The following is a 45,124-nucleotide window of genomic DNA, read 5'->3' on the forward strand; positions in this document are numbered from 1 at the left end:
CCGCCGCCTAGGGCGTGTTTCGAAAGTCCCGTCTGGCCGGGAACGCCTGGCACGCACTCCCCCGTAGCCCTTCGGGCACGGGAGGTGCCCCCACGCCGCGTTGTCGGTCGTCGGCGCAGCCCGCTGCGCTCTCCTCCCTCCGCCTTGCGATCGCACGCACCAGACGCCCCCGGCCCCGCCCTTCGGGCGGACGACGCTACTTTCGAAACACGCCCTAGAAGTTGCCGTAGTTGACCTGCCAGGTCGGCAGGCCCATGCGGCGCCAGAGGGCGACGACCCGGTCGCGGTCGTCGAGCGAGACCCGTACGGCGTACCGGTGACGGATGTGCGCGTCGAAGAGTTCGGCCTTGACGACGTCGTCGCCGCGGCCGTCGTCCCGGGCTCTCATCCACAGCTCGTCGTACGGCACTTCGTGGCGCGCGAGCCACTCCTCGGTGAGGGCGCGGTGGTCCTCGCCGCGCCCTGACAGCAGCACGATCGTGTCGTTCTCGGCGCTGCGGAAGGCGCGCAGCGCCCGGGCCACGGAGACGTTCAGCAGGTCGAGGTCACAGCGGGTGAAGTCGTACGGGCCACGGTCGCCGCGCAGCGCGAGCGTGCCGTCGATGTCGCAGAGCACGGCGGAGGGGAGCGCCGGGTCGGGGACGTACGGCGCCGCGGTGGGCCGCTCGCTCAGCCACTCGGCGGTCAGCCGCCAGCCGCCACGGGTGGCCTTGGTGTGCTTGTCCGCGAGGATGCGGATGATCTCCTCGCCGACGGACCGCTCGCGCGCGGCGTCGCGGCGTACGCACTCCTCGACCGGTACGTCGGTGAAGTCGTGCACCACGAAGCGGGCGTCGAGGCCGACGACGGCCGCCTTCAGCCGCTTGGGGATGTGCGGGGTCAGGTGGGTGTTGTCGACGACGACGTCGAATCCGCCCTCGACGGCCGAGCGGACCGCCGCGTCCTGGATGTCGAGGACGGTCCGCTCGTGCGCGTGCGAGCGGCCGCGCTCGGGGGACGGGACGTCCAGCATGGTGCGCAGGTCGTCGAGGTTGACCCGCCGCATCCGGCCCTCGGCCTCGGCCTGCAGCCGTCGGGCGGCCGTGGTCTTCCCCGAGGCGGGCAGCCCGGTCATGAGGTGTACGTCGGGCACGGGTCAGTTCTCCACATCGGTCGTGAACGGGTCTGATGCCTCGGGCCTGACGGCGCGCCAGACGAAGAGGTCGGTCGGCCGCCCGTCGAGGCGCAGGAACATGGCCGACCGGATGTCCGGGTCGACCGGCAGCGTCTTGACGGCCCGCGCGAAGGCGCCCCGGTCCGCGGCCAGGTGAGCGACGCACTTGTACGCCTCGTCGATGGCCGCTTCGCGGTCCGCGGCCTCGTCCTCCAGCCGGGCGATGACCCCCCGGACCCAGGCGTCGAACTCGTCCGGCACCTGCTCCAGGAGGGCGTCCAGCGGCCGGCCGCCCGCCGACTTGACGCCGCCGAGCTCGGCGACGGAGCATCCCAGGCCCTGCGCGAGGCGCTTGACGGACGTCCCCGCGAAGCGCTGGATGCCGTGGCTGCGCCAGATGTCCCGCTCGGTGACGCCGGTGAGCACCTTGTGGAGGCGTACGTACTCGCTCAGCTTGGCCTTCGCCCGCACGCCGGAGGCGTAGCGGAGCACGAACCCCTCCGCGTCCGTGCCGGTGGCCGCGTGCCCGCCGGGCAGGGTGTTCGACTCGGTCAGGGCGAGCAGTTCGTCGAGCGGCATGGCGGGCCAGGTCCGTACGACGGATCCGATCTCCGTCCAGTCGGCGGCGGCCTCGGCGAGCGGGATCTCGCCGCCGTCCGGTCCGAAGGCGGCGAGCAGCACCAGGTCCCGCCGGTCTCCGTAGTCGACGACGATACGATTCTGCGGGTAGAGGATCTCGGCCAGGTAGGTGACGCCGGGGGTCAGGGCACCGGTGTCCCGGCCGTCGAGCCGGCGCTGCGCCCAGGTGGCCTGCGCGCTGATGAAGGACCCCTTGGACGCGACCTGCCAGCGGCCCGCGTAGTGGAAGATCACCGCGAGGCTGCCGTCGACCTTGTCGTAGACCTCGAACGGCTCGTCGGGCAGTGCGGGCGCGTAGGGCTGACCGGCCTCGTGCTCACCGATGTTGAAGAACTTGGGCAGGGGAAGCGCGACGATCTCACCGGTCGCGTCGTCGGCGACGAGCCCTCGGCAGCGCGTGGTCACCTGGTTCCAGATCCGCTCGTACTGGCACGCCCGCGTGTACGTGTAGATGGACAGCGGCAGTTCGGGGTGTGCCTTGCGCGTGACGTGCCCGGCGTCGATGGCCGCGGCCAGATCCTGCGCGGGCAGCAGCTCCTGGAGAGTCAGGTGTGCCTGGCTCATGGGTTCCTCCTGGTCGGTGAGGGCCCATTCTCACCTGCGCAGACGCCGGCCCGACACTGCTTTTCCGCACCGCCGCGAGGAGGGGTGCCGGTCGGCCGGCGCCCCTCCTCGCGGGTGGTGCGAGCCGGGTCGGTCAGCCCGGGAACTTGACGTTGTCGTCGTCGGAGATCGGGTTGTTCATCACCCGCGTCGTGTGGCAGTACGAGACGGCGCCGTTGCTCACCTTGACCTTGCAGACCTCGAAGTAGGCGTAGTTGATCCATCCGCCGGGAGCGGCGTACGTCGTCCAGGAGGCGGTGTCCTGGCCCGTCGGGATGGTGCGCATCCGCCAGACGATCTTGCCGTTCTCGCCCCCCGTGATCAGCCGCGCCCCGATCGCGTAGCCGTCGGTCGCCTGGTCCCGCAGCGTGATCTTGACGGGGTCCAGCTTGTTCGGCCCGACCCGCCAGCCGATCTCGAAGCTTCCCGAGAACGAGAAGTCCGTCGCCTCGACCGAGTCTCCCGTGGTCGGGGTGGCGGCCGCGGCGGGCGTGGCGGCGAGCGGGACGAGCAGCGCGGCCATGGCCGTCGCGCAGGCAGCCAGAGTGTGCTTGAAACGCACGAATCCCCCAAAAGAATGACCAGAGTTGGTCGTAGGTGATCACTTTAACGGCAGGAGGAGGGTCAACCGATCGGATGACCCGGTGGTCCACCGGACGGTTCCCCGTGGAAACCCACTGGGCCGACCGCCGGCGGGCGCCGCCGGACGCACGATGGTGAGGAGAGCGGACCGACTGCCTCCGCCGACCGCAGGGGGCGACGTCCATGCTGCCGACAGCCGCGAGAAGGAGAACGTCCATGGATCCGAAGGACCGGCTGCTGCTCGCGGCCGCCCAGCGCGGGGACACCGCGGGGATCGGTGCCGCGCTCGGTGCGGGTGCCCACGTCGAGTGCCGTGACGCGGAGCGCCGAACTCCTTTGCTTCTGGCCGCTCGGGCGGACCGGGTGGACGCCGCCGCGCTGCTGGTCGAGGCGGGCGCCGATCCCGACGCCCGGGACAGCCGGGCGGACACGCCGTGGCTGGTCACGGGGGTGACGGGCAGCGTGCGGATGATGCGCGTGCTGCTCCGCGCGAACCCCGACCTGACGCTCACCAACCGCTTCGGCGGGACCTCGCTCATCCCCGCCGCGGAGTGCGGCCATGTCGCGTACGTACGGGCCGTACTGCGCGAGACCGACATGGACGTCGACCACGTCAACCGGCTCGGGTGGACTGCCCTCCTGGAGGCGGTCATCCTCGGCGACGGCGGCCGTCCCCACGAGGAGATCGTCGAGCTGCTGATCACCGCCGGGGCGAACCCGCTGCTCGCGGACCACGACGGAACGACTCCCCTGGAACACGCGCGGCGGCGCGGTTTCGCCGGCATCGCCGGCCTGCTCGACGCCGCGTCGGCACGCGCCGGACGGAAGGCCTCCCGATGAGGCGGGCCGGGCGCCCGAGCACGCGAGCGCGGCTCCACGCGCGCGTGGCCGCGTCGGCCGCCGCGGTCGCGGGCGTCCTCGTGGGATGCGCGCCGAGCGGCGGCGCCGACGCCCCCTCGGAAGGCACCTCCGCCCCCGCCTCGGCACCGGTCTCCGCCCCCACGGCCTCTTCCGGGGCCGGTCCCGCGCGGACCCCCGAAGGAACCCTCCTCGTCGCCGACTTCGGCTCCGACACCGTCACCTTCGTCGACCCCGGACGGGGCCCGCTCGGCTCCGTCGAGGTGGGGACCGCCCCGTACGGCCTGGCGGTCGGCGCCGACGGGCGCGCCTGGGTGGCCACCGCGGAGGGCGTCGCCGTCGTCGACACCCGCGCCCGCGAACGGCTCGCCCTCATCCCGTACGAGACCGACACCGGTCCCGTCACCACCGGCGAGTACCGGGGCGGCGGCATGGGGGTCGCCCTCTCCCCCGACGGCAGTCGGGTCTACGTCGGCGTCAACGTCCCCGGCGGGAACGGCACCCTGGAGGTCATCGACGCCGGGAGCCGCGAGGTGACCGCCGCGGTCCCCGTGGGCCGGCGCCCCTTCGACGTCGACGTGGCGCGGGACGGCTCCGAGGTGTACGCGACGAACCACGACTCCTTCGACGTGACGGTCGTCCGGGCGGACACGCTCGATCCTCGTCGTATCGAGGTGGCCCCGTACGGCACCGAGGGCGGTCTCGGCTCATGGCTCAAGCCGCACTACACGGCCGTACGGCCTTCGGACGGCAAGCTGCTGCTCCCCTTCGAAGGCGAACGGCTCGCGGTGGTCGACCCGCGGACCGGCCGCTCGGAGATCGCGCCGATGACCGCGAACACCCATCAGCACGGCGCCACGACCACCCCCGACGGAAGGCTGTTCGTCGTCGGGACGGGCCCGATCGACCCCGACGAGGACGGGGGCCCCTCACTGACGGTCCGGGCGCCCGACGGCTCCGAGCGGGTCTACCCGCTGGAGGGTCCGCACGAGGACGTCGCCGTGTCGCAGGACGGCCGTACCGCGTACGTCACGGGCGGCTTCACCCGTGACGGCTGGTGGGACGGCATCACGGTCGTCGACCTGCCGACCGGCGAGACACAGCGGCTCGCCGCGGGCGAACGACCGCTCGGCGTCGCGGTCCTGTAGACCCTGGGGACCGCGGGGCCCGGCCGGGCCCCGGCATCGCGGCATCCGTGCCCACCGCCGCCCGCTCGGCAGCGCGGCCCCGTGCCCCTCGGCATCGCGGGCCCATAGGCCCCTCGGTGCTGCCGGCCCGTAAGCGGGCCGTTCCGCTCCGATCGTGGTACACCACCCCCCGAAGACATCCCCGCCCGCTCATCGAGGAGTTCCCGCCGTGGCCCCGAACACTTCGCCCGTCGTCACCGTCTTCCGCGACGTCCGTCCCTGGGGCGGTCCGCAGGCCGACCTGATCGCCGTGGACGGCGTACTGGCCGAGGCGGACGCGGTCCCGGAGGGCGTCGACGTGGAGTACGTGGACGGGCGCGGCCGGCTGGCCCTGCCCACCCTCGTCGACGCGCACCTCCACCCGGACAAGACGACGTGGGGCGAGCCCTGGCACAGTCGGCGTCCGGCGCGCGGCATCGCCGCGTACGTCGAGGGCGACGTGGAGCTGTACCGCGCGCAGCGCACGCCCCTCGCCGAGCGGGCGCTGCGGCTGATGTCGCACGCCGCGGCACTGGGCACGCGGGCGATGCGGGCGCATGCCGACGTCGCCCCTGCGTACGGCCTCGAAGGCGTCGAGGCACTGGCCGCCGCGCGGGAGAAGCTGCGCGGTGTCGTGGACGTCGAGGCGGTCGCCTTCCCCCAGCACGGGGTGGGGCGTACGCCGGGCGTGGCCGAGCTCCTGGAGGAGGCGGCGGCCGGCGGACTCGTGTCGCACATCGGGGGCATCGACCCGGCCGGCTTCGATCTCGACGGCGCTGGACGCGACGGCGGTCAGCTCGACACCGTCTTCGGCATCGCGGAGCGCCACGGCCTGGGCCTCGACATCCACCTCCACGACACCGGCGAGCAGGGGCTCGCGCCCCTGCGGGACATCGCCGCCCGCACCAGGGCGCTGGGCCTGCGGGGCAGGGTCAACGTGGGGCACGCGTTCGCGGTGGCCGAACTTTCCGGCCGCGAGCTGGACGAGATCGCGGACGTCCTCGCGGACGCCGGGGTCTCGCTGACCACGGTCGCCCTGTCGGTGAAGACCGTGCTCCCCTTCCGGCGCCTCGCCGAGCGCGGGGTCCGGGTCGGTCTCGGTTCGGACGGCGTACGGGACAACTGGAGCCCGTTCGGCAACGCGGACATGCTGCACCGCGCCTGGCTGGCGGGCTGGGCGCTGGACGTCCGGCTGGACGAGGAGCTGGAGGCCTGCTTCCGGCTTGCCTCGGACAGCGGCGCGGATCTCCTCGGTCTTCCGCGCGCCGACCTCCAGGCCGGCTCCCCGGCCGACTTCATGCTGGTGGAGGGCGAGTGCGTGGCCCAGGTCGTGGTCGACCAGCCGCGCCGGGACCTGGTGGTGCGCGCGGGGCGCGTGGTGGCGAGGGACGGGCAGCTGCTCTGACGTGGCGGCCTCCGTCCGGACGCCGGGAACTGGATCTTGCGTGACGGCGTCCCTCCCCCGAAGGGGGTCATGTGGAGGGGACACGTAGAAGGCGCGGGCTGTTCACGGCGGTCGCCGTCGCCGTCGGCGGCGGACTGCTTCTGGCGCACCCGTGGGTGCCCGGGCTGCCCGGCCATGTGATGAGTCTGGTGGAGACCTTCCTGCCCTGGCTCGGTCTCGCCGTGCCCGTCGGTCTGATCGTCGCCGCCGTGCGCCGCTCGGTCGTCGCGGCGCTGGTGTGCGTGGTCGTCGGCGCCGTCTGGCTGGGGGTCTTCCGGGAGGCGCTGGGGTCGCCCGAGACCTCCCGGGCGTACGACCTGACGGTCGTCCAGCACAACGTGAGCGACGAGAACACCAGCCCGTCCCGCGTCGCGCGGATCCTTCTCGGTCCCGACCCCGATGTCGTCGCCCTCCAGGAGCTGACGCCTACGAGCCTGCCCGCGTTCCGTGTCGTTCTCGCACCCACGCATCCGCATCACGCGACGGTGGGGACGGTGGGGCTGTGGTCGAAGTACCCGCTGACGGACGTCGAGCGCGTCGACCTCAAGCCGGCGGAGGTGGCCCCCGGCTGGGAGCGGGGCATGCGGGCTGTCGTACGGAGCCCGCACGGGCCGGTGACGACGTACGTGGCGCATCTGCCGTCGGTCAGGATCCGGGCCACTCAGGGCTACGCGACCGCGTGGCGCGACGAGAGCGCCGTCCGGCTCGGCCGGGCGTTGGCGGCCGACAGGTCCGCCGCGGTGCTGGTCCTCGGTGATCTCAACGGCACGGTCGACGACCGGGGCCTGGATCCCGTCCTCTCCCAGGTGCGGGGCGACCGCTCCGCGTTCGCCTTCAGCTGGCCCGCGAGCCTGCCCCTCGCCCGGATCGACCACGTCCTGGCGCGCGGGGATGCCGAGGTCGGCGGCACGTGGACGCTGCCCGGCACGGGCAGCGACCACCTTCCCGTGGCCGCGCGCGTACGGCGTTGAGGGCGGGCCCCGGAGTCCCGGCCCGCCCCGCGTCATCCGGTCGGTCGCCCAGGGTTGCCCCGTCCGCCCGGCGCCGAGGCGGCTGGTCGGATGGCGTGGGCCCCGGACCGCGGCACCACGCCGCGCGGAGACGGCCGATGCCGGAGGGCGGGCCGTCAGGCAACCGGCCCAGCTCCACGAGCGCCCGGGGCAAAGGCCTGGTGAGCTGTACTGGGAGATCTCCGGTGCCCTCACATCCGAACTCCCGGAGCGTATGGAGGAGGATTCCGTGCCGGACTCAACGACGTCGTACGCCGACCTGCGCGCCCTGGTGATCAACTGCACCCTGAAACGTTCCCCAGAGCGCAGCCATACACAGGGGCTGATCGACATCAGCACCGGAATCATGGAGCGCCAGGGCGTGCAGGTCGAGGTGCTCAGGGCGGTGGACATCGACATCGCGACCGGTGTGTGGCCCGACATGACGGAGCACGGGTGGGAGACGGACGAGTGGCCCGTCATCTACTCGAAGGTAATGGCCGCGGACATCCTGACCCTGACGGGGCCTGTGTGGCTGGGAGACAACTCCTCAGTCATGAAGAAGGTGATCGAGCGTCTGTACGCCTGCTCGTCGATCCTCAACGAGCGCGGCCAGTACGCCTACTACGGTCGTGTGGGCGGCTGCCTGATCACCGGCAACGAGGACGGCGCCAAGCACTGCGCGATGAACGTCCTCTACAGCCTCCAGCACCTCGGATACGTCATTCCGCCGCAGGCGGACGCGGGCTGGGTCGGCGAGGCCGGCCCGGGCCCGTCGTACCTCGACCCCGGCTCCGGCGGGCCGGACAACGACTTCACGAACCGCAACGCGACCTTCATGACCTGGAACCAGCTCCACCTGGCGAGGATGCTGAAGGACACGGGCGGCATCCCCGCCCACGGAAACCAGCGCTCCGAGTGGGACGCCGGCTGCCGGTTCGACTTCGAGAACCCCGAGCACCGTTGAGTGCGGGCCGGAACGGTCGGAGATCCGGTGGAAGTCAGCTCCGGACCTAGCAGGTCCATCGCGACCTTGGAGACGTCGATGATCGTGCGTCCGGAGCGGTCCTGAGGTACGTCCCGCAGGGCGCGATAGAGGCAGGAGACGGTCGCAATGTCGAATTCGCCCACGGCACGCAGAACGAAGTCCTTGGAGCTGCCGGTGTGCTCCAGGGTGACGCGGGCTGTGCCCGTCGGGTCGATGAAGTACTTGCGATCGATGACAGGCGGTGTACTACGCCTCCCGCGGTCGAACAGCCTTGTAGACATGGCGCGCCTCCACGCGAGCCAGCGCCGGCGACGAGACGAGCCCCCCTTCAAGCCCTAGGGAGACGTGAGGGCGTCGAGCTGGGCAGCGAGGCCGGGATGGGTGGCGGTCAGGTGGGGACGCGTGGCGGCCAGCGGCTCGAGGAGGGTGGCGGGATTGTCATGGGCGAGTGCCGCGTGGAGTTCGTCGAGCGGGCCGCGGGCCGCGGCGGGCAGGTCCGTGAGGGCGGTGATCTGTCCGGCCAGGCGGCGCAGGTCGGCGGCGTTGTGGCGGGCCCGGGTTGCGGTGGTGCGTTCGGCAGCGCGGGCCTGCCGGGTGGCCTGGACACGTTGTTCGCCGGTGGTTCCGGCGGCGCCGGGCCGGCCGCGCAGGTAGCGGCGTTCGGCAGCCTGGCGGCTGGCGACACCGAGGGGGTCGGCGAGGTCCGCCCAGCTGGCTCCTGCGTCGCGGGCGGTCTCGATCAGGCCGGTCTCCCATGCGGCGAGCTGCTCGCGCACCTGCCGCAGCAGCATGAGGGAGGCCAGGGCCTGCTCCGGACCCGGCGCGTTGTCCGCCACGTCGGGGGCCTCGCGCCGGGCGGCGAGCAGGGCGTCGTCTATGGCGTGCAGGGCCGCTGCTGCGGCGAGGAACGACGCGGGGCTGTGGGCATCGCTACTGGTCCTGGGCGGCTGGCCGGCTGCGGACACGGGCACCTTCCTCGTTCCGTCGTCATAGAGACGACATCTTGTTTGTCATCCATTGGATGACATGCTACAACGGTTTCAGTGAAGCGCATTGGCAGCAACTGCCTGAACCTGCTGGAGGTGTTTTCACGATGTTGATGCGCACTGACCCGTTCCGTGAGCTGGACCGCCTGGCGCAGCAGCTGATGGGCCCGGGCACCTGGTCCCGCCCGTCCCCGATGCCGATGGACGCCTACCGCGAGGGTGACGAGTACGTGGTGGCTTTCGATCTTCCGGGCGTCACCGCGGACGCGATCGACATCGACGTCGAGCGGAACATGCTCACGGTCAAGGCCGAGCGTCGGCCGGTGGCGAAGGCCGACGACGTCCAGATGGAGCTGTCCGAGCGGCCGCTGGGTGCCTTCTCCCGCCAGATCGTGCTCGCCGACACCCTCGACACCGAGCGCATCCAGGCCGACTACGACGCGGGCGTGCTCACCTTGCGCATCCCGATCGCCGAGCGCGCCAAGCCGCGCAAGATCTCCATCGGTGTCGGGTCCGGCCGCAAGGAGATCTCCGGCTGACGCCGGCCGGACGGGTGCGGAGGGCGAGTATCCGACCTCCCCCTCATCCCGCTCTCCGCACCCCTGCGAGAAGTCCAATAGACAAGGGGCGGTGGCGACATGACTGTGCGACACGAAGCGTTCCTCGGCCACGTGAAGGAACGCGGCGAGTACGACACGCCGGAGGAAGCCGAGCGCGCGGCCCGCGTGGTGCTCGCCCTCCTCGGCGCGCACCTGGTCGGCAATGTCCGCGCCCAGCTGGCCGCCCGCCTGCCCGAGGCGTTCGCCCTGATCCTGCTCAACCCGCTGCAGAGCGCCGAGCCGCTGCCCCCGGAACGGTTCGTCCGCGCAACCGCGGCATGGATCGAAGGCGCCACCGAGCAGACCGCGGCCTGGGACGTCAGCGCCGTGCTGTCCACCGTCGCCGACGCCGCCGACGAGGACCTGCTGGGGCAGATCCTGCTCCAGCTCCCCGTCGGGTACGACCTGCTCTTCGGCCGACCCCAGCCCACTTGACCACCCCCGCGGGCCGGTGCCCCGAACACCGGCCACGAACAAGAAAGGCAACCACCTCCGTGATCTCCAACCGGCATGCATCGCCCCAGCAGCCGTACGGGACGGCATACGAGCAGATGTTGGAGAAGGTCCGCTACGAAGGCGCCTACCCCACCCGGGAGAGAGCCGACGAAGCCGTCCGCCTGGTTCTTGCCGGGCTGGGGCGCCAGCTGACCGGCGACGAACGCGTCGACCTGGCCGCCTGCCTGCCCTTGGAAGCCGCCCGCGTGCTGACCGCGCAGATCCCCGCTACCGAGCCGCTCACCGGCTGGTCCTTCGTCAAGGACCTCGCCGCCCGCACCGACGCCTCTCTGGCCACCACCCGCTGGGACACCGGCTCCGTCTTCTCCGCCGTCACCGCCTACGCGAGCCGCGACCTGATCACCCGCATCCTCCACCAGCTCCCCACCGGCTACGCCCTGCTGTTCGGCCGCGCCGAACTCGCCCCGGCCGCGTAGACGGCGACGTGCCGCCCCGAAGACGCGCCCGCCGCGTGATCCATCCTCCAAGGACCCCTGCCCCCTGGGTTCCGGCTTTGCCAGCAGATGAGTCGGAGTTGTCTTGATTCAGGCCAACTTCCGTACGGATCTAGCCTGGTGGCGGGAGGAGTGCGTGGTTAGCCTCAGGAGGCTCTGGGCACCACCCATCTTTCGGAGGGCACGTGAGGATCACCCTGGACGCCGGCGGGCCGGTCGAGACGGACGATCTGCGGGAGTGGCTGCGGCGGGATCCGCAGCTGCGGAGTCGCGTGGGGGCGCCGGTTTCCGCAGTTCCGGAGCCTGGGAGCATGAGCGGTGGAGTTACGGAGATCGTGCCGTTGCTGCTTGCGCCGGGCGGGCTGACTGCAGCCGTCGCCGCGGCGGTGGTCGCCTGGCTCCAGAGCCGCAAGGTCAACCAGATCGTGACCATCACCCGGCCTGACGGCACCCAGGTCACGGTCACGTCGGAGAGGATCGACGGTCGGGCCGCGCAGAGTGCCGGGGACTTGGCGCAGCAGGTCGCCGAAGCACTCGACCGGACGTCGCCTCAGCAAGGGCAGCAACCGCAACCCGCCAGGGCCGAGGGCACGGAGAGCGCCTGACGATGCCGGGCGAGCGGGGAGACCTGGCGGCGGCGAACTGCCATGCCGTCGTCGTCGGGACCGGCCGGTACGGCGCCGAGGGGGCTGCGGGGCTCGCGGACCTGCCCAGCGCGGCGCGCTCCGCACACGACATCGCGGACGTGCTGCGCCAGCGGTGCGGCATGGAGGGCCGGGTCACCGAGGTCATCGACCCCGAGGGGCCGACGGAGGTGCTGGCCGCCGTACAGGCCGCGATCGATGCCTCCGAAGCCGGCGTGGTGCTCTTCTTCTTCGTCGGGCACGGACTGCTCGGCCCGGGCAGGCAGTTGTACCTCGCCACCTCGGGCACCGCGTCACCGGGCGACACCGTCCACGCCGTGCCCTACGACCAGATCAGCAAACGACTCGGGGACGCGACGGCCAGCCCGGTCGTCGTCCTTGACTGCTGCTTTTCGGGGCTCGCGGACGCCGCGCCCCAGGACTCGTACCGCGAACTGCTCACCTCCGCCCGCCCCGAGGGCAGCTTCCTGCTCACCTCCGCCACGCACTACGCGGCGTCGTTCGCCCCCGAGGGAGCGCGGCACACGCTCTTCAGCGGTGAGCTGCTGCGGCTGCTGACCGAGGGCGATGCCGGCGGACCGGCCTGGTTCACGCTTCTCGACCTGTACCGCAGCCTCGACCAGCGGTTCCAGGGCGGTCCCGCGCGCCCCCATTCGGACGGCGTGGGGCGGGCCGCCGACCTGCGCGTGGCCCGCAATCCGGGACGGGTGGTGGGCGCGGAGACGGAAGCGGTCGAACCGCAGAGCGAGGGGCCATGCCCGTATCCCGGCATGCGGCCGTTCCTCCCCGAGCAGCACCATCTGTTCTTCGGGCGAGAGGAACTGACCCGGTCGCTGGTGGAACGGGTGAGGAGCAAGGAGTCCGCAGGGCCTGTCGTCCTCGTCGGGCCTTCTGGGGCCGGCAAGTCCTCGCTGCTCAGAGCGGGGCTCGTGGCGGCCCTGGCGACCGAGCGGGTGCTTCTCGTCCCCGGCGCGGGGCCGCGCCCGTTCCACACGCTCGCCGAGATGTGGGCGGCGGCCGTCGGCAGGCCGTTCGCCGAGGTGGAACGCGAGCTGGGCGCGGGGCGCTTCGGGACGGACGACGGGCCCGACGTCGTGGTCGTCGACCAGCTGGAGGAAATCTTCACCCAGTGCCAGGACGTGGAGGAGCGCGAGCTCTTCATCCGGGCGATCTCCGGCCCGCCGGACGGCAACGCCCCCCGGATCGTCCTCGGGCTGCGCGCCGACTTCTACGGACAGTGCCTGAACGACGCGCGCCTCGCCCGCATCGTACGGAAGGGGCAGTTCACCGTCGCCGCCATGTCCGACGACGAGCTGCGCGCCGCCGTCGAACGGCCCGCCGAGCACGCCGGCCTGAGCCTGGAGGAAGGGCTCGCTGACCACGTCCTGCGCGAACTGCGCCAGGAGCGCGCTGTCGAGGGCGACGCCGTGGCGCTGCCGTTCCTGGCGCACGCCCTGCGGCAGACCTGGGCACGCCGCCACGGCGACCTGCTGACCTACGCCGGATACCAGGCATCCGGCGGGATACGCACCTCTGTGGCGCGCACGGCCGACGAGCTGTACGACTCACTGGATTCGGCCGGGCAACGCACGCTGCGTGAACTGATGCTGCGCATGGTGCTGCTGGTGGACGACGGCGGCCGTGCGGTACGTCGCCGGGTGCCGTCGCAGGACCTCGCCGGCGTCACCGGCCTGGTCGACCGGTTGGCGGCAGACCGGCTGGTCATCGTCGACGAGGGCGAGGCGCAGCTCTGCCACGACTCGCTGCTGTACGCCTGGCCGCGGCTGCGGGACTGGATCCTCGAGGACCGGTCCGGGCTGCTGGAGCGCCGGAGGCTGGGTGCGGCGGCTGAGGGCTGGCACGAAGCGGGCCGTCCCGACAGCGGCCTGTACGGCGGCGACCAGCTCGCGTCGGCGCGGGCCCGGCTCGGGCGGGGCGGTGGCACGCTGCCGGTCCGGCCGGTGGAGCAGGACTTCCTCCAGGCGTCCGACCGGGCGCAGCGCCGCAGCCGGGCCGTCCGCCGGGCGGCGGTCGCGGTGGTCGTGGTGCTGGCCGTGCTGGCGAGCGTGCTGGCGGTGGTGGCGCGGGGTGCGCAGCGGGACGCCGAGAACCGGGCGACTGTGCTCATGGCCGATCAGTTGGCCTCACAGGCCGACACCATGCGTCGGCGGGACCCGCAGACGGCGCTCCGGCTGAGCCTGGCCGCGTACCGGCTGGCGGACACGCCCGCGAGCCGTTCGAGCCTCTACTCGTCCTATCTGACCCTGACACCGGTCGAGTTGTCCGCGGACGAGCGGGAGCCCGTGCTCTTCGTCGCTTTCAGCAGTGACGGGAAGCTGCTGGCGACCAGCCAGCGGGGTGGACGGGTGGCGCTGTGGGACGTCTCCAGGGCGAGCACCCCCCGCAAGGCGACGTCCCTGGAGCTCACGAGCAGCGCGGCCATCGCATTCCATCCTCGACAGCGGTTGCTGGCCGCGCAGACCGCGACGGAACTCGTCCTGTGGGACGTGGCCGACCCGGCGAAGCCGAGACGCCTGGCCCGCCGCGCGATCGCCGGTGGCGCGACCTTCACGGCGGCGTTCAGCCCGGACGGCCGCACGCTCGCCACCGGGAGCGCGGCGGGGAGGTTGCGGCTGTGGGACGTCTCCGAGCCGTCGGAGCCACGGCTGCGCGCGGAACACAAGACCGCGCGGGGGGACCTCGTCGCGTTGTCGTTCAACCGTGAGGGGCTGCTGGCGACAGGCAACGATGCCAGGGCGGAGAACGAGAAGGCGACGGTCCAGCTGTGGGATGTCGGAGATCCGTCCCGACCGCGCCTTCTGGACACGGCCAACCCGAAGACCGTCATGGCAATCTCCTTCCACCCCCGGCGCGACCTTCTACTGGCGGCGGGCGCAGAGGCGGAGACGGCCTGGTGGACGGTGGAAGCAGGCAGCCGCCTCGTGGCCGTGCCCCCGGGAGAGGAGTTGACCAGGTGGCCCTTCGGATACAAGGACATCAAGTCGATGAGCTTCCACCCGGACGGTGTCATGGTGGCCGCCGCCGACTCCGACAGCCTCGAAGGCGTCCGCATCCGTGTGGTGCCGGCCAAGGGGAACCTCTACGACGAGAACACCGGCGCCGGAGCCCTGCCGGGGGCCGAACCCGTCCAGAGTGTGGCGTACAGCCCGGACGGCCGTCACCTGGCCGTGGGCGATGTCGGGGGAAGAATCCGTATCTGGCCGGCCACGAAACCGGCCGAGGCGGTCGACGGAGAAGTGCACGACTACGAAACCGACACGGATCCCGTCAGCCCCGACGGCCGGTTCCTGCTCACCCAGGTCACGAACCCTGACAGATCCGTTGTTTGGGACCTGGCTACGGCGAGCACCGCGAAGGGCGCCGAACCGCGCAGACGATTCACGCTTCCCCACCCATGGTCCTCCAGGGCGTTCCTGCCCGGCAGGGACCGACCGATCGTGCTGGCGCACCGCTTCGGCGACGCAGGCAAGAACGTCTACCGCTTCTGGACGTTCGACGACGACCACGGGCAGCCCGAGGAAGCGGGCGAGATCACCTACACCACGGCACAAGGCATGACGACTGCCGTGTCGTCCGACGGCAATCTACTCGTGCTCAGTTCGTCCGACCATGCCACGGCGCAGGTGTGGGATGTCCGGGACCTGCGGCGGCCGGTGAAACTGTCGGACATTCCCGTTCTCGCGGACGTGCGCAACCGTGACACCTGGTTCATGGGCGACAGGGCTCTGGTCACGGCGGACAACAGAACCGGGGATCCCGACGAGTACGACCTGACGGTGTGGGACCTCAGTGACCCGCGCCGCCCCCGCGAGTCGGAAGGGCGGATCACGCTCGGCCGCGGCTCCACCGACGTCGCGTACCTGCCGGAGAGCGAATTGGTCGTTGTCCAGGAGGCGACGGAAACGGCGAAACTCTGGGACGTCAGCGACCCGACCCACCCCCGGGAAGGGGGCCGGCTCCCTGCCGCGCCCTACAGGCATTGGTCGGCCGGGCAGGACCGGCTGGTCACCGCCCTGAAGGACGGGAAACTGCAGTTCTGGGACGTGAGCGATGCGAAGGACCCGAAGGAGACCAAGGCTATGCGCTTCGACCTGGAGATAGAGGAGTTGCAGTTCAGCCCAGCGGGCGACCAGGCAGTGACGATCAGTGCCGGCGATCAGCCCTACCGGATATGGGACATAGGGCCGGACGGCGAATGGCGTACCCCGGAGGCGGTCACCCTCGACGCCGGGACCCAGGTCACGATGCCCGCCTCGCTCCACGGAACCATGCTGGTACAGGGAGGCGGGCCGAGGGACGGCGGAACCATGGAGCCCAAGTACACCTTCCTCCTCGACCGCGACACCGACGCGATCCACGAGCGCCTCTGCGCCAGGTACCCGCTCAGTGTCGAGGAGGACCAGTGGAGCGCACTGTTCCCTCACCTCCCACACCAGCGCTCCTGCGCCTGACGGCGCTCCTTGGGGCCTCTGCTCCGCCACGGGTGAGCGCTGCTCTCGTGCCTCGTCATCGGCCGGACCGCGCACGGTCCGAACGCGCCTGGCGACGGACCCTCCCCCACGTCCCGTGGCTCCACCCGAACGTCCGTCCACCACCCCGGTCGCCGACTCGGCGGCCCGACCGGTCGACCCGCGCATCGCGTTCTCCCGCAACCGTTGGCCCAACTCCCCTAAGGGATAACGCCCATGGCCGTGAAGACCATCTGACCGATCCACCACTCCTGGGACCACCGTGCCGATCGTGATCCGTCCCATCGGCCAGCCGACCGCCGTGCGGGTTCGCCGAGTGGCTATCCACGCAGGTGTGCAGCGGCTGCCGGCGGGCACCCAAAGAGAAGAACGAGAAGGGCAAGGCCGCCTGGGTGAAGGCCAGGCATGCCGAAGAGCAGGCCGAGTCCGAAGCCTGGTCGCAGCCCCTACCTCCAGACTGGCCAGCCCTCCGCAAGGGCGCGGACGGCCGGCATCGGTCCCATCCTCGACACACCCCGGGCGCTGGGGCTTGACGCCAGCCGCGCGGCGCAGTGCCATGTATATGGATGGAGGGGGCGGAATGGGCGACGAGGACAGCGACACCGAGGGCCAGGGCAACGGTCCGTCACGGCGGACGAGTCTCACAGATTTCCCAGGCACTGTCTGGACCGTGCTGCTCGCGCTGCTCGTGCTGGGGCTGTTCCTGTACGGCCTCACACGGGGCGAAGGTGGCGGAGGGCACCCCGACGGGTACACCGGTTGGCATTAGGCGGAAGAGGGCGGGCCGGGTCCGGCCGGCCCTCCACGAGGTGACCGGCCTCTGCGTCGCTCTCGCGTTCGCGACCGACGCCCTGGATCTATCGAACCGCCTCCGCCGAAGTTTGACCGAGAACCGCAGAAGGCCGCCCCGCGCCGACCAGGCAGGTCCCAGGGTCCCGGATCTCCACCGTGTGCTTCGGCTCGGAAGGAGCGGGGTTCTCGTTCGTCGAGGCGATGAGTGACGCGACGGCGGTTATCAGAAGGTCAACGCGGTCACCCGCACCGCTCGACACGGTCCTTGGCCCACCACAGGAAGGCGGCCGAGTGCTGCTGGTTGGCGAAGCCGTCGCCGACGAGGGAACGAAGGAGATCATTGCTCCAGAGAATGAGGCGCCCCCTGGTCCAGCTCACCGACTCCGGTGCCGGAAGCTCCAAGCCGTAGACCAGGCGCGCGATCTCGCGCTTGCCACCCGCATCTGTCATGTACTTGAGGATCGTGAGAAACCGCTCGGGGTACATCACGCACAGGACCTTCGTGAGGAGCGCTTCCTTGAAGCCGGTCATGGCGAAGGGCTTCGAACCGTCGAGCAGTTGCTGGAGCCGATCCTCCAAGGGCACCTCGTCAGGCCCGTACAGGAGGTACCCGATCGTCGAGCGGGTCGCCTCGGCTGCCGCCACCTCGCCCATCTCGTTCCACGCGGAGTTGAACGTGGCCTGGTTCCCGGGCCGCGCGCCGATCTCGGAGTTGGCGAAGTCCTTGAGTACCTGTGGGTCGCACGTCCGCAGTCCGTCAGGGGCGAATACCTCTTGATACTTGGCCCAGTAGACGGCCACGCGCGAGTCGAAGTCCGGCTTGACGGCGAGATACTGCGACTTCAGCCGGGCCACGCGCTCCAACCGCTCGGGATCGACGTCCTCGGGTTTCGGGAATCGTGCCCTGAGAACCTCGAAGGAGCGGGCCGTCTGTCTCTGCGTGGACGAGGACTCCCCATGCTCCCACTCGAAACCGCATCGGTGTCTGACCCTCCGGCGTCCGCCGTCGAGTCTCGCGCACACCTCGATGTCCTCGTCGTCACTGCACAGTGGACACATGGCCAAGGACATGGCTCCCCCGGTTCTCCGCACGCCGGTGGCCACCCCACTGAACCGGCCCGCTCCCCCATCGGATTGAAAGGCACGGTTCCGCGGCCACACCGAAGGCGAGCGTACCCAGCGCACCCGGCACGATGCCTCCAACCCCCGTGAGCGGAATGGCGGGAGCTGGAATTCGCTGCTGACGGCCCTGCTGGGACTGGTTCTGCGCCGCCGGATGCGCCCATGCCCGGCACCAGCCAGCCCGGAATCAGCGCGGTGGATTCGGGCCGAACCGGGGGGCGTCGAGCCGTAGAATTCGGCAGTGAGCGCCGACGGCGTCTGACCGTCGCGCGCCCTCGCGGGGAGGAGATCGCATGCAGGACCCATCGGACTCGATGGAGATCGGCGATCCGGGGGAGAACGGCCGGAGCGATACCGCCGACTCACCTGTTGTCGACGGTCCGGCGTCCAACTCGGACATCGACTCGACGACGGCGTCGACGGTCCTGGTGGAGGTGCTCCCAGGGGTGGCTGTCGTCGCCGGTGAGGTCCCGCCGGAGCTGAAGCCCGATCTGATCGACTTCGGGATCGTGCCGGCTGCCGACCGCAAGCAGATCTCGGCGATCCTCGCCTCGATCGGGAACGCGGCGACCCTGGCAGGCAATCTCGGAAACGCGTTCGTCGGCGTGCAGGGGCTCTACAGGATCGACGCCACGACACAGGCCCTGCTGAACAGCGGCGCGACGCTCGCCGTCAAGGACGGCGGGAACCTCGGAGCGGTGATGGTTCCTGGCCGCATCTCGCGTCAGGCACGCTTCTACTCCGTGAATGCGGTGAGCAAGGCGCAGACCGCGGCCTCGATCGGGCCGGCGCTGGCCATGGTCGCCCTTCAGATGATGCTGAGTGAGGTCTCGGGCCTCGTCAGAACCAACCTCGCGGTGACAAGTCAGGTCCTCGCCGACATCCGCAAGGATCAGTGGGCTGAACTGACCGGGCTCGTCGCCACCATCGATCGCGCGGTCGACCAGGCGCGAGAGATCGAATCGGTCCCGACGTCCTTGTGGGATGACGTCGCGGGCAGCGGAGCGCTGCTGCAGAAGCAGCTTGAGCTCTACCAGGGGAACGTCCGCGACCACGTCCGGCAGATCGGCCGGGCGGATGCACGCAGCAACCGGGAGTATCTGCAGACGAACGCCGAGGCGATCGCTTTCGACGCCTACGCCCTCCTGTCCTCCCTCAAGGCGTGGACCGGGTATCACGCGCTCCGCGCCGCGAGGGCGAGGGCCGCTGGACGCGAGGACGCCGCCGAGGCGCAGTACGCCGAGGTCATCGCACGCGACACCCGCGCGGAGTTCGACTCCACGCTCGCCGAGTCGACGAGCCTCGTCGACTCGCTGACGCGGGAACTGCGGATCACCGCCGAACTCCCCGGCCCCGACGCATGGCCGCTGCCAGGGAAGCGGAAGGACGTGAAGGCAGCCCGCGAAACCTCCGCCCGTCTTCTGGAAGCAATCGAGCCTCTTGCCGACGCTCTCCGTCCGCCGGCCCCTCCGCTCGAGGCTCCGGGCGTCGTCTGCGCACCAAAATCGCTGGATCTCGAGCCGTATCTTCCCATCCTGCGATGGTTCCTCGAGGACGGTGAGACCCTCCGTGTACTCGGCTTCCCCGACCAGCTCGACGCCCTCGGTCCCGTTTCGGCGATCTTCAGCGGAGCGAAGGAGAAGTTGGCGGCAGCGAGGGACAAGGCCGCGGCAAAGACGCTGGTGGCCGTCACGGATCGCCGCATCATCACGGCCAAGACGAACGCATTCCTCGAACAGGGCGAGATCGTTCAGGACATCCCGATCGACCGGGTGCGATACGTACGGGCAGCAACCGCACAGGACAGAAGCGCACGTTTGGCGATCGACCTCATCACGCGCGACGAGAACATCCGATGGCTCTTTCACGCCGACATCGACGACACTCAAGTGAACACGCTCGCCTCCGTGCTCGCCGAGTCCATGACGATCCCGGACGTTGAACGCGATGAGCTTCAAAGGCGGCGCTGCGCCCCCATCGAGGCGGGCAGGAAGAGCGAGAGCACCGGCACGAGTTCTATGAAACCGGCTGATTCCGAAGCCACGACCTGCGATGTCGAGTAGACCCCGAGGCAATTGACCCTTTCGTGGCCGGGGCCGACAGGGAGGCGGCCCGCGCGCCATAACGTAGACCCTGCGTACTGGCGTGAGAAGTTCGACCAGGATGGCCTGTATCGAACCGCACCATCATCCGGATGGTTCGTGTGGGTGGCTGACGCAGCGGGTCGCCCCGGGGCCGTCGGCCGGCTGCGTCTCGTACTGAAGGCCGCCACGAACGGCGCGGCCACGACAAGGAAGACGACCCCTGTGCCGGCGAGGTCGGGGCGCTCCTGGGTCTGTGCCCACACGGAGAACGCGATCGCCCCGATCAAGGCCTCGACGACGAGCACCGACACACACGCCGTCAGCACCGCGCCGAACCTGTCCCCGGCACGCGCCGACGCCCGCACCGGCCCGCGAATTTCTGAACGCATTCAAATCCCCTCCCTGGCCCGCATCCCCCTCCATGCGGGACCGACCTCCCCCGCCGGGGCCCCCGCCCGTTTTGGATTGTCGGACGATCATCCCTACGATCCGCCCATGATCACGAGAAAACGGCTGTCGACCGGGGCCTGCGCGCTGCTCGCCGTCCTGGCCGTCGGGCTGTTCCCGACCGGCGCCGCCGCCGACGAACCGGTGGCGAAGGAATCCCCCAAGGTCGAGCTGGTGCTCGACGTGAGCGGCTCGATGCGGGCACGCGACATCGACGGCCAGTCCCGGATGGCCGCCGCCAAGCAGGCCTTCAACGAGGTGCTCGACGCCGTCCCCGAGGAGGTCGAGCTCGGCATACGCACCCTGGGCGCCGACTACCCCGGGCAGGACCGCAAGAAGGGCTGCAAGGACACCCGGCAGCTCTATCCGGTCGGCCCGCTCGACCGGACCGAGGCCAAGACCGCCGTCGCCACCCTCGCCCCCACCGGCTGGACCCCCATCGGGCCCGCCCTGCTCGGAGCGGCCGAGGACCTCAAGGGCGGTGACGCCACCCGCCGGATCGTGCTCATCACGGACGGGGAGGACACCTGCGCCCCGCTCGACCCCTGCGAGGTGGCGCGTGACATCGCCGCCCGGGGCATCCACCTCACCATCGACACCCTGGGCCTGGTGCCGAACGCCAAGATCCGCCAGCAGCTCACCTGCATCGCGGAGGCGACCGGCGGCACGTACACCTCGGTCCGGCACACCGACGAACTCTCCAAGCGGGTCAGGCAACTGGTCGACCGCGCCGCCGAACCCGTCGTCACCCCGGTGGCCACCGAGGGCACCGACCGCTGCGCCGACGCCCCCACGCTCAAGCCGGGCCTCTACACCGACCGCGAGACCTTCGGACAGCACCGCTGGTACCGGGTGGACGTCCTGCCCGGCCAGGAGCTCCGTGCCTCGGTGAGCATCTCCGCCGACCGCGCCGTCAACGACGACTACGGCGTCCTCATGCGGGCCGTGACCCTGCACGGCCGTGAGATCGTCCGCGGCTCGGAGGCGGGCGACGGACGTACGGACGTCATCTCGACCGGTCTGCGCTACCCCAAGCAGCCGGTGGACGGCGTCGACGGGGACAAGCCCGCGGCCGAGGCCGTCTGCCTCCAGATCAGCAACTCCTTCTCCGCGCCGCCGTCCGTGAAGACCACGCCCGGTATGCCGATCGAGCTGGCCGTCGACGTGGTCGACGCGCCCGACGAGGCCTCCGACGTGGCCGCCTTCGGCCTCGGCCGCGGCTGGTGGCTGCTCGGTGTGCTCGTCCTGGCCGGTTTCGTGGGCGGTCTGCTGTGGGGCTGGCTGTCCCGCTGGCGCGTCGCCGTCTGGAGGACCAACTGATGCGTACCGTACGCGCCCTGAGCGCCGCGCTCCTCGCGGGCGCCGGCCTGCTCGGCCCGGTCGCCGTTCCCGCCTTCGCGGACTCGGCCACCCCGACCCCGAGCGGCAGCGCGGGCGCCGCCGAGTCGGCCGGACCGACCGAGGCCGGCACCACGTTCCGTACCGCCGCCGCCTTCCGCCAGGGCCAGCAGGCCACCGCCGAGGCCTCTGCGGGCGACTACCTGTACTGGGTGTTCCCCGCGGACACCGGTCAGCGGCCCACGGTGACGGCCTCGGTCACCCTGCCCGAGTCCACCGCCCGGCACGGCTCCTCCACCTGGCGGATCGACGTCTACGACGGTCTGCGCCGCCGTCAGCCGTGCATGTACGGCATGCAGTCGAAGACCGCGGCGAAGGAGGCCCCGGCCGTGGAGCTGTCCTGCACCCTGCGCCCCGTCCGCCCGTGGGCCGACACCTGGGACGAGGACCCGCTGCCCGGCAGCTACTACGTCCGGCTGACGGTCACCGGGATCCCGGAGGACGACCTCGGTCAGCCGTTCACGGCCCGGGTAGGTGCGGTCTCCGCCGAGAAGGGCGGCGCCTACGCGGGCGACGGCACGCTCGCCGCCCCGCTCGTGCCCGGTGCCACGACGGAGGACGCGGCCGCGGGCGACGCGCCGTCGGCGGTCGAGGCGCGGGCTCCCGAGGACGGCTGGTCCTCGGGCTGGTGGTCCGACCGCTGGGTCTGGACCGCCGTCGGCGGCGTCCTCGGCGCGCTCGCCGGCATCGGGGGCTACTCCCTGACCCGCGGCTCCGGCCGCCCGTCACGGGTACCGCCGGCCGTCTGACGACCCGGTACGAGCGGCCGCGACCGTCCTCGACGGTCGCGACCGCTCCCCGTTCCGGAGCATCGTGCCGCGCCGGTCACCGGCCGGCCGGGCGGACGAGCCCGGTGTCGTAGGCGTACACCGCCGCCTGGGTGCGGTCGCGCAGGCCCAGCTTGATCAGGATGCGGCTCACATGGGTCTTGACGGTCTGCTCGGCGACGACCAGGCGGGAGGCTATCTCGGCGTTGGACAGTCCGTGGGCGATCAGGCTCAGGACCTCGGTCTCGCGTTCCGTCAGACCTCCGACGCGGTCCAGGTGCGGGGGGCGGGGTCCGGCGCTGAGCCGGGAGAACTCGGCGATGAGCCGCTTGGTGACGTTCGGGGCGAGCAGCGCCTCGCCGCCCGCCACCACCCTCACCGCGTGGGCGAGTTCGTCCGCCGAGGCGTCCTTGAGGAGGAATCCGGAGGCTCCGGCACGCAGGGCCTCGTACACGTACTCGTCGAGGTCGAAGGTGGTCAGGACGAGGACCTTCACGGTGGCGTCGGCGGGCCCGGTGATGCGGCGGGTCGCCTCGATGCCGCCGATGCCGGGCATCCGGATGTCCATCAGGACGACGTCGGGGGCGAGTTCGGCGGCCTTGGCGACGGCGTCCTCGCCGTCCACGGCCTGCCCGACGACCGTGAGGTCGGGCTCGGCGTCGAGCAGCACGGTGAAGCCCTGACGGACCATCACCTGGTCGTCGACGATGAGGACCCGGGTCGTACTGCTCGTCATGTGCCGTCCTTGTGGGGCTCGATGGGGAGGGTGGCGGTCACCTCGTAGCCGCCGTCCGGGGTGGGGCCGGCTGTCAGTTCGCCGCCCAGCATGGCGGTGCGCTCGCGCATGCCGAGCAGCCCGTGCCCCAGTCCCGGCGAGAGGGGGGCCGAGGCGGGATCGACGGGCCGGTTCGGTGGGGTGTTGGCGATCCGCAGCGTCAGCCCGGCCGCGAGATGGCCGGTCTCCACCCGCACCCGCGCCCCCGGTGCGTGCCGCATGGCGTTGCTCAGCGCCTCCTGGACGATGCGGTACGCGGAGAGTTCGACGCCCGGCGAGAGCGGACGGCGTTCTCCCGTGGTGGTCGCGTCGACGGTGAGCCCGGCGGCACGGACGTTGTCGAGGAGCTCGTCGAGCCGGTCCAGGGTGGGCTGGGGGGTGTGCCGTGCGCCGTCGGCGGCCGGGTCCTCCGCCCGGAGGACACCGAGGACGCGACGCAGTTCGGTCAGCGCCTCGACGGCGTTCTGGCGGATGCCGGCGAGGTTCTCCCTCAGCTCCTCGGACGGGTTCTCGACCAGGTGCGGGGCGACCTGGGCCTGGATGGAGATGACCGACATGTGGTGGGCGACGACGTCGTGCAGCTCGCGGGCGATCCGGCCGCGCTCCTCCAGAAGGGTGCGCCGGGACCGCTCCTCGGCCGTGATGACCTCCTGGGCGACGAGCTGTGTCCGCGCCACTCGGCTCATGCGGAGTGAGGCTCCCACCACCGCCGCCGTCGCGAAGGCGATGGTGCCGCCGCCGAGGTCCTCGTTGTGCGGGAATCCCGTGGGAACAACGGTGTTGACCACGCCCGACAGCACGGTGATCACGAGAGTGACGACCGTGACCCGCAGCGGGACCCGCAGGGCGAGCAGCAGCACGACGAAGGTGTGGACGACGATGCCCCAGACGCTCCAGGGCCACACCAGGTCGGGTCCGACGGTCGACTCGCCGATCTCCGCGGTCAGGAACAGCGTGACCGTGGAGAGCCACCAGGCCGGCACGGGGCGGCTCAGGGCGAGGACCAGGGCAGCGGCCTGGAGGACGATGAGCAGTTGCACGGGCCCCGTGAGCACGGGCACCGCGCTGCTGTACTCGGCCAACTTGCCCAGGCCCGCGGCGACGGCGACCAGCACGAGGTGTCCGTGCGGCAGCCAGCCGAACCACGCCTGACGGGGCAGTGGGTCTCGGGCCATCGTCCAGAGGTCCTGGCGCAGGGTGCGCGGCACCCGCCCCAGGGCGGCGATCAGCGACCGCCCGTAACCGTCCCCCACCTGTTCCCCCTTGTCCGCTGCGTCCACCCTAGGCCTTGTCGTCACCATGGCCCCCTGCTCCCGACGCCTGGCACGGCACCTCGCCGCGTTGTCGTCAGTCGCCCGAGTACGTCCAGTACGAGGGCGATCCTCCGCCTTGCGATGCACCGCGCCAGACGCCGCTCGCGGCCGGGGCCATGGTGACGGCAGGGCCTAGGCACGTCGCATCTCCTTTCTCGCCTCGGGTCGCCTCTTGGGGGCGAGGCGACGGCCGCCCTGTTCGTACGTACGGAACGCGGCGACGCACACCAGCAGCGCGAGCGCGAAGAGCGGCAGCCAGGCCAGTCGGGCCAGGACCCAGCCGTACCCGTCGGGCACGGTGTGCAGGCCGGGGAGCGGGCCGTGGCCGAGGAGTTCGCCGGCCATGAGACCGGTGGCGGTGACGGCGATCATCGCGGTCTGGTGCCAGAGGAAGACGGTCATCGCACCGAGGTTGAGCAGTGCCACCGCGGCCCAGGCGGCGGGTCGGCGCAGGGCCCGGCGCAGCGGGCCGAGCAGCAGCAGGGCTCCGCCGCACTGGGCGAGGCCGAAGGCGACGGCGGCGAGCGTGGGCGGGTTGAGGTTGGACGTCGGCGCGCCGGGCACGCCGACCATGGAGCCGGGGTAGCCGGCGCAGAGGACGAGGAGGGCGGTCGCCGCGGCTCCGCCGAGCAGCAGGACCCAGCCGGTCGTCCGGGCCTTGAGCCCGTGTCGTGACCAGGCCGTGCCCAGGCAGTACGGCACGAGCCAGCCGGCGGCCACGTTGATCCAGCCGAGCCAGGCCGGTCCGTCGAGGCCGAAGCGGATCACGTCGACGTGGATGACGACGGCGAGGGGCCAGAGCGGGTGGATGCGGGCGACGAGCGGGGTCGCCGCCGTGAGCGCGGCGAAGACGAGCAGGAACCAGAGCGGGGAGAGCACCAGCTTGCCCAGGGCGTACACGGTCGGCCACGGCACACCGGTGGCGAGCATGGCGAGCGTCGCGACGATCCAGACCGCGAGCACGGCGGCGACGGGCCCGAAGAGCCGTCCCAGCCGGGCCGCGATCCAGTGGCGGTAGCTCTCCTGCCTGGCACGGGAGGCGGCGTGGCTCCTGGCGCCCACCTGCCCGCCGACCAGGAAGAAGACGGCCAGCGTCTGGAACACCCAGGAGACGGGGGTGAATTCGGGCAGTTCCTGCAAGGGGCTGGCCACGCGGACCGTGCCGCTGTCGGCGATCAGGGCGGTCACGAGCCAGTGGCCGAGGACCACGCCGAGGATGGCGAGGCCACGCAGGGCGTCAAGGGCGCGGTCGCGGCCCGGCGGGGTGGCGGCCTCGATACGGCGGACGAGTTCACGCATCGGCCGGCTCCCGTCCCATGACGATGCTCGCAAGCTGCTTCAGCGGTACGGAGCCGGGGACGAGGTAGTCGCTGTGTCCGCCGTCGCCGGCGTCGAAGACCCGGGCGCCGAACTCCGGTGCGAGGGGGTCGGTGCCGAATCCCAGCTCTCCGAAGGGCAGGGGCACGCGGAGGTGGGGCACCCGGGCGATCCAGTCGGACTCGCCGCGCCCGGCCCAGACGGGGGCCGCGGTGCGCAGCTCCGCTGCGCTGTCGGCGCCGGTGCCCGGGCTGCCGTAGAGGACGATGCCGGCGACGGGGAGCCCGGGCGCCGCCTTGGCGCAGACGACAGAGCCGTAGGAGTGGCAGAGGAGGGTGAGGCGGGCGGCGGGCTTGGCGGTCCTCAACTCCCCGACGAAGGCCCGCAGTCCGGGGGCCGCCTCCTCGGCCCGCCCGGGGGTGACCGCGGCCGCGCTCGCGGTGGCGGGGGTGGCGTAGCCGAGCCAGGCGAGGACGGCGGCGCGCTCCCCCAGCTGCCGTTGGAGTGCGACGGCGCCGTCCCGGAAGCGCTCGCTGCCGAGCGCGGTGTCGGAGCCGGGGACTAGGACGGCGATGTGTTCGGCGCTCGCGAGGTCGCCGACGACCTCGACGCTGCGGCCGCCGTCGCGGCCGTCGAAGGAGAGGAAGTGGCGGTTCGGGCCCGCCATGGCGCGCAGGGCGGCGGCCCGCTTCCGGTCGCCGTAGTCGGCCGCGGTGCGTTCGGCGGCGCGGACGGCGTCCCGGTTGGCGGCGTACCGCGCGTCGAGGGCCGCCGCCGTGACCCGGGCGAGGGGGCCGAGTTCGGCCGGTGCGGGCGCCGGGACGGCCGCCGGGCGCGCGGCGCCCGCCGTCGGCACCGCCACCGACGCGGTGACGAGTGCGGCGAGCAGGGTGCGGCGCAGGCGGCTGCGCTGGCGGGACGCCATGGTGTGGTCCTTCCGTACCGGACGAGGTGTTTCGTTCCGGTACCGAACGTATGGATCACGCCTTGTGGTCGGCGTCCCGCCGGAGGGGGCAGTCGGCGGGTAGCTCTGAAGTACTACGGGTAGGGGCGGGGCGCCTGGAGGCCGCGGCGCTCATGAGCCGGCGGTACCTCAGGAGGCCGCCTCACGTGCCGACTTCGCGTCATCGGACCTGCTCGTGGCGCAAGAGCACCACTCCCTTGCCGAAGGGCCGGGTGCCGGTGAAGGTGAGCGGCGCCGCGAAGTCGGTGGGGGCCGGAACAGGGGCTTGCCCCGGCCGATGAGGACGGGGTGGGCCAGGATGTGGAACTCGTCGATCAGGTCGTGTTCCCGCTGGTGCGGTTCTCTTCAGGGCATGCGGCGGGCTCCCGCCACGATCGCCTCACGGATCCGGTTGTAGGTGCCGCAGCGGCAGATGTTGCGGATTTCGTCGAGGTCGGCCTCGTCGATCTCCCGCCCGGCCTCGCGGGCCCCGCGGACCTTGGCGACGGCCGTCATGATCTGTCCGGGCTGGCAGTAGCCGCACTGGGCGACGTCGAGATCCAGCCAGGCCTCCTGCATGGGGTGGAGCTCCTCGCCGACGGTCGCGGGCAGGCCCTCGATGGTGGTGATCTCGTCGGTGGGGGCGATGTCCTTGACCGGCACGGAGCAGGGGTTGAACGCCCTGCCGTTGATGTGGCTGGTGCACGCCTGGCAGACGCCCAGCCCGCAGCCGTACTTGGGTCCCGTGACGCCGAGGACGTCCCGGAGCACCCACAGCAGCCGGACGTCGTCCTCGACGTCGGCCGTGACGGCCTTGCCGTTGAGGATGAAGGTGTGGTGCGGCACGGTGGCTCCTGCTCCTAGGGGATGTCTAGAACGCGCGGTCGAGGCCGTCGACCGGCGAGGCGGGGATCGGCGGGGTGGTGGGCAGCGGCTCGAATCCGAGCGGTTCGGCGTGGTTGACGGGGAAGGTCGTCGGCATGGTGCCGGTGGCCCTGCCGTACGCGCAGGCGACCGCGGCCATCGCGCCCGCGACGGCCAGCTCACCGGCGCCGCCCGGCCGGTCCGACGTCGCGGGCATGACGACGATCTCCAGCTCGGGCGGGGTGTTCCACTGCCGGGTGTAGAAGTAGTTGTCCCAGCTCCCCTCCTGGAAGTGGCCGTCCCGGAGGTGGAGGCCCGAGGTGAGGGTGACGGCGATGCCGTCGATGATGCCGCCCATCATCTGGGCCTCGAGACCGCGCGGGTTGACCGCGAGGCCGACGTCGACGGCGCAGACGACCTTGGTGACGCGCGGCCCGGTGTACGCGTCGTGGATCCTGCGGCCGGTCGTCTCGGGACGGCAGTCGATCTCGGCGAGGACGGCGACGACGGAGTGGTACTCGGGGTGGACGGCGATCCCCTGGGCCATCCCGGCGGGCAGGGACCGCCCCCACTCCCCCACCTCGGCGACCTTGTCCAGTACGGCCCGGGCGCGCTCGTCCTTGAGGTGGCGGCGGCGGAACGCGTAGGCGTCCTTGCCCGTCCGCCGGGCCAGTTCGTCCACGACGAGCTCCTGCGCGCAGCGGACGTTGGGCGAGTAGATGTTGCGCATGGAGCCGGTGTTGAAGCCCTTGTCGGTCTCGCTGAGCAGCTGGGTGGTGACTCCGAAGTGGTACGGGCTCTGCTGGGTCAGCTGGAAGATCGTCTCGGAGAAGGTGAGGTCGCCGACGGGGAGCCGGGCGGCCGCGGAGGTGATGATCTCGCCGAGGCCGTGGCCGAAGTCCGTGGCGACGGAGGTGTGGCGCTGCTCGTACGTCAGCACGTCGCCGAGCGTGTACGTGGCGCGGACCCGGGACGTCGACATGGGGTGCGTCCGGCCCTGGCGGAAGTCGTCGGTGCGGTGCCACATCAGCTTCACGGGCTTGCCCATGGCCCGGGAGGTCTCGGCGGCCTCACGGGCCGCGTCGTGGAACAGCTTGCGGCCGAACGAGCCGCCGCCCTCGGTGACATGGACCTTCACGGCGCCGACCGGGAGACCTAGCTCCAGGGCGATCTGCTCCTGGGCGACGACGGGCGACTTCAGGCTTGCCCAGATCTCGGCCGAGTCCGTCCGCACGTCGGCGATCGCGCAGTTGGTCTCCAGGGCGCTGTTGCTGGCGAAGTGGAAGGTGAAGCGGGCGTCGACGGCCTTGGTCAGCAAGGGCAGCGGCGGGACGACGAGGGGGAGTTCGGCGGCGCGCAGTTTCCGTAGGACGGTCGCGTCCGAGTCGCCCTCGGCGGTGCCGGGCCCCCAGGTGACCTTCAGCGCGCGGACGGCATCGATGCACTGGCCGAAGGTACGGCCGCGGACGGCGACGCCGGTGGAGATCCGTACGACGTCGGTGATGCCGGGCATGGCCCGGACCTCGTCCGCGTTGTCGACGGAGCGGACGGTGCCGTTGATCGTGGGCGGCCTGCAGACCATGGTCGGCAGCGCGCCCGGCACCTGGAGGTCCATGGCGAACTTCTTGCGCCCCGTCACGGCTTCCAGGGCGTCGATCCGCCGCTGCGCGGTGCCGATGACCTTGAACTCGGCGGGCTTCTTGAGGGCGACGCCGACCGCGGTGTCGGTGCCGGAGGCCGCCTTCGCGGCGAGTTCGCCGTAGGTGAGGCTCCGGCCCGTCGCCGAGGAGACGATCGCCCCGGCCTTGGCGGTGAGCGAGCCCACCAGCTCCCCGAGCTCCAGCGCGGCGGCGCGCAGCAGCCGTCCCCGGGCGACGGCAGCGGCGACCCGGATGGGAGTGAAGGTCGAGATGGTGGTGTTGGAGCCCCCGGTGAGCTGGTTGAACAGCAGCTCCGGGCGGGCAGGCGCGAGGGTGACACGGACCTTTTCCAGCGGAAGGTCGAGCTCCTCCGCGATCAGCATCGCGCTGGAGGTGGTGATGCCCTGGCCGACCTCCGCCCTGGGCAGGGCGAAGGAGGCGGAGCCGTCCGGGTCGATCCGGATGGTGATCAGGTTCGCGGTGGGCAGCGCGGCGTGCGTGAGCATGTCGTTGAGGTCGTAGATCTCGGAAGGACCGGGCAGCGAGGGCACCAGGGCGGGTGTCGCCGCCACCGCCGGAGCGGGGGCCAGGGCCGCCTCGCCGAGCTGCGCGGCGACCGTGAGGGTCGGTGCGGCCAGGACGTAGCCGAGGAACCGGCGCCGGCCCACGCCGTCGCCCGGCGCGGACGCCTCCTGCGGATCCTGCTGCGCTTCGTCGCGCGCTGTCATCGGCTGCCCTCTCGACGAACCTCGGAGTCGGACGGATCATCGCGCACGCGGCGCCGCGCGGGGTCCGGAACGGCTCAGCATTCACTCCGGGCCCGCCAATCCCTCACTCGGAGCGGGGCGGAAGCGAGGGGAAGTGGGGGGGGAGGAAAGGCGGGGGACGCGGGAGGGGGAAGCCGGGGGGCGCGGGGGAATAGCGCACGCGGACCGTCGGTTCCGGTCTTGCGTGGCACCTCGTCGCACCCGCTCGGAAGGACGTTCCATGAAGATCGGCATCATCGGCGCAGGCAACATCGGCGGCAACCTCACCCGCCGTCTCGCGGCGCTCGGTCACGACGTGTCCGTGGCCAACTCCCGTGGCCCCGAAACCCTGACGGCGCTCGCCGAGGAGACCGGAGCGACTCCCGTCACGGTCGGTGAGGCGGCGCGTGGCGCCGAGGTCGTGATCGTGACCGTCCCGCTGAAGGCCGTCCCGGACCTTCCCTCGGGCCTGTTCGACGGCGCCGCGCAGGGCTTCGCCGTCATCGACACCAACAACTACTACCCGCAGCAGCGCGACGGCCGGATCGCCGCGATCGAGGACGACGGCCTGACCGAGAGCCGCTGGACCGAGCAGCACCTCGGCCACCCGGTGATCAAGGCCTTCAACGGCACCTACGCCCAGGACATCCTGGACAGGCCCCTCCCGGCCGGCGACCCGGAGCGGATCGCGCTTCCCGTGGCGGGCGACGACGAGGTCGCCAAGAAGACGGTCCGCGCCCTCATCGACGAGCTGGGCTTCGACACGGTCGACGCGGGCGGCATCGACGACTCCTGGCGCCAGCAGCCCGAAACCCCGGTCTACGGCCTGCGGGCCGGAGCCGAAGCGGTCGCGAAGGCCCTCGCCGAGGCCTCGCCGGAGCGGCCCGCATCGTTCCGCGGCTGAACGACTCCCCGGGAGCCCCGGACCACTCGTCGGGACCAGCCGTCCGGGGCGGAGCACGCCCGCCCGCCCCGGGCGCGGGGGTCAGTCGGCGTACTCGGCCTTCGGCGGGCCCTGCGGCTGAGCACCGAGGGTCGGGGCGAGCCATCGGTCGTACGAGACCATCCAGGGGCTGCGCGCACCGCCCTCCCGGTAGTCCTCAAGGATCGCGTTGACCCGGCGGACCAGGTCGGTGTCGTCCTTGTTCATGGCGACGCCGTAGAGCGAGGTGTCGAGGCGCGGCCCGACCAGCCGGAGCGTGGGGTCCTGGGCGACGAGCCCGGCGGCGAGGGTGGCGTGGGTGAGGACGGCCTCGACGCTCCCCTGCTGGAGCTCGACAAGGCAGTCCAGATGGCTCGCGGTCTCGACGGCGACGGCGCCGGTCCCGGACGAACTCAGCAGGGCGGAGGCCGAACTGCCCTTGCTCAGACAGACGCGCCGACCCTTCAGCTTCGCGTCGAAGCCCTCGATCCCGGAGCCCTCGCCGACAAGAAGGCGATGGCCGGTCTCGAAGTACACACTGGAGAACGCGACGTCGGCGAGCCGCTCGCAGGTGATGCTCATCGTGCGCACGATCACGTCGACCTGGCGTGCCTGGAGGCGGGGAATCCGCTGGCTGGGCGGCATGCTGACGAAGCGGACCGTGGCCTTGGGGCCGAGGATGTCGCGGGCGATCGCCCGCACCAGGTCGACGTCGAATCCGACCGGTTGCTGGGAGCCAGGATCCAGCGAGGCCCAGAGATAGCTGTTGAGGTCCACACCCGCGACGAGATGGCCGCGCTCACGGATGCGCCGGACGGCCTCGCCGTCTACCCGTGCGGGACGCGGACTGGCCCGCCGTGGGTCGCAGGACGGAGCGCGGTCGGGCGGCGAGGCGGGGGGCCGGGCAGCGGTCGGACGTGAAGCGGCGGAAGGGCCTGCCGCGACGGCGGCGGCCGGGGCCGTGGTCAGGAGGCTGGCCATGAGCAGCAGCCAGAGCGCTGCGCGGCCGCTCAAGCGGTTCTTCCTCCGCCGTACCGACCACCCGGATCCAGCAGTCACACGCCTCACCCCCGCAGCCGACTCCCCTACCCCAAGGCTACGCAGCCGCGCCCCAACGCAGGGGGAGATACGGGGAGTTGGTCTGGAGTTGGTACGTGCTTCACCGACGCCGGAGGCCCGGCAGAGCGGGAAGCGCGGGAAGGGACGGCAGGGAAGGGAGCGCAGGGAGGGACGGAAGGGCCGGCAAGGACGGGAGCACGGACCGGGAAGACCGGGCGGACACCGCGCGTGTCCGGCCGAAGGCCAGGCTCCTGCCGCGCTCGCGCGTCGGCCGTACGGCGCGCAACTGGCAGCGGGAGAGACGGGCGCGCTGACCGCCGCTCGTGATCAGGGCGTTGACCGGCGCCATCGGGTCCGCTCCCACGCTCCTCGCCAGCAGCATGCCGACGACGAGCGGAAGCACCGCGACCGCCAGCGCCGAGCCGGTGGTCGTGACGTGCTGGATGCGGCGGGTGCGCCGGGCGTCCGAGATCATGGTCCTATTCGACCAGCGCGAGCGGGGGGCCGGGTATCGGACGACGTACTCAACCGGGCCGCCGCACGTACTCACGTCGGAGCCGTCGGCACGTACTCACGTCGTGCCAATCGGCCCGGGCGGGGGCAGCCGCGAGGCCGTACCGGCGCGCCCGCTTGGCGGGCCGGGGCGGGGTGGGGTTGCGTGGTCGGTCGACCGCACAGCATGGACCTGTACAGACACCGAGGAGCTCACGACACCATGGCCGACTACCGCATCGAGACCGTCCGCACCGGCTACCGGCAATGGGTGGCCCGCAACGACCGGGGGGCGGAGGTGCGCATCGGAGCGGCGGACGACGCGGACGCCCAGCCCTCGTTCACACCGGTCGAGCTGCTGCTAGCGGCCATGGGCGGCTGCGGCGGCATGGTCGTGGACCGGACGGCGCGCGCCGTGGACCACGACGACCTGCGGATCGTCGTGGAGTCGGTCTCCGGGCCGGAGGACGACGGACGGGTGGGCCGGATCAGGGTCAGTTACGAGTTCGAGCTGCCCGAGAGCAACCCGAAGGCCGCCGAGGTCTTCGCGCGCGGAGTGCGGCTGACGCACGAGAAGTTCTGCACGGTGAGCCGTACCGTCGAGCACGGCGCGACGGTGGAGGCGGTCCTGCCCGACGGCACGATCGGCTTCCGGGCGGGCTGAGCCGCGGCCGCGGCTGTTTTTGCGGCTACGGCTACCCTTACGGCCGCCCACGCGAGTGCGGGGCGGCCGCCCGGCACGTCCCGGCGTGAGCGGACACGAGCTGTCGTACGTCGCCAACAAGCACTTCTCGATCGTGCTGCTGCACGCTGCGATCGCCGACCTGGTGCCCGGTTCTCGTGAGCCCTCGCCGTATGTCAGAGGGATACCCGCGCTGTTCTGCCAGCGGCAGAACACCGGCCAGGCCGGGCTCGACGATCACTACAGTCCAGTCTCATGACGACGATTACGACGCGTACGGTCGAGTATCCGGCCGACGGTTTGACGATGATCGGGCACCTCGCGCTCCCGGCCGGTGTCGACCGCCGGCCCGCGGTGCTAATCGGACCAGAGGGCATGGGGCTGAGCGACGTCGAGCGCCGCCGGGCCGATGCTCTCGCCGAGCTGGGATACGTAGCGTTGGCCTTCGACCTCCACGGCGGGCGCTATTTGGGCGACCCCGAGGAGATGCTGGCCCGTTGCCTGCCGCTGCTCTCTGATGCCGACCGGATGCGGGGCATCGGCCACGCGGCGCTCGACGTGTTGCGCGCCGAACCGCGGACCGACCCCGACCGGATCGCCGCCATCGGCTACGGCACCGGGGGCGCCATCGGGCTGGAACTCGGGCGCGACGGCGTCAACCTGCGCGCGATCGGGACAGTCAACGCAACCACCACGGGCCGACCGGGTGAGGCAGCGCGCATTCGCTGCCCGGTGTGGGCCGGGGTCGGGTCGGAAGACCCGATCATGCCGCCCGCGCAACGGGATGCGTTCACCGCCGAGATGCAGGCCGCAGGCGTCGACTGGCGCCTCACGGTCTACGGCGGCGCCTTGCACGCCTTCCACCACCCGACGGTCGACCACCCCACGGTCCCCGGCGTCGGCTACCACCCACAGCACGCGCAGCGAGCCTGGCGCGACGTCGTCGACCTGCTCGCCGAGTGCCTGCCCGTGACGGAAGACTGAGGGCATGACCCAGGTAGGCATGCCGGCGGCCGGGCACTGACAGTCCCCTCCCTCAAGTCCGCACAGCAGAACCGCATTCGGGCGGATCGTGCCGCTGGGCGCGGGCGGACGAGAGGGACGCCGACACCGTCAACCGGGAGCTGTCCATCGCGCCCAAGGGGATCGGCTGGTGGAGCGCCAGGGCTGGAGCGAAGGCGATCCGACGATCGGCATCGAGCGGCGGCCGGCGCCGACGCTCGACGTGTGCCCGGAGACCGGCCGGGCCCGGCTCTCCTACCGCCGCGCTGAGGAGATCTTCGAGGTGAAACACCCGGCTGCTGGCCAACCTCCTCGCCTCACCCGACGACATCGAGGACCTGGACGGCTGGACGCTTCACCGGCTACGGCACAGTGCCCTGACGCACGACGCGGAGGACGGCACCTCCACCCCAGATGCTGCTGGCCCGCTCCCGCCACGCCTCCGCCCGATCCGGCCTCCGGCGCCGGCGGACGAGGCTCCACGGAATGCCAACTCCGGGGCGGCCGGGCCGTGGTGGCCGAGCGTTCCCGCCGAGGCACGAACCGACTGGCGCCACAAGGCAGTTGAACGGAACCATCCAGGCCACCTGTACGGCGGTGGCCCGCGCGCCGACCTGGATCGGCGCAGTACGTTCACGGGCGGGGCGGAGCGCCCGTCCCGTCTGTGCGCCGTCGCGCGCCGGAGAGGGGTTCACCGCAGTGATCGTGATCGCACATATCAGCGACCTTCACGTCGACAGTTCTCCGCGCAGCGCCGAGCGGACCAGAGCCGTGATGGCGTACCTCGAATCGCTCGACGTCGACCTCGACGCGGTGGTGGTGACCGGTGACATGGCCGATCACGGCCTGGAGTCGGAGTACACGCTGGTACGGGAGTTGCTGCGCACCCGGCACCCGCTGCTGGTCTGCCCGGGCAACCACGACCGCCGTGACGCCTTCCGCGACGTGCTCCTGGGCATGACGACACACCGTTCCGGCGCTCCCGTGAACCAGGTGCTGCGCGGCGACGCGTTCACCCTGGCCCTCTGCGACTCGTCGGTGCCGGGCAAGGACGAGGGGTGGCTGGAGGACGAGACGCTCGCCTGGCTGGAGGGCGTGCTCGACGAGACGCCCGAGGGCATGCCCGTCCTGGTCGGCTTCCACCACCCGCCGACCGCACTGCGGATGCCGTTCGTCGACGGCATCCGCCAGTTCGGTGAAGACCGCCTAGCCGAGCTGGCGGAGCGCCGCCCCGGCATCGTCGCGTTCCTCTGCGGGCACGCGCACACCGCGGCGGCCACCACCTTCGCGGGGCGCCCGCTGCTGGTGGCCCCCGGCGTGATCTCGACCTCGAAGCTGCCCTGGGAGCCGTACAACCACCCGAACGACCATGTGTACCGGGACGAGATGGCGCCGTCGCTCGCCTTCCACCTCCTGGACCAGGAGGGCCGGATCACGACGCACTTCCGCAGCGTCCCGGTCGAGGCGCGGGCCTCTTCGTGAGCGACCTGGCGAGGCGCTGACGCCGTCGGCCGAACCTCAGTCCAGCCAGATCTCCCGGACCTGGCGCAGCGGATCGTGCTCCACGCGCGGCTCCGCGTCCCAGATCATCGTCGCGCGCTCGTCGGCCGTGTAGCGCGGCCAGGACTCGCCCGGGTCCTGATCCCGTACGAAGGCGACCCAGGCGCGGTGCATCGCGTCGGCCAGCGCGCGGGGCGGGGCCTCGCCGGCCACGGCGGTGACCCCCTCGGCCTCCAGGAGGTCGAAGGCGTACGGCAGGTCCAGACAGTGGAAGGCGGTCCCGTTGACGGGCGACTCCCAGACGAACTCGTAGAGCCAGGTGGGACGTCGACGCGCCGCCCGGGCGTCCGCGAGGGCCAGGGAGGGTGCGCGGAAGGTGACGTCGGTCAGGGCCTGGCCGAACAGCGCCTCCGGGTCACCGTTCCCGTACGCCGCGGTGAAGGAGCGCACCCGCTCCTCGGCCAGCCCGAACGCGCCGAGGAGGACCGGCACGGGCGGGCCGTCCGGGCCCGGGCCGGGGAAGGCGTTGAACTCATGGGCCGTGAAGCCCAGCATGAGCGGGACGTCGGCCCCCGCCTCGCCTGCCGTCAGCGCGTCGAGGACGGGCTCCGGGATCAGCTCGCCGTCGGCGAAGGGCGCCAGAGAGAGCAGCGGCGGGAGGCCCTCGCGGTCCGCACCCGGCGCGCCCATCCGGTCCTGGAGGTCGAGGAGTTCGTCGTCGCTCAGGTCGCGGAGGGCCGCGGCGGTGGCGGGTACGCCGGTACGTGCCGTGAACAGGCGAGAGGCGGCGCGGGCGACCTCGGGGCCGTCGGGGCGCATGACGGCCCCGGAGACGGAGAGCGCACCGCGGAAGAGGCCCCGGGCGGCGGGGACGGCGAGCAGCGTCTGCACGGCGCCGCCGCCCGCCGACTGGCCGGCGACGGTGACCTTGGCCGGGTCTCCGCCGAAGCGGGCGATGTTGTCGCGGACCCATTCCAGGGCGGCGATCCAGTCGCGGACTCCTCGGTTGTCGGGGGCGTCGTCGAGGTGCAGGAAGCCCTCGATGCCGAGACGGTAGCCGAGGGAGACCAGGACGACGCCGTCCCGGTTGAAGGCCGATCCGTCGTACCAGGGGCTCGCCGCCGACCCCGCCACATACCCGCCGCCGTGGATCCAGACGAGAACGGGCAGACCGGCGTCGGGGTCGGCCTCGGGCGTGAAGACGTTGAGGTTGAGGACCCCGGCGCCCGGGACGGAGGGCTCGGGGATCGTGGTGACCTCGGCGAACGGGCGGCGCTGGGCGGTCGGCCCGTAGGCGGTGGCGTCCAGCGGTTCGGTCCACGGCTCCGGCGGGACGGGCGGCGCGAAGCGGAGGTCGCCGACGGGCGGCTGCGCGTACGGAATGCCGAGGAAGCGCAGGCTCCCGTCGGCCCGGCGCGCGCCGCGGACGGGGCCGCGGGTGGTGGTGACGGTGGTGACGGTCATGGGAGCAGCGTCTGGCCGAAGATCGGCCGCGTCAACGCTTGCGAGCGAAAGTGACACGTGTCACTTACGCGTGTCACCGAGCGCGATGCCTGGATTCGGGCCCGCCTGGGTACAACGTGCCTCGACGAGGAGGGGGCGGGGTGGCGGGGTTGCACGCGGAGACGGTGGTCGGGCTCCTGATCGTTGCCGGCGGAGCGGGTCTCATGGTGCTGGGCGCCGTCCGCAAGGGCCGAGCGGTCCGGCCGTTGCGCCCCGCACGGGCTTGGGCCGCCGCGCAGCGGAACCAGTGGCGGGTGCTGCGACGTGCGGCGGGCATGGCGATCGCGTCGGCGCGCGAGGCGGCGGGGGCGGGAGAACCGGCGATCGTCACGGTCGAGGACGTCCTGCGCCTGGCCGACGAACGCTTCGCCCACCCGGACGTGGCCCCTCACCTCGCGGCGGCCGCCCTGCGGCACGAGTACGAACGCGGGGCGTGCGCCAGGGACTGCGTGACGGACGCCTACGGCTGACGGCCCGGCCGGTTGACGAACCCGGCCGGCTGACGGGCCCGTACAGCTGGCGGTTCCGCATTATTGGCGCCCCCGTACGGCCGGTGGCCCCGTACGGCTGGTGGCCCCGTACGGCTGGTGGCCCCGTACGGCTGGTGGACGCGTCCAGCTGCCCCGCACCCTGGCGCGGGCCCCGGCCGGCCGCTCACCGGCACTCACCCCGGGCCATCCGGACAGACCTGCCCGGGCCGGCCGACCCGCACCGACCGACCCCGGCCGACTGGCCTCGCCCCCCTGGCTGGGCCATTGGTGCCCTAGCCCGGGAAGGGAGTCGCCTGGTGGTAGTACATGCGCCAGGTGCCGTCGGCGTGGCGGCGCCAGAGGGAGCTGCGGTGGGCGTGGAGGCCGTCGATGTGCGTGTCGTAGGTCAGGTGGACCAGGCCAGGCGCCAGGACCGTGCCGGTCATCTCCGAGGGCTCGTATCGCGGCCCGTCCTGCGATCCGCCGGCCATCGCGGGCAGCGCGGCGAGCATCTCCTCGTACGTCCAGCGGCGACCGGACGCGCCGATCTCCACGAAGTCGGGGTCGAGGAGTGCCCCGGCGAGCGCGCGCGAGGTGCGCACCTCGGGCTCCAGCAGGCGCAGCTCGGCGGCCATCGCCTCGCCCACCTCACCGGCCCCGGCGGCCTCCGCGTTCACAGGGCGATCCAGTAGCGACGCTTGCGGCCGATCTCCGTGTCGCGTGTGTCCTCCAGGACCCCGCCGTTGCGCTCGATCGTGCGGGCGGAGGCCACGTTGCCCTCGTCGCAGGTCACCAGGACCCGGTCCATGCCGAGGGCGCGGGCCTCGGGAAGTACGGCGCCCAGGGCCCAGGTGGCGAGGCCTCGGCGGCGGGCGGACGGCCGGATGCTGTAGCCGATGTGCCCGCCGGCGCGCAGCAGGAAGTCGTTGAGTTCGTGGCGGAGATCGATCGCGCCGACGTACGCCCCGTCCTCGACGACCCACCAGTGTGTGGCGTGCACCCAGCCCGGCGCCAACGGCCTTGTCCGGTCAGCCTGTTCGCGCAGCCGCCCGACCCAGGACGCGAAGACCTCGGGCATCGAGAAGGCCTCGACCTCCGCCAGCCTCATCCCCGCCCCGTCCTGTCGCGCGCCGGGACTCCACTCGGCGTGCGCTTCCAGCCAGGAGCGGTGGAGGCTGGTCGTGGGGGCGATCAGTTCGGGCATGCGGGCGACGATAACAGGCCATAGGCCCTGTTGATCAGGGCTTTCCGTGCCGTACGGGACAGGGGGCTACTCGCCCGTGACACCGTCGATGCGCTCGCGCAAGAGGTCCGCGTGGCCGTTGTGACGGGCGTACTCCTCGATCATGTGGGCGATGACGTAGCGCAGGGAGTACTCCTCCTCCCCCAGGTGGCCCCGGTCGTCCAGCGAGTCCGCCGCGTCCACGACGGCGCGCGCCCGTGCGCACTCCTCGCGCCACACGGCGAACGCCTCGTCGACACCGGCCTCGTCGAGGTCGTCGACATCGAAGTCGGCCCAGTCCGTGGAGCCGGCCGGCGTCCACGGACTGCGGCTCCGCTCACCGTTGATCACATTGCGGAACCAGCCGCGCTCGACCTCGGCCGCGTGCCGCACGAGGCCCACGAGCGAGAGCCCGGACGGCGCGATCGCCCGCTCCTTGAGCTGCTCCGTGGTCAGCCCCGCGCACTTCATCGCCAGGGTGTCGCGCTGGAACTGGAGCATCGAGGTGAGGGTGGTGCGCTCGTCGGCGGTACGAGGTGGCTGCAGGCGGTGATCTTCACTCATGGGGGCATCGTGACAGCGGCCACCAGCCCCGGGCCCGGCATTTTCCCGCGGGCTCGACGTCGCGGGTCAGCCGCCGTGCTGCTGCCGTCAGCAGACGCCGCGGGTCAGCCGCCGCGCTGCTGCCGTCAACCGCCCTGGGGTACGGCGTACTGACGGAAGCCGGACCAGTCCACGACCACGCAGGGCTCGTCACCGAGGACCCAGGCGTCGTGGCCCGGCTCGACGGCCATGAAGTCGCCGGGCCCCAACTCGGCCGACTCACCGTCGTTCATGACGACCTTCATCCGGCCACTGACGACGTATCCGACGTGTGCGGCCTCGCAACTCTCCGTTCCGGCGAGGGGCTTGATGTGCTTGGACCACTGCCAGCCCGGCTCGAACACGGCACGACCGACCGGACCGCTTTCCGCGTTGATCAGGTCCAGTCTGCCCTTGGCGTCCTCGAAAGGACGAGTCTCATCTGCGGAGTCGAAGCTCCGGGACACGATTCCGGTCATGTTCGTCCGCCTCCAGGCGGTGGGACGCGCCAGCCCCCGAGTCCACTTCCAGGTTACGCCGGAGGGCCCTGCCGGACCTCTCCCCGATTTCCCGTTGCCCGCCCGGATGATCACGGGTTAGCGTGACGGTATGACTGCCGGGTTGGCCGATGGCCGCGAGCGAGTGAGGTACCCGGCCTTGGCGTGACCGCCGCCGGGTGGGCGCGAGGCCCGCCTCGGTCGTCTTCCGCGCGCGCGTGCGCACCGTTGCGTACGTACGCGCTCGAAAGAACAAGCAGGAAGACACCGACGCAGCCTTTCGAGAGGACCCACTGTGGCCATCGAGCTCAACCACACCGTTGTTTACGCCCGTGACAGGCGGGCCTCCGCCGAGTTCCTCGCCGAGGTGCTCGGCCTGGAGGTCGGCGCGCCCTTCGGGCCGTTCCTGCCGGTCGAGACCGGCAACGGCGTCACCCTCGACTATTACGAGTCGCCCGACGCCTCCTTCACCCCTCAGCACTACGCGTTCCTCGTGCCCGACGAGGAGTTCGACACGATGATCGGCCGTCTGGAGCAGATGGGGGTCACGTACTACGCGGATCCGAGTCACACCGAGCCGGGGCAGATCAACCGCCTGTTCGGCGGCCGGGGCGCGTACTTCGACGACGCGGACGGTCACAACATGGAGATCATCACCCGCCCCTACAGCCGCGGCTGACCAGCGACGAGGCGTGGCGCACATCGATGCGGGCGGGGTGCGTGGATCTTTCAGGGATTGTTCATTCGGTGATCACTTCTTTGGTGGTTCCACGCACATCCGCCGCCTCATTTCTGTGTGGATCCCTTACCGGACAGACCTACACATAAAGGCCAGATAAGCGCACAATGAAACCGCGGCACCACGCCGCAAGCGCGGTCAGACGTGCAAGACGCCAGAAGGAGGCGAGTCGTATGTCTGACGTCTCTCACCGTCCTGGTGATATCAGGGAACACCCTGACGCGACGGAAATGCGGGAGCGTTACTCCCAGATACTCCAGACCCGAGGTGTCACAGCGGTCGAGGAACTGGTCATCCTGGCCGGCATCTGGGCCGCGATCTCCGCCTACACGGTTCACTTCGCGGGCCTCCACCCGGACCTCGCCCTCAGCAACCTGATCGTCGGTATCGCCATCGCGGCTCTCGGAGTCTGTATGTCGATGGCTCCGGAACGGGCGCAGGACCTGAACTTCGTCGCTCTGGTCGGCGGAGTGTGGCTGATCATCTCCCCTTGGGTGGTCGCCCGGAACGCCGAAACTGGCGCGATCCTGAGCAACGTCATCACCGGTGCGTGCGTCTGCCTCTTCGCTCTCACGGCGGGTGGGCTGCTCATGAGCAAGACCAGAAAAACGGGATGAACCTCTGATCCTGCCCAAGAACGGCGCCGCAACCCCTACGGGATGCGGCGCCGTCGCCGCGCCACAGCCGCAAATGCAGACACAACTACCCCCAACGCCCCTTCCCAGGTAACGAATTGACCCGCCGCGTTTCAGCCACATAAGTTCTGCGTAAGCTTGCTCCACAGGGACAGGCTCCCGCTCGCATTTCCCAGTCCTTGGGGGGACTAAGTGAACTGGTACCTCGACGTTCTCAAGAAGTACGCCGTATTCACCGGCCGTGCGCGCCGCCAGGAATACTGGATGTTCTTCCTGTTCAACTTCATCGCGCTGGTCGTCGTGGCCGTCATCGACATGGCCATCGGCACCTACCCGCTCCTCTACGCGATCTACGCCCTGGCCGTGTTCCTGCCCAGCCTCGGCGTGGCCGTCCGCCGCCTGCACGACACCGGCCGCTCGGGCTGGTGGCTGCTCATCGGCCTGGTCCCGCTGGTTGGCGGCATCATCCTTCTCGTGTTCCTCGCCAGCGAGGGCAACCAGACGGACAACTCGTACGGCGCGAACCCGAAGCTCGCGGCCGCGTACTGAGCTCCACAGTGACGAAGCCCCCGGAGGGAACCCCTCCGGGGGCTTCGCCCATTCCCGGTCCCGGCCCCGACCCGGACGCCGACCCCGAGCCCAACGGCCCCGACCCCGGCCCGGACGCCTCCCCGGGGTCGTAAGGCCAGTGACGCTTCGTAGCACTTGCCGGCCGCTCCTTGTGCACCGTGGCACACGACCCGCCTCCTCCCCCGCCCCTAGCCTCGCCGCAACGGTTCGAAATCGAACGAACGAGGGGCGGTACCGGTGAACTGGCTCATCCACGACTACCGCGAGAGCGATCTCGCCGCGGTCGTCCACCTGATCGACACCACGGCCGAGCTCGGACAGGAGTCCGTGTTCTCCCTGGCCGAGTGCATCGGCGCCTTGACCTCCCGCCAGCCGGCCGTCGTCGCCGTCCACCAGGGCGTCCCCATCGGAGCGGCGCTCGCCTCGGTCTCGGGCGAGCGGGCCTGGGTGATGCGGATCGCGATCTCCTCGGCCTGGCGTGGCCGGGGGCTCGCCAGCGCGCTCCTGGTCGAGCTGGAGCGGCGGCTGGTCGCGGCGCGCGTGGGACGGATCGCGTACGTCCTGCCCGAGGAGGAACTGCTCGGCGAGGGCCTGCTCAACGCCGGGTACACCCGTCAGCCCGCCGTCGCCTACTTCGAGAAGGTCGAGCCGCTGCACGGCCCCGCCGCCAATCTCCTCGACGACCTCGGCGGGCGGCTGCTGCCGGGCGATCTGTGGGCCAAGGTCGCCGGCATGGAGCGCGAGAAGGACCTGATCGAACGGCGTGTCGTCCTGCCGCTCGCCGAGCCCGAGCGCGCGGCGCGGCACGGCGTGCGTCCGCCGCGCGCGGTGGGCCTGTTCGGCCCGCCGGGCACGGGCAAGACCACGTTCGCCCGTGGGATCGCCTCCCGGCTCGGCTGGCCGTTCGTGGAGATCCTGCCGTCCCGGCTCGCCGACGAGGGCAATCTGGCGGCGGCGCTGCGGTCCGCGTTCGCCCGGATCGCGGAGCTGGAACGGGTGCTGGTCTTCATCGACGAGGTCGAGGAGATCGCCCCCGTGCGGCAGGAGCCCGCGCAGCCCGGCGGCATGCACGGGGTGACGAACGAACTCCTCAAGCTCATCCCGGGGTTCCGTGAGCGGGACGAGCGGCTGCTCGTCTGCGCGACGAACTCGATCCGCTCCCTCGATCCTGCCTTCCTGCGCCCCGGGCGCTTCGACTACCTGATCCCCATCGGGACACCGGACAAGGCGGCCCGCGCCGCGATCTGGGCGCGGTACACGGAGGGCCGGCCCGATGTCGACATCGACGAACTGGTGGCGGCGAGCGACCTGTTCACGCCCGCCGACATCGAGCATGCCGCCCGGATCGCCGCCCAGAACTCCTTCGAGCGCGATCTGGCCGCCGTCGGCGGTCGCACGGCGGCCGACGAGCGGCTTCCGGGCGCGACCACCGCGGACTATCTGGAGGCGGTCGGCCAGTGCAGGCCGACGGTGACTCCGGAGATGATCACCCAGTTCGAGTCGGACATCACCCGCCACGCGCGGTTCTGACGGGGTGTCGCGGTCCATATCGTGGTCGTCAGCGTTCCGGACGTCGTCCGCGGACGACGTCCGGCGACGAGGAGGGGGACTGATCCCATGGAGCGGTACGAGGGCCTGGAGCTCATGACGGTCACACAGACGGCCGAGCTGGAGGCATGGCTGGAGGCCCACCACGCCGACACGCCCGGGGTATGGCTGAGGATCGCCAAGAAGGGCAAGGGGGGCGAGTCGCTGACGAACCCCGAGATCCTCGACTGCATGCTCTGCTTCGGCTGGATCGACGGACAGCGCAAGGGCGGGGACGGGGCGTACTACTTCCAGAAGTACACCCCGCGGCGGTCGCGCAGCCTCTGGTCGCAGGTGAACGTCCGCAAGATCGAGGCGCTCACGGCGGCGGGCCGGATGCGCGAGCCGGGGCTCGCCGAGGTGCGGGCGGCGCAGGCGGACGGCCGGTGGGAGAGCGCGTACCCGTCCCAGGCCGAGGCGACCGTACCGGACGACCTCGCGGCGGCGCTGGCGGCCGACGCCCGGGCGCGGGCCTTCTACGAGGGGCTCGGGAAGACCGACCAGTACATGGTGATCATGCGGCTGTGGCAGGCCCGCACGCCCAAGGGCCGGGCGGAACGGCTGGAGCGGATGGTGGCGAAGCTGGCGGCCGGCGAGAAGGTCCGGTGAGCGGCGCGGGTTGCCGAGGTGTCAGCGTCGGCGGCGGTAGAGGACCTGGTGGGCGTCGTGCTCGACGAAGGACGAGACGTGGGTCATCCCGACGGCTTCGAGGAGCCGCCGGGAGGGGTGGTTCGCCTCCTGCGTGAGCGCGACGACGCTGGGGGTGCCGTGGAGCGTCGCGCCGACGACGGCGGCGACCGCCTCGCGGGCGTAGCCGTGGCCCCAGTGCTCGGGCAGGAACTGGTACGACACCTCGGTCTCCCCGTCCCGCGCCTCCGGCTCCACCGTCACGAGCCCGAGCAGCACCCCGTCCGCGGCCCGCACCACCGCGTAGACGCCGGGTGCCCCGACGACGCGCCGCTGGCGGATCCGTACGACCTGCTCGGTGACCGGCCCGCCCAGATGCCTTCTGACGTCGGGGTCCGTCCACAACCGCGTGACGGCCGGCACGTCGGCCGTCCGCACGGGGCGCAGCAGCAGTCGCTCGGTGGTGAGGTCGTCGGCCGGCGCGGCGGAAGGAGAGGCGTGCATACGTACGATCATCTCAGCCCGCACGGCCGCGCCGCCCTGCACCGGGGTGTGAGCGCCGTCGTCCTAGGCCCTCTCGTCACCATGGGCCCCGGCGGCGAGCGGCGGCTGGCGCGGTGCATCGCAAGGCGGAGGATCGCCCTCGTACTGGGCGTACTCGGCGACTGACGACAACGCGGCGAGGTGCCGTGCCAGGCGTCGGGAGCAGGGGGCCATGGTGACGACAGGGCCTAGG

The 45,124-nt window shown here is 71.6% G+C and carries 44 protein-coding genes; 25 read left to right on the forward strand and 19 right to left on the reverse strand.

Going from position 1 to position 45,124, the window contains the following annotated elements:
* Window positions 1–214 precede the first annotated feature (214 nt).
* From M5362_RS31190 to M5362_RS31200, 3 genes are all read right to left on the reverse strand, one after another.
* Window positions 215–1,132: an AAA family ATPase gene (locus tag M5362_RS31190; RefSeq protein WP_260231213.1), complete on the reverse strand. Its 918-nt coding sequence runs from the start codon at window positions 1,130–1,132 to the stop codon at window positions 215–217.
* Between the two features lie 3 nt (window positions 1,133–1,135).
* Window positions 1,136–2,356 carry a T4 RnlA family RNA ligase gene (locus M5362_RS31195; RefSeq protein ID WP_260231214.1) on the reverse strand — a complete coding sequence of 407 codons (1,221 nt, stop codon included), beginning with the start codon at window positions 2,354–2,356 and terminating at the stop codon, window positions 1,136–1,138.
* Between the two features lie 133 nt (window positions 2,357–2,489).
* On the reverse strand, window positions 2,490–2,957 hold the full coding sequence (locus tag M5362_RS31200) for a hypothetical protein (RefSeq protein WP_260231215.1): 468 nt from the start codon (window positions 2,955–2,957) through the stop codon (window positions 2,490–2,492).
* A 236-nt stretch (window positions 2,958–3,193) separates the two neighbouring features.
* Between M5362_RS31200 and M5362_RS31205 the strand changes: the two genes are divergently transcribed.
* The 5 genes from M5362_RS31205 (at window position 3,194) to M5362_RS31225 (ending at window position 8,401) form a co-directional block, all read left to right on the forward strand.
* Entirely contained in the window at window positions 3,194–3,817 is a 624-nt protein-coding gene (locus M5362_RS31205; RefSeq protein WP_260231216.1) for an ankyrin repeat domain-containing protein, read from the forward strand.
* The gene (locus M5362_RS31210; RefSeq protein ID WP_261366717.1) at window positions 3,814–4,983 is read left to right on the forward strand and encodes a YncE family protein; all 1,170 of its coding nucleotides are present in this window, start codon (window positions 3,814–3,816) and stop codon (window positions 4,981–4,983) included. The genes M5362_RS31205 and M5362_RS31210 overlap by 4 nt, the downstream gene beginning before the upstream one ends.
* A 208-nt stretch (window positions 4,984–5,191) precedes the next feature.
* A complete protein-coding gene (locus tag M5362_RS31215) occupies window positions 5,192–6,406 on the forward strand; it encodes an amidohydrolase (RefSeq protein ID WP_260231219.1) in 1,215 nt (404 codons plus the stop codon).
* Between the two features lie 71 nt (window positions 6,407–6,477).
* Complete coding sequence (locus M5362_RS31220; RefSeq protein WP_260231221.1) at window positions 6,478–7,416, forward strand: endonuclease/exonuclease/phosphatase family protein; 939 nt, start codon at window positions 6,478–6,480, stop codon at window positions 7,414–7,416.
* Window positions 7,417–7,669: 253 nt separating this feature from the next.
* Entirely contained in the window at window positions 7,670–8,401 is a 732-nt protein-coding gene (locus M5362_RS31225; RefSeq protein WP_260231222.1) for a flavodoxin family protein, read from the forward strand.
* Between the two features lie 356 nt (window positions 8,402–8,757).
* Here the strand turns inward: M5362_RS31225 and M5362_RS31230 are convergent, their stop codons facing one another.
* The gene (locus M5362_RS31230) at window positions 8,758–9,387 is read right to left on the reverse strand and encodes a type III effector protein (RefSeq protein ID WP_260231223.1); all 630 of its coding nucleotides are present in this window, start codon (window positions 9,385–9,387) and stop codon (window positions 8,758–8,760) included.
* Window positions 9,388–9,515: 128 nt separating this feature from the next.
* Between M5362_RS31230 and M5362_RS31235 the strand changes: the two genes are divergently transcribed.
* From M5362_RS31235 to M5362_RS31255, 5 genes are all read left to right on the forward strand, one after another.
* Window positions 9,516–9,947 (forward strand): Hsp20/alpha crystallin family protein, encoded by a 432-nt coding sequence (locus tag M5362_RS31235; protein ID WP_260231225.1) that lies wholly within the window; start codon window positions 9,516–9,518, stop codon window positions 9,945–9,947.
* A 99-nt stretch (window positions 9,948–10,046) separates the two neighbouring features.
* Window positions 10,047–10,442 carry a DUF2267 domain-containing protein gene (locus M5362_RS31240; protein WP_260231226.1) on the forward strand — a complete coding sequence of 132 codons (396 nt, stop codon included), beginning with the start codon at window positions 10,047–10,049 and terminating at the stop codon, window positions 10,440–10,442.
* A gap of 116 nt (window positions 10,443–10,558) precedes the next feature.
* Entirely contained in the window at window positions 10,559–10,939 is a 381-nt protein-coding gene (locus M5362_RS31245) for a DUF2267 domain-containing protein (protein ID WP_261366729.1), read from the forward strand.
* A gap of 203 nt (window positions 10,940–11,142) precedes the next feature.
* Entirely contained in the window at window positions 11,143–11,562 is a 420-nt protein-coding gene (locus M5362_RS31250) for a hypothetical protein (RefSeq protein ID WP_260231228.1), read from the forward strand.
* 2 nt (window positions 11,563–11,564) lie between these two features.
* Window positions 11,565–16,073 (forward strand): caspase family protein, encoded by a 4,509-nt coding sequence (locus tag M5362_RS31255; protein WP_260231229.1) that lies wholly within the window; start codon window positions 11,565–11,567, stop codon window positions 16,071–16,073.
* 1,050 nt (window positions 16,074–17,123) lie between these two features.
* Here the strand turns inward: M5362_RS31255 and M5362_RS31260 are convergent.
* Window positions 17,124–17,738: a hypothetical protein gene (locus M5362_RS31260; protein ID WP_260231230.1), complete on the reverse strand. Its 615-nt coding sequence runs from the start codon at window positions 17,736–17,738 to the stop codon at window positions 17,124–17,126.
* A gap of 560 nt (window positions 17,739–18,298) precedes the next feature.
* On the opposite strand from M5362_RS31260, the gene M5362_RS31265 reads away from it, so the two are divergent.
* The 3 genes from M5362_RS31265 (at window position 18,299) to M5362_RS31275 (ending at window position 22,683) form a co-directional block, all read left to right on the forward strand.
* Complete coding sequence (locus M5362_RS31265; RefSeq protein WP_260231232.1) at window positions 18,299–20,068, forward strand: hypothetical protein; 1,770 nt, start codon at window positions 18,299–18,301, stop codon at window positions 20,066–20,068.
* 516 nt (window positions 20,069–20,584) lie between these two features.
* A complete protein-coding gene (locus M5362_RS31270; RefSeq protein ID WP_260231233.1) occupies window positions 20,585–21,856 on the forward strand; it encodes a VWA domain-containing protein in 1,272 nt (423 codons plus the stop codon).
* Window positions 21,856–22,683 carry a hypothetical protein gene (locus tag M5362_RS31275; protein ID WP_260231234.1) on the forward strand — a complete coding sequence of 276 codons (828 nt, stop codon included), beginning with the start codon at window positions 21,856–21,858 and terminating at the stop codon, window positions 22,681–22,683. The genes M5362_RS31270 and M5362_RS31275 overlap by 1 nt, the downstream gene beginning before the upstream one ends.
* A 76-nt stretch (window positions 22,684–22,759) precedes the next feature.
* Here M5362_RS31275 and M5362_RS31280 read toward each other — a convergent pair whose 3' ends face one another.
* From M5362_RS31280 to M5362_RS31305, 6 genes are all read right to left on the reverse strand, one after another.
* The gene (locus M5362_RS31280; protein ID WP_260231235.1) at window positions 22,760–23,437 is read right to left on the reverse strand and encodes a response regulator transcription factor; all 678 of its coding nucleotides are present in this window, start codon (window positions 23,435–23,437) and stop codon (window positions 22,760–22,762) included.
* Window positions 23,434–24,756, reverse strand: a complete 1,323-nt coding sequence (locus M5362_RS31285; RefSeq protein ID WP_374214554.1) for a sensor histidine kinase — start codon at window positions 24,754–24,756, stop codon at window positions 23,434–23,436. Before M5362_RS31285 ends, M5362_RS31280 begins: the two co-directional genes overlap by 4 nt.
* 165 nt (window positions 24,757–24,921) lie before the next feature.
* On the reverse strand, window positions 24,922–26,088 hold the full coding sequence (locus tag M5362_RS31290; protein ID WP_260231236.1) for an acyltransferase: 1,167 nt from the start codon (window positions 26,086–26,088) through the stop codon (window positions 24,922–24,924).
* The gene (locus M5362_RS31295) at window positions 26,081–27,031 is read right to left on the reverse strand and encodes an alpha/beta hydrolase family protein (protein WP_260231238.1); all 951 of its coding nucleotides are present in this window, start codon (window positions 27,029–27,031) and stop codon (window positions 26,081–26,083) included. The genes M5362_RS31290 and M5362_RS31295 overlap by 8 nt, the downstream gene beginning before the upstream one ends.
* 384 nt (window positions 27,032–27,415) lie before the next feature.
* Window positions 27,416–27,895, reverse strand: coding sequence for a (2Fe-2S)-binding protein (locus M5362_RS31300; protein WP_260231239.1), 480 nt, complete (start codon window positions 27,893–27,895; stop codon window positions 27,416–27,418).
* 25 nt (window positions 27,896–27,920) lie between these two features.
* Window positions 27,921–30,281, reverse strand: coding sequence for a molybdopterin cofactor-binding domain-containing protein (locus M5362_RS31305; protein ID WP_260231240.1), 2,361 nt, complete (start codon window positions 30,279–30,281; stop codon window positions 27,921–27,923).
* Between the two features lie 223 nt (window positions 30,282–30,504).
* Here M5362_RS31305 and M5362_RS31310 point away from each other — a divergent pair, with 223 nt between their 5' ends.
* The gene (locus M5362_RS31310) at window positions 30,505–31,203 is read left to right on the forward strand and encodes an NADPH-dependent F420 reductase (protein WP_260231241.1); all 699 of its coding nucleotides are present in this window, start codon (window positions 30,505–30,507) and stop codon (window positions 31,201–31,203) included.
* Between the two features lie 81 nt (window positions 31,204–31,284).
* Here M5362_RS31310 and M5362_RS31315 read toward each other — a convergent pair whose 3' ends face one another.
* Together M5362_RS31315 and M5362_RS31320 are read right to left on the reverse strand one after the other, a co-directional pair.
* Entirely contained in the window at window positions 31,285–32,235 is a 951-nt protein-coding gene (locus M5362_RS31315; protein WP_260231242.1) for a glutamate ABC transporter substrate-binding protein, read from the reverse strand.
* A 145-nt stretch (window positions 32,236–32,380) separates the two neighbouring features.
* Entirely contained in the window at window positions 32,381–32,755 is a 375-nt protein-coding gene (locus M5362_RS31320) for a hypothetical protein (protein WP_260231243.1), read from the reverse strand.
* A gap of 240 nt (window positions 32,756–32,995) precedes the next feature.
* Here M5362_RS31320 and M5362_RS31325 point away from each other — a divergent pair, with 240 nt between their 5' ends.
* The 4 genes from M5362_RS31325 to M5362_RS31340 all read left to right on the forward strand — a co-directional run bounded on the left by M5362_RS31325 (window position 32,996) and on the right by M5362_RS31340 (window position 35,938).
* Window positions 32,996–33,436: an OsmC family protein gene (locus tag M5362_RS31325; protein ID WP_260231244.1), complete on the forward strand. Its 441-nt coding sequence runs from the start codon at window positions 32,996–32,998 to the stop codon at window positions 33,434–33,436.
* Between the two features lie 85 nt (window positions 33,437–33,521).
* The gene (locus tag M5362_RS31330; RefSeq protein ID WP_260231245.1) at window positions 33,522–33,713 is read left to right on the forward strand and encodes a hypothetical protein; all 192 of its coding nucleotides are present in this window, start codon (window positions 33,522–33,524) and stop codon (window positions 33,711–33,713) included.
* Entirely contained in the window at window positions 33,710–34,438 is a 729-nt protein-coding gene (locus tag M5362_RS31335; protein ID WP_260231246.1) for a dienelactone hydrolase family protein, read from the forward strand. The genes M5362_RS31330 and M5362_RS31335 overlap by 4 nt, the downstream gene beginning before the upstream one ends.
* Before the next feature lie 723 nt (window positions 34,439–35,161).
* Window positions 35,162–35,938 carry a metallophosphoesterase gene (locus M5362_RS31340; protein WP_374214555.1) on the forward strand — a complete coding sequence of 259 codons (777 nt, stop codon included), beginning with the start codon at window positions 35,162–35,164 and terminating at the stop codon, window positions 35,936–35,938.
* Window positions 35,939–35,974: 36 nt separating this feature from the next.
* Here the strand turns inward: M5362_RS31340 and M5362_RS31345 are convergent, their stop codons facing one another.
* Window positions 35,975–37,420, reverse strand: coding sequence for a carboxylesterase/lipase family protein (locus tag M5362_RS31345; protein ID WP_260231249.1), 1,446 nt, complete (start codon window positions 37,418–37,420; stop codon window positions 35,975–35,977).
* A 140-nt stretch (window positions 37,421–37,560) separates the two neighbouring features.
* On the opposite strand from M5362_RS31345, the gene M5362_RS31350 reads away from it, so the two are divergent.
* Entirely contained in the window at window positions 37,561–37,929 is a 369-nt protein-coding gene (locus M5362_RS31350) for a hypothetical protein (RefSeq protein WP_260231250.1), read from the forward strand.
* 293 nt (window positions 37,930–38,222) lie between these two features.
* Here the strand turns inward: M5362_RS31350 and M5362_RS31355 are convergent, their stop codons facing one another.
* The 4 genes from M5362_RS31355 to M5362_RS31370 all read right to left on the reverse strand — a co-directional run bounded on the left by M5362_RS31355 (window position 38,223) and on the right by M5362_RS31370 (window position 40,212).
* Window positions 38,223–38,564, reverse strand: a complete 342-nt coding sequence (locus M5362_RS31355; protein WP_260231268.1) for a nuclear transport factor 2 family protein — start codon at window positions 38,562–38,564, stop codon at window positions 38,223–38,225.
* Between the two features lie 38 nt (window positions 38,565–38,602).
* Window positions 38,603–39,133 carry a GNAT family N-acetyltransferase gene (locus M5362_RS31360; RefSeq protein ID WP_260231251.1) on the reverse strand — a complete coding sequence of 177 codons (531 nt, stop codon included), beginning with the start codon at window positions 39,131–39,133 and terminating at the stop codon, window positions 38,603–38,605.
* Between the two features lie 66 nt (window positions 39,134–39,199).
* A complete protein-coding gene (locus M5362_RS31365) occupies window positions 39,200–39,715 on the reverse strand; it encodes a DinB family protein (protein ID WP_260231252.1) in 516 nt (171 codons plus the stop codon).
* A gap of 125 nt (window positions 39,716–39,840) precedes the next feature.
* Entirely contained in the window at window positions 39,841–40,212 is a 372-nt protein-coding gene (locus M5362_RS31370) for a cupin domain-containing protein (RefSeq protein WP_260231253.1), read from the reverse strand.
* 313 nt (window positions 40,213–40,525) lie between these two features.
* On the opposite strand from M5362_RS31370, the gene M5362_RS31375 reads away from it, so the two are divergent.
* The 5 genes from M5362_RS31375 (at window position 40,526) to M5362_RS31395 (ending at window position 44,370) form a co-directional block, all read left to right on the forward strand.
* Window positions 40,526–40,909: a VOC family protein gene (locus M5362_RS31375; protein ID WP_260231254.1), complete on the forward strand. Its 384-nt coding sequence runs from the start codon at window positions 40,526–40,528 to the stop codon at window positions 40,907–40,909.
* A gap of 233 nt (window positions 40,910–41,142) precedes the next feature.
* The gene (locus M5362_RS31380; RefSeq protein WP_260231255.1) at window positions 41,143–41,586 is read left to right on the forward strand and encodes an SPW repeat protein; all 444 of its coding nucleotides are present in this window, start codon (window positions 41,143–41,145) and stop codon (window positions 41,584–41,586) included.
* Window positions 41,587–41,796: 210 nt separating this feature from the next.
* The gene (locus tag M5362_RS31385; protein ID WP_260231256.1) at window positions 41,797–42,153 is read left to right on the forward strand and encodes a DUF805 domain-containing protein; all 357 of its coding nucleotides are present in this window, start codon (window positions 41,797–41,799) and stop codon (window positions 42,151–42,153) included.
* Window positions 42,154–42,411: 258 nt separating this feature from the next.
* Window positions 42,412–43,704 carry an ATP-binding protein gene (locus tag M5362_RS31390; protein ID WP_260231258.1) on the forward strand — a complete coding sequence of 431 codons (1,293 nt, stop codon included), beginning with the start codon at window positions 42,412–42,414 and terminating at the stop codon, window positions 43,702–43,704.
* 87 nt (window positions 43,705–43,791) lie between these two features.
* A complete protein-coding gene (locus M5362_RS31395; RefSeq protein ID WP_260231259.1) occupies window positions 43,792–44,370 on the forward strand; it encodes a YdeI family protein in 579 nt (192 codons plus the stop codon).
* Window positions 44,371–44,391: 21 nt separating this feature from the next.
* Here M5362_RS31395 and M5362_RS31400 read toward each other — a convergent pair whose 3' ends face one another.
* Window positions 44,392–44,892, reverse strand: a complete 501-nt coding sequence (locus M5362_RS31400; RefSeq protein ID WP_260231260.1) for a GNAT family N-acetyltransferase — start codon at window positions 44,890–44,892, stop codon at window positions 44,392–44,394.
* Here M5362_RS31400 and M5362_RS31405 point away from each other — a divergent pair.
* Window positions 44,887–45,057 carry a hypothetical protein gene (locus M5362_RS31405; protein WP_260231261.1) on the forward strand — a complete coding sequence of 57 codons (171 nt, stop codon included), beginning with the start codon at window positions 44,887–44,889 and terminating at the stop codon, window positions 45,055–45,057. The genes M5362_RS31400 and M5362_RS31405 overlap by 6 nt on opposite strands.
* Window positions 45,058–45,124 lie beyond the last annotated feature (67 nt).

It is taken from the genome of Streptomyces sp. Je 1-79 (genome assembly GCF_025195125.1).
In the GTDB taxonomy this organism is placed as follows: Bacteria; Actinomycetota; Actinomycetes; order Streptomycetales; family Streptomycetaceae; genus Streptomyces.

Excerpts from the sequence above, each read along its gene's own strand:
- M5362_RS31195 (WP_260231214.1), bottom strand. The coding sequence starts at position 2,356 with ATGAGCCAGGCACACCTGACTCTCCAGGAGCTGCTGCCCGCGCAGGAT.
- M5362_RS31205 (WP_260231216.1), top strand. The coding sequence starts at position 3,194 with ATGGATCCGAAGGACCGGCTGCTGCTCGCGGCCGCCCAGCGCGGGGAC.
- M5362_RS31210 (WP_261366717.1), top strand. The coding sequence starts at position 3,814 with ATGAGGCGGGCCGGGCGCCCGAGCACGCGAGCGCGGCTCCACGCGCGC.
- M5362_RS31225 (WP_260231222.1), top strand. The coding sequence starts at position 7,670 with ATGGAGGAGGATTCCGTGCCGGACTCAACGACGTCGTACGCCGACCTG.
- M5362_RS31235 (WP_260231225.1), top strand. The coding sequence starts at position 9,516 with ATGTTGATGCGCACTGACCCGTTCCGTGAGCTGGACCGCCTGGCGCAG.
- M5362_RS31240 (WP_260231226.1), top strand. The coding sequence starts at position 10,047 with ATGACTGTGCGACACGAAGCGTTCCTCGGCCACGTGAAGGAACGCGGC.
- M5362_RS31245 (WP_261366729.1), top strand. The coding sequence starts at position 10,559 with ATGTTGGAGAAGGTCCGCTACGAAGGCGCCTACCCCACCCGGGAGAGA.
- M5362_RS31255 (WP_260231229.1), top strand. The coding sequence starts at position 11,565 with ATGCCGGGCGAGCGGGGAGACCTGGCGGCGGCGAACTGCCATGCCGTC.
- M5362_RS31265 (WP_260231232.1), top strand. The coding sequence starts at position 18,299 with ATGCAGGACCCATCGGACTCGATGGAGATCGGCGATCCGGGGGAGAAC.
- M5362_RS31270 (WP_260231233.1), top strand. The coding sequence starts at position 20,585 with ATGATCACGAGAAAACGGCTGTCGACCGGGGCCTGCGCGCTGCTCGCC.
- M5362_RS31275 (WP_260231234.1), top strand. The coding sequence starts at position 21,856 with ATGCGTACCGTACGCGCCCTGAGCGCCGCGCTCCTCGCGGGCGCCGGC.
- M5362_RS31280 (WP_260231235.1), bottom strand. The coding sequence starts at position 23,437 with ATGACGAGCAGTACGACCCGGGTCCTCATCGTCGACGACCAGGTGATG.
- M5362_RS31290 (WP_260231236.1), bottom strand. The coding sequence starts at position 26,088 with ATGCGTGAACTCGTCCGCCGTATCGAGGCCGCCACCCCGCCGGGCCGC.
- M5362_RS31295 (WP_260231238.1), bottom strand. The coding sequence starts at position 27,031 with ATGGCGTCCCGCCAGCGCAGCCGCCTGCGCCGCACCCTGCTCGCCGCA.
- M5362_RS31305 (WP_260231240.1), bottom strand. The coding sequence starts at position 30,281 with ATGACAGCGCGCGACGAAGCGCAGCAGGATCCGCAGGAGGCGTCCGCG.
- M5362_RS31320 (WP_260231243.1), bottom strand. The coding sequence starts at position 32,755 with ATGATCTCGGACGCCCGGCGCACCCGCCGCATCCAGCACGTCACGACC.
- M5362_RS31325 (WP_260231244.1), top strand. The coding sequence starts at position 32,996 with ATGGCCGACTACCGCATCGAGACCGTCCGCACCGGCTACCGGCAATGG.
- M5362_RS31335 (WP_260231246.1), top strand. The coding sequence starts at position 33,710 with ATGACGACGATTACGACGCGTACGGTCGAGTATCCGGCCGACGGTTTG.
- M5362_RS31345 (WP_260231249.1), bottom strand. The coding sequence starts at position 37,420 with ATGACCGTCACCACCGTCACCACCACCCGCGGCCCCGTCCGCGGCGCG.
- M5362_RS31355 (WP_260231268.1), bottom strand. The coding sequence starts at position 38,564 with ATGGCCGCCGAGCTGCGCCTGCTGGAGCCCGAGGTGCGCACCTCGCGC.
- M5362_RS31360 (WP_260231251.1), bottom strand. The coding sequence starts at position 39,133 with ATGCCCGAACTGATCGCCCCCACGACCAGCCTCCACCGCTCCTGGCTG.
- M5362_RS31365 (WP_260231252.1), bottom strand. The coding sequence starts at position 39,715 with ATGAGTGAAGATCACCGCCTGCAGCCACCTCGTACCGCCGACGAGCGC.
- M5362_RS31370 (WP_260231253.1), bottom strand. The coding sequence starts at position 40,212 with ATGACCGGAATCGTGTCCCGGAGCTTCGACTCCGCAGATGAGACTCGT.
- M5362_RS31380 (WP_260231255.1), top strand. The coding sequence starts at position 41,143 with ATGTCTGACGTCTCTCACCGTCCTGGTGATATCAGGGAACACCCTGAC.
- M5362_RS31395 (WP_260231259.1), top strand. The coding sequence starts at position 43,792 with ATGGAGCGGTACGAGGGCCTGGAGCTCATGACGGTCACACAGACGGCC.
- M5362_RS31400 (WP_260231260.1), bottom strand. The coding sequence starts at position 44,892 with ATGCACGCCTCTCCTTCCGCCGCGCCGGCCGACGACCTCACCACCGAG.